Raw genomic sequence first — 57289 nt, forward strand, 5'->3', positions numbered from 1 at the left:
GCCGCGCTCGAACAGGGCCGAGCCGTGCACGCGGGGCAGCACGCCCGTGAGGGCGGTCAGCGGGCGGATGTCACGCGGGCCGCGGCCGTCGATGCGGACCTGCTCGCGCAGCACCCGCTGGCGCACCTCGGCCTTGGTGACCGAGCGGAACGCCGCGCTGATCTCCTTCTCCCGGCCCTCGAACCGCTCGTCGAGCAGCTCGTGCGCCTTCGCCTTGACCAGGTCGAGGGACTCCTCGCGCTCCTGCTTGCCGGCGATCTTCAGCGCCTCGGCGACCTCGGTGCGCACCGCGTCGGAGACCGCGGAGTACACGTCGTCCTGGTAGTCCAGGAAGACCGGGAACTCGGCGACCGGCTTGGCGGCGACCTCGGCCAGCTCGCTCTGCGCGCGGCACAGCTCACGGATGGCCGGCTTGGCGGCCTCCAGGCCGCTCGCCACGACCTCCTCGGTCGGCGCGGTGGCGCCGGCCGAGATCAGCTTGATCGCGTGCGGGGTGGCCTCGGCCTCGACCATCATGATCGCGACGTCGCCCTCGGCGGTGACGCGACCGGCCACGACCATGTCGAACGTGGCGCGCTCGAGCTCCTCCAGGGTCGGGAAGGCGACCCACTGACCCTCGACGTGCGCGACGCGGGTCGAGCCGACCGGGCCGCTGAACGGCAGGCCGGAGAGCTTGGTGGACATCGAGGCCGCGTTCATGGCGACCACGTCGTACGGGTGGGCCGGGTCGAGCGCCAGCACGGTCTCGACGACCTGGACCTCGTTGCGCAGGCCCTTGGTGAACGACGGGCGCAGCGGCCGGTCGATCAGGCGGCAGGTGAGGATGGCGTCCTCGGACGGCCGGCCCTCGCGCCGGAAGAACGAGCCGGGGATACGCCCCGCGGCGTACATCCGCTCCTCGACGTCGACGGTCAGCGGGAAGAAGTCGAAGTGGTCCTTCGGCTGCTTGCTGGCGGTCGTCGCGGAGAGGACGGTGGTGTCGCCCAGCTGGACGATCACCGAGCCGGCTGCCTGCTGAGCGAGGCGGCCGGTGGAGAACACGATCTCCCGGGTGCCGAACGAGCCGTTGTCGATGACGGCCGTGCGGGATTCGTTGCCGAGAGCGTTGTTCTGCTCTGTCATGAAGTGCGGTACTCCTTCGTCGTGGACCCGGCGGTCAACAGCGCGGTGCAGTGAGCCGGTCTTCGATCGAAGTGCCCAGGGATGACACCTGGGAACCACTACCGAGGACCGGTGCTGACGGGTTGCGACCCGCGCGGGTCCGTGGGGTGGAAATCAGGGGAGCGACCGAAGCCGCTCCCCCGGTGAAACTATCGGCGCAGGCCGAGACGCTCGATGAGCGAACGGTAGCGCTGGATGTCCTTCTTCTGAACGTAGTTCAGCAGGCGGCGGCGCTGACCGACCAGCAGGAGCAGACCACGACGGCTGTGGTGGTCGTGCTTGTGCACCTTGAGGTGCTCGGTCAGGTCGGCGATCCGCTTGGTCAGCATGGCGACCTGAACCTCGGGCGAACCGGTGTCGCCGTCCTTGGTCGCGTACTCACCCATGATCTTGTTCTTGGTCTCTTGATCGAGCGCCATGTTCTCCGAGATTCTGTGTTGCCGATTGCACGGTTACCCCGCGACCCGCGGCGTCGGGCAGGCAGGCGGGACCGGTGTCGGATATTCCAACGACCGTTCAACCCTACCAGGGGGTCAACCGAGTAACACCCGGGTCTCGGCGACATCGGCCTCGATCTGCGCCACCAGCGGCTCGATGGCGTCGTATTTACGCTGCTCACGCAGGTGAGCGACGAAGTCGAGGCTCACCCGCTCGCCGTACAGGTCGCCGGAGAAGTCGAGAACATACGCCTCCACACGGCGCTCCCGCCCGGAGAACGTGGGATTGGTGCCGATCGACACGCTGGCCGGCAGGCGGGCCCCGCTCTCCCCGCCGCGGGTGAGCCAGGCCGCGTAGATGCCGTCGGCCGGCACCGCCGCATAGCGATGCGTCATCAGGTTGGCCGTCGGGTAGCCGAGCTCGCGGCCGCGCTGGTCACCCCGGACCACCACGCCGGCGAGGCGGTGCGGACGGCCGAGCGCGGCGGCCGCGGCCCGCACGTCCCCGGCGTCGACACAACTGCGGATGTACGTCGAGGAGAACACCAGCCCGTCCTCAGCGACGAGCGGGGCATCCTCCACAGTGAAGCCGAACGTGCGCCCGAGCGACTCGAGCAGCTCCACGTCACCGGCGGCCCGGTGCCCGAAGCGGAAGTTGTCACCGACCACCACGGCCGCGGTGTGCAGCGACTCGACGAGCACGTCATGGACGAACTCGTTCGGCGTCAGCTGGGAGAAGGCGGGCGTGAACGGCACCACGCACAGCGCGTCGACCCCGAGCGCCTCGATCAGCGCGGCCTTGCGGACCGGCTCGGTGAGCACCGCCGGGTGCGAGCCGGGGCGCACCACCTCGGCCGGGTGCGGGTCGAAGGTCATCACCACCGACTGCAGGCCGGAGTCACGGGCGCGTTTCACGGCGTGCCCGATGATCGCCTGGTGGCCACGGTGCACCCCGTCGAAGACACCGATCGTCACGACCGACCGGCCCCATCCGGACGGGATCGTCTCGAACCCCCGCCATCGCTGCATCGAACGCTCCTCCGCCGACTGTGCCCGCCCTAGCGTATCGATCGTTCAGCCTCTCGGTATCAACCCTCCACCCCACCCTCTTGGGTACGATAAATGGCGAAATGAGCGTCGGGTGGAGTCGCCTCGTACTGCTCGCTGCGGAGGCCACCTTCGCGGTGCTCTTCCTCCGTGCTCTGCTCGATCATCTGCGCCGCCGTGACCCGCTGCGCCGCGACGTCGCCCTGGTCTTCGCGCCGTTCGTGCTGGTCGTGTGCATCGACATGGTCCGGCTCACGAACCACCCACTGCCCCAGTGGCAGTACGCGGCCGGCGCCGCGGCGATCCTCGCCCAGCCGTACCTCACGCTCCGCCTCGCCGGACGCCTCCGCGCCGTGCCCCGGGCGCTGACCGCCGCCGTCCTGGTGGGATACCTCACTCTGCTCGTCACGATCGCCGTCCTGCCGCTGCCGCTCCCGCCCCCGGCCCGGACACCCGCCGTGCTCTACTTCCTGACGGTCGAGCTGATCGCCGCGGCGCTGCTCTTCGGCGAGGCCCGCACCCGGACCGGCGCCAACCGGGCCCGGCTGATGACCGCCGCCGGCGCGACGGTCGCCTTCGGATGCGTGATCCTGCTCCGCGGCCGCAGCAGCGACACCCCGCTCCGGGCCGCGAGCATCGCCCTGGCCCTGATCAGCGCGATCGGCTACCTGATCGCCTTCCAGCCGCCGCGGTGGCTGCGGCGCGCCTTCGCGGCGGCGGCCGCCCAGCTGGTCACCGAACAGCTGCTGCGGGCCCCCGCCGACTCCCCGGACCAGATCTGGCAGACCTATGCGCAGATCATGCGGGACCAGACGGGGGCGGACGCGGTCGCGGTCCTTCTGCATTCACCGACCGGGGGGTACGCGCGAATCGCGTACGCCGGCCCCGCAGTGCCCGCCGGGACCGGCCCGATCGACGCGGACCTCGACCGGCTGGCCCGCGAACGCGCGCCGATCCGGCTCCGTGACGGCGGCCCGGCCGTGATCGGCCACTTCGGCGACGGGCTGGCCGACGACTTCGTCCGGGTGCTGCGGATGCGGGTGCCACCCGACGTCGAGGGGGCGGTGCTGCTGCTCAACCGGCACCGCAACCTGTTCAGCGAGGACGACCTGCGGCTCCTCGCCGACCTCGGCGGACAGGCCGGGCTGCTGGCCGAACGTCAGGCGATCACGGCCGAGCTGAGCGCCTCGGTGGCCGCGCTCACCCGGGCCAGCCAGGCCAAGAGCGACTTCCTGGCGAACATGAGCCACGAGTTGCGTACCCCCTTGAACGCCATCATCGGCTTCAGCGACCTGATGCGGCTCGAAGAGCCGGACGGCGACCGCCGCCGGGTGCCCGCCGAATGGGTGGACCATGTGCACGGCAGTGGCCGTCACCTGCTCGGGCTGATCAACGACATCCTCGACCTGACCAAGGTCGAGTCCGGCCGGATGGAGCTGCGGCTCGCCCCGGTACGGGTGGACACCACGATCGAGGACCTGCTGGCCGGCCTGGCGCCGCTGTTCACCGGCAAACGGCTCGCCGTCCGCGCCGACCTCGCCCCGGTGACCGCCCTGGCCGACCGGTTGCGGCTACGGCAGATCGTCGAGAACCTGCTCTCCAATGCGGCCAAGTTCACCCCCGACGGCGGCGCCGTCACGGTCACCGCCCGTGCCGCCGGCGAGCGGGTCCGGATCGTGGTGGCCGACACCGGCGTCGGCATCGCCACCGACGACCTGGAACGCGTCTTCGAAGAGTTCCAGCAGGCCGGCGACCCGGACCGGCGGCACTCCGGCACCGGCCTCGGGCTGGCGCTGACCCGCCGGCTGGTCGCCGCCCACCACGGTGAGATCAGCCTGGTCTCCGAGCCGGGCCGGGGCAGCGAATTCACCGTCGACCTACCGGCCGCGTCGGTCATCGCCGCCGCGCCCCGCCCCGGCGCCGGGCCGTACGTGCTGCTGATCGAGGACGATCCGCAGTCCGCCGAACTGATGAGCGCCCAGCTCGGCCACGCCGGCTACCGGGTGGAGGTGGCCGGCACCGGGGAGAGCGGCCTGGCGCTGGCCCGCGAGCACCGCCCCGACGCGGTCGTCCTCGACGTCACCCTGCCCGGCATCGACGGCTGGGAGGTGCTGCGCCGGTTCAAGACGGACCACCGGCTGGCCACCATCCCGGTCTTCTTCGCCAGCATCCTCGACGAGGCGCCGACCGGCATCGCGCTCGGCGCACACGACTGGTTCGTCAAGCCGGTCGACCAGTCCACCCTGATCAGCGCCCTGACCAACGCGGTCGCGGCCCGGCCCGTACCGCGGGTGCTGCTGGTCGACCACGACGACGAGGCCCGCCGGGCCATCGCCGAAGGCCTCCGGGCCGGCGGCGCCGACGTGGTCGCCTGCGCCGACGGGCGGGACGGGCTGGCCCGCAGCCGGACCGGCGAGTTCGACCTGATCGTCTGCGACATGCAGTCCCCCGACGAGGACGGCTTCAGCCTGCTGGCCGCGATCGAACAGGACCCGGCCGGCCGGCACACCCCGGTGCTGGGCCTGAGCGCCGCGGCCCTCGCCCCGGGCCACGCCACCCCGCTGATCGCCACCGCGATGGCCGGCGGCGCGGTCGCCGAGGCCCTCGCCGGAGCCGTCCCGTCCCGTGCCGTCACCGCCACAGCCGCGGCCCTGACCACCACCGGGCCATCCCTGACCACCACCGAGCCGTCCCTGACCACCACCGGGCCACCCGTGACCACCACCGAGTCGTCCCTGACCACCACCGAGCCACCCGTGACCACCACCGCGACGGCCGTGACCACCACCGCGACGGCCGGGCCGCCTCCGGGCGCCCCGGCGGCAGGCACGTCGGCCCCGGGAGCAGCCGAGCCGTCGTTGACCGCCACCGCGGCAGCCGGTGGAGCGGCGCCGCCACGTCTGAGCCCTCACCCGGCGGTCCGGCGCGGCACCACCCGCGTGCCGGAGATCACCGTCACGCTGCGCAGCGCAGTCCCGCCCACCGACGCCCGGAGGTCCGAACCGTGAGCGAACCGCACCGCATCCTCCTGGTCGAGGACGAGGAACTGAACCGCATGCTCGTCAAGGCGGTCCTGGCCCGGGCCGCCGTGGCCGCGGTCCGCGACGCCGAACTGGTCGACGCCGCGACCCTGGCCGCCGCCCGGGAACGCCTGGCGGACTCCGACTTCGACCTGATCCTGCTCGACATCAACCTGCCCGACGGCAACGGCCTCAACCTGGCCCGCGAACTCGCCGCCACCGGAGAGCCCCGGCCACCGGTCGTCGCGGTCACCGCCAGCGTCCTGCCGCAGGATCAGAAGGCGGCGCTGGAGGCCGGTTGCGACGACTTCCTCGACAAGCCGTACGCCGCCGCCGACCTCGTCGCCACGGTCGCCCGCCACCTCGGCGAGTAGGACGGGCCCATGGCGGCGGTCGGGCAGGGGCTTTCCCCAACCGGGAGAGGCCGCAGTCAGCCCGGACCTTCCCCGCACGGAAGAGGCCGCAGTAAGGCCGGGACCTTCCCCGCACGGAAGAGGCCGCAGTCAGCCCGGGACCTTCCCCGTCCGGAAGAGGCCGCAGTCAGCCCGGAACTTCTCCCGCCGAGAAGAGGCCGCGGTCAGGCCGGGGCCTTCCCCGCCCGGGAGAGGCCGCGGTCAGGCCGGGGCCAGGACGATCTCGGCGCGGGCGCGGCCACCACGCTCGCTCACCACCGCGAGCACCTCGCCGGCCTGGTCGAAGACCGCATACGGCCCCTCGATCCCGACCGCCGGCAGCGGACCGCCGTGCCGGAGCACCCGGGTCTCCTCCTCGGTGGCGACACGCTGCGGGAACGCCCTCCGGGCCGCCTCCGCGAGCGGCAGTCCGATCACGTCCGGCGCGCGTTCCTCGAGCGCGGCCAGGGTGGACGCGGCGTCCAGGGTCATGCCGCCCACAGCGGTACGCCGCAGCGCCGTGAGATGCCCGCCGACACCGAGCGCGACGCCGAGGTCGCGGGCGATGGCCCGGATGTACGTGCCGGACGAGCAGGTCACGTCGATGTCCACATCGACGACGGGCTTGTCCGCGGGCCGCCGGATGCCGAGAACGTCGAGCCGGTGCACGGTGATCCGGCGCGCCGGGATCTCCACGGTCTCCCCCTCGCGGACCCGCTTGTAGGCACGCTCGCCGTTGATCTTGATGGCGCTGACCGCGCTGGGCACCTGGTCGATCTCCCCGACCTGCACGGCCAGCCCGGCCCGGATCGCCTCGTCGGTCACGTCCCCCGCCGGAACGGTCGCGGTCACGTCGCCCTCGGCGTCGTCGGTGATCGTCGACTCACCGAGCCGGATCGTCGCGGCGTAGCTCTTCTCCGCGCCGATCACATACGTCAGCAGGCGGGTGGCCCGGTTGACGCCGATGATCAGGACGCCGGTGGCCATCGGGTCCAGCGTCCCCCCGTGGCCCACCCGCCGGGTCTTCGCCAGCCGCCGGATCCGGGCGACGACGTCATGCGACGTCATCCCGGCCGGCTTGTCCACCACGATCAGTCCGTCCGTGTTCACCCGCCCACCCTATTGGTTGCGCCAAGTCGACCGGTCACCGCGACAAACCCGGCAGCGCCCTGTGCCGTCCCGGGCCACAAGGAGCAGCCCCGCTGTCCCGAGCCACAAGGAGCAGCCCCGCTGTCCCGAGCCACAAGAGCAGCCCCACAACCAGCCGGCCCTGAGGGCTGTTCCGAGCCCCCAAGGAACAGGCCCCCACAACAGCCGGATCGTCAGCGGACCGCCCCGGTCACCAGCCAGCGCGGAGAACGCCACCGCCACACCAGCCCCCCGAACCGCGCCAGCGTGAACAGCCCCAGCCCGGCCCACACTCCACCCAGCCCGAGGTCGAGCGCATACGACGTCCAGATCGCCGGAAGGAAGCCGAGCAACGCCGACAGGATCGTCAGGGTGCGCAGGAACGCCACATCGCCGGCCCCGATGAACACGCCGTCCAGCGCATACACCACACCGGCGAACGGCAGCAGGGCCACGAACCAGGGCCAGATGATCGCCGTCTGGGCGTGGACGGCCGGATCCGGTGTGAACCAGCCGGGCACCACCGACGCCCCGGCCGCGGCGAGGGCCGCGAAGCCCACCGCGGCGACCCCGCCGGCCAGGGTGACCCGGCGGGCCACGTCGCGGGCCTCGTCCGCGTCGCCGGCGCCGAGGGCCGCGCCGACCAGGGACTGTGCGGCGATGGCGACCGCATCCAGGGCGAGGGCGGCGAAGAACCAGAGTTGCAGCCCGATCTGGTGGGCGCCGACGGCGGCGACCCCGAACCGGGAGGCGACAGCGGTCGCGGAGAGAAAGCAGGCCTGGAAGGCGGCGCCGCGGATCAGCAGGTCGCGGCCGAGCACCACCTGTCGCACGATGATCGACGGGACGGGCCGCAGCGCCCGGGTCTCGCGGATCAGCGCGACCAGGAAGAGGCCGCCGCCGAGGGTCTGTGCCGCGACGTTCGCGATCGCCGACCCGGTGAGGCCGAGCCCGGCGGGGTAGACCAGCACGGGGCAGAGGATCGCGGAGAGCACGTTGGCGCCGAGCACGATCCAGAGCGGGCGGCGGGTGTCCTGGACACCGCGCATCCAGCCGTTGCCGGCCGCGGCGAGAAGCAGGCCGGGCGCGCCGAGGGCGGCGATGCGGAGCCATCCGGCGGCGGCTTCGGCGGTCGCCGGGTCACCGGCGAGGAGCCTGGCGAGGGGGCCGGCCGCGACCGCCCCGAGCAGGGCGAGGAGCAGGCCGACGGCGAGCGCCAGCCAGGAGGCCTGGACGCCTTCGGCGACGGCGGCGGCCCGGTCACCGGCGCCGAAGCGGCGGGCGGCGCGGCCGGTCGTCCCGTACGCCATGAGCGTGCCGAACCACACGGCGAACGACATGACCGTCCCGCCGATCGCGACGGCGGCCAGCGGCAGGGATCCGAGGTGTCCGACGACGGCGGTGTCGACCAGGACGTAGAGCGGCTCGGCGGCCAGGACGACCAGCGCGGGCAGGGCCAGGCCGGCGATCCGGCGGGCCGTGGCGGTGCGTTGCGGCTGGGTGGGCGCATCGGCGGGCGGGCTCATGGACACCCATGATGCCCGCCCACCGGTAAGGGTCGCAAGACGACCCGTCACTTACACCTACTGGCGCGTGTCCATCGAGGTCTGCAGAGCGCGGCGCGCCTGCTCGGCGGCGTCGTCAGCGGGCTTCGGCTTCGGCTTGGCAGCCATGAGAGTCTTCCTTCCAGCACGGATGGGTCGAGCGGGGCGTCACCAGCCGGCCGCGGGATCGCCGCGGCCTCGTGCCCGGGTGACGCGACCCGGGCCGGTGGACCCGGGTGGCTCGAGGGCCCGCGGGCGGCATCGGTGGGAGCCGCGGCGAGCCAAATCACCGTTCAGGTCCCAAACTAACGTTCAGTCCCGCCCCAGCAGGCCCGGATCCCGCGATCCGGGACGAGAAAGGCGGTGACCACCCTCGCGGGTGATCACCGCCACGCTGCGAGAACAGCCGTCAGTTCAGGTATTCGTCAAGAAGCCGACGAACCGTGTCCACCACGTCGGCGGGCTCCCCGTACCCCGTGAAACCCGCCGCCAGACGGTGGCCGCCACCGCCCTGCGAGACCGCGACGCCGCTCACGTCCACCGCGCCCTTGCTGCGCAGCGACACCGACCACTCCCCCGGCGCCGTCTGCTTCACCACCACCGACACGTCCGCCTCGGCGACCGAGCGCACGGGGTCGATCAGCGTGTCCAGCACGTAGGGCGGCTGCGCGTGCCGCTCCAGGTCGGCCAGCGTCGCATAGGTCCAGACCATGCCCCGCCCGCCGGCCGCGGCCGGCTCCAGGACCGCCCGGCCGAGCACCTCGCCGGTGAGTTTCATCGCGCCGAACGGCTTGCTGTCGAAGATCCGCCGGGAGATCTCCCCCGGCCGGAGCCCGGTGGCGATCAGCCGCGCCGCCAGCTCGTGAACCGATACCGTGGTCATGTCGAACTTGAACGAGCCGGTGTCGGTCGCCAGAGCCACGTAGAAGCACTCGGCGATCTCCCGGTCCAGTGGCACCCCGAGACGGCTGAGCAGCCCGTCGGCGACCACCGAGGTGGCCGCCGCCTGCGGGTCGACCAGCTGCACCCCGCCGAAGCCGGTGTTGGACGCGTGATGATCGAGGACCACACCGGCCGGCGCCGCCGCGAGACGCCCGGCGAGCGCGCCGAGGCGCGACTCGCTCGCCACGTCGAAGACCAGGACCAGGCGCGGGTCGGCGAAGGCGTCCGCCTCCGGCACGAGAAGATCAACACCGGGGAGCCTCTGGTACGGCGTGGGCACCGCGAAGTCACCCGGAAACGTAGCCCGCACCCGGGTGAACCCCAGGCGCCGCAGCCCGAGGCCGAAACCCAGCATGCTGCCGAGCGCGTCCCCGTCCGGGTTCACATGACAGATCAGCTGGATCTCGTCGTCGAGGCCGGTCGAGCGGACCGCCGCCACCGCGGCGGCCCACTGCTCCACTGACGGGCCGACGGTCACCCGTTGTCCTCGCGGGCGCCGACCCGCTCCGGCTCGTCGTCCTCGATCTCGTCGTCGTCCTCGCTCTTGTACGGATCCGGGTCGCCCGCATACTTCGCGCCCGCCGCGAGCCGCTGCACCTCCTGGTCGCGGTGCCGCGCCTCGGCCAGCAGGTCGTCGATCTCCTTGACGTGGGTCTGCACGTTGTCCAGCACGAACGTCAGGCTCGGCGAGTGCCGCAGGCCCAGGGCGTGCCCGACCCGGCTGCGCAGCATCCCCTTCGCGCTCTCCAGGGCGGCCGCCGTCGAGGCCTGCTCGGTCGTGTCACCCAGAACGGTGTAGTAGACCGTCGCCTCGCGCAGATCGCCGGTGATCCGGGCGTCCGTGATCGTCGTCATGCCGAGACGGGGATCCTTGATCTCCCGCACCAGCGAAGCCACCAACTCCCGGACACGCTCCGCGTGCCGGCGCGTCTTGGCTGGGTCCGACATATCGCCCACCTCCGACTGTGTATCCCGCGGGTCGTACCGCCCCCGCCCAACTGCTGAAGCGTACCCAGGCGCTCAATCCTCGTCGCCGTACAGCCTTCGCTTCACGGAGAGCAGCTCGATCTCGGGACGGCCGGCCACCTGGTTCTCACAGGTGTCGACGACGGCCCGCGCCTGGGACGCCTCCGCCGCCACCACGGCCACCCCGATCAACGCACGGCCGTGCAGGTCGTGCAGGCCCACCTCGGCGACACTGACGTCGAACTTCTTCAGCATCGCGATGATCGGCCGGACATAGGAACGCTTCTGCTTCAGCGAGTGCGAGTCACCGGGCAGGAGCAGGTCGAAGATCGCGGTCTCGGTATACATCAGCGAGCACGCTACTGGGCTTCTCCAGGAGAATCAGCTGTATTTCCGGGCCACCAGCACGTCCCGCTCGATGCCCTGATCCACCCGATGCGCCAGGGGCTCGAACTCGATCGGCTTCAGCCCGTTCGCCACCAGGATGTCCTCGGCCAGCTCGCGCTTGGCGACCTTGGTGTTCCAGGAGATGCCGACCGCGCCACCCGGGCGCAGCAGCTTCAGCCACTCGGGCACGGCCCGCTCCAGCAGGTCCAGCGGGCGGCGGGTGATGCCGCCACCGTCCTCGTCGTAGCTGCCGTGGGCGACCCCGTACGGCAGGTCGGTGACGATCAGGTCGGCGACGTTGCCCTTGATCAGCCCGTCCAGGCCGGTGGTGTCGGCGTTCAACACGATGATCCTCTGTACCGCGCCGGCCTTGTGGTCGTCCTTGCTGGGCGCGAGAGTCACCTCCAGCCGCCGGGCGGCCCGGCGCCCCTGCCGGCGCACCGGGATCAGGTCGGCGGTGTGCTTGAGCCGCTTGCGCTTGAGCCAGGTCTGCAGGAACAGCTTGTACGCCTCGACGTCCTTGCCGTCGATCTCCACGCCGATGCCGTCGTAGCCGTACATCAAGGCCTGGTTGAGCGTGGTGCCGCGGCCGCACAGCGGGTCGAGGACGGTGAGGCCGCCATCGAGCATCCGCCGGGCGAAGGCGGAGCCGAGCAGGGTCAGGTTCAGCACCAGCTTGGTGAACTGCTCGTTGGTCTTGCCGGCGTACTTCGGGATGGTGATCAGGTCGCTGTCGTAACGGGCCAGCGGAGTGAGCATCAGCGGCCGCAGCATGTCGCCGACCCGCTCGAACAGGGCGTAGGCCGCCGACATGTTCGACAGGTAGGCGATGTCGGCCTCGGCGAGGTCGGCCTCGAACGTCAGATACTCCACCCCGCCGATCTCGGCGGTGGCGATCCCGGCGAGGCCGGAGGAGAGCACCGGAGCGAAAGCGGCCAGCTCCGCCTGAGAGATCCGGGCCGCCTGATCGGCGTAGACGCGGTTGGCGGAGGGAGCAAGCAGCATGGCATACCGGGACATGCGGCCATTCTGCCGAGACGGCCCCCGGCGCCGAAGCACCGGGGGCCGTCGTCGAACCGATCAGGGTTATGCGCGCGGCTTCTCGCGCATCTCCCACGTCTCGATCGTGTCGCCGACCTGGGGCGAGCCGAAGCCGCTCAGGGTCAGACCACACTCGAAGCCCTCGCGGACCTCGGTGGCGTCGTCCTTGAACCGCTTCAGCGAGCTGATCGTGACGTTGTCCGCCACGACCGTGCCGTCCCGGATGACCCGGGCCTTGGCGTTGCGCTTGAGCAGGCCCGACCGGACGATACAACCGGCGATGAGACCGATCTTGGACGAGCGGAAGACCTCGCGGATCTCCGCGGTGCCCAGCTCGACCTCCTCGAACTCCGGCTTGAGCAGACCCTTGAGCGCCGCCTCGATCTCCTCGATGGCCTGGTAGATCACGCTGTAGTAGCGGATCTCCACGCCGGCGCGGTCGGCCATCTCCTTGACCTTGTTCGAGGCCCGGACATTGAAGCCGATGATCGTCGCGGTCTGGTCCGACGAGGCCGACGCCAGGTTGACGTCGCTCTCGGTGATCGCACCGACGCCGCGGTGGATGACCTTGAGCTGGATCTCGTCCGGGATATCGATCTTGAAGAGGGCCTCTTCGAGGGCCTCGACCGAACCGGAACCGTCACCCTTGATGACCAGGGTGAGCGAAGCCTTCTCGCCCTCCTTGAGGTCACGCATGATCTCGTCGAGGTTCTTCGGACGGCTCGAGTTCGCGAAGGTCGCCGCACGACGGCGAGCCTGCCGCTGCTCGGCGATCTGCCGCACGGTGCGGTCGTCCTCAGCCGCGAGGAACGTGTCACCCGCGCTCGGCACCGAGGTGAGGCCGAGCACCAGGACCGGACGCGCCGGAGCCGCCTCGGACACCTGGTTGCCGTGCTCGTCGAGCATGGCCCGGACACGGCCGTGCGCACCACCGGCGACGATCGAGTCACCGGCCCGCAGCGTGCCCTTCTGCACCAGGACGGTGGCCACGGCGCCGCGACCCTTGTCCAGGTGGGCCTCGACCGCGACACCCTGGGCGGGGCCGTCGATCGGGGCGGTCAGCTCGAGCGCCGCGTCGGCGGTCAGCAGGACGGCCTCGAGGAGGTCGTCGATGCCGATGCCGGGCTTGGCCGCGACGTTGACGAACATCGTGTCGCCGCCGTACTCCTCGGCGAGCAGGCCGTAGTCCGTCAGCTGCTGCCGGACCTTGTCCGGGTTGGCGTCCGGCTTGTCGACCTTGTTCACCGCGACGACGATCGGCACGTCGGCCGCCTTCGCGTGGTTGAGCGCCTCGACCGTCTGCGGCATGACGCCGTCGTCGGCCGCGACCACCAGGATCACGATGTCGGTGACCTTGGCGCCACGGGCACGCATGGCGGTGAACGCCTCGTGACCCGGGGTGTCGATGAAGGTGATCGCCCGCTCCTCCCCCTGGTGGGGGACGACGACCTGGTAGGCGCCGATGTGCTGGGTGATGCCACCCGCCTCGCCGGCGACCACGTTGGTCTTGCGGATCGCGTCCAGCAGCTTCGTCTTACCGTGGTCGACGTGACCCATGACGGTCACCACCGGCGGACGGGTGACCAGACGGTCCTCCGCCACCTCGGCGTCGAGGTCGATGTCGAACTGCGCGAGCAGCTCGCGGTCCTCGTCCTCGGGGCTGACGATCACGACGTTGAAGCCCAGGTGCTCACCGAGCAGCAGCAGGGTGTCGTCGGACACCGACTGCGTGGCGGTGACCATCTCGCCCAGGTTGAACATCTCCTGGACGAGCGAGCCCGGGTTGGCGTTGATCTTGTCGGCGAAGTCGGAGAGCGACGAGCCACGCGAGAGCCGGATGTCCTGGCCGTTACCGCGAGGAGCGCCGGAGCTCATCTGCGGAGCGGACAGGTTGTCGAACTCTTGACGCCGCTGCTTCTTCGACTTGCGGCCACGCGTCGGCCGGCCGCCGGGACGCCCGAAGGCACCCGCCGCGCCGCCACCACGGCCACGGCCACCGGGACCGCCGCCACCGGGACGTCCGGGAGCGCCGGCGCCGACCGGGCCACCACCGCCGCCACCGGGACCGCCGGGACGGAAGCCACCGCCGCCGCCACCGCCACCGGGACGGAAGCCGCCACCGGCGCCGCCGCCGCCACCGGGACGGAAGCCGCCACCGGCGCCGCCGCCACCACCGCGGTAGCCGCCACCGCCGCCACCGGGACCGCCACGGCCGCCACCGGGACCGCCGGGACGACCGGCGCCACCGCCGGGGCCGCCACGACCGGCGCCGGGGCCGGCGGGACGCTGCGAGGGCATCGAGGCGGGGCTGGGCCGCGGCGGCATCGAGGCAGGGCTCGGCCGCGGCGGCATGCCCGCCTGGTTCGGACGCGGCATCGAGGCCGGCGAGGGACGCGGAGCGCCGCCGCCGGAGACACCGAACGGGTTGTTACCCGGGCCACGCGCGGGCGGACGCGGAGCGCCGCCGGCCGGACCGGGACGGGGACCACCGGGGGCGCCGGGACCACCCTGGCCACCGGAACGACCGGCGGCGGGCGAACCCGGACGGGGCGGAACACTGCCGGGGCCCGGACGCGGGCCGCGCGGAGCGCCACCCTCGGTCGTGCCCTGACGGCGCTCGGCATCCCGCGTGCGGGCGGCCTGAGCGGCCTTGACCGCGGCCTCCTGCTCGGCCTTCAGCGCCGAGGCGCGCGCCTCGGCGGCCGCCACCTCGATGTCGTGCGCGCTGGCCGGCTTGGCGACCGGGCCGGGCGTCGGGCCCGGACGGCCGGGAACGGCCGGCTTGGGACCCGGACGGAACGGACCGGGGGTGGGCGCGGGGGAAGTAGGGCTGTTGGTGGGGGCGCTCGGCGCCGGACCCGGACGACGCGGCGGCTGCGGCCGCCCCATCGGGGGACCCGGACGCGGGGCGCCGGACGGGCCGGGGCCACCGGAGGTGGGCGCACTCGGCGCCGGAGACGACGAGGACGCCGGAATGGCGCCACCCTGCTCCAGGGCGCCACGCAGCCGGCGGGCCACGGGGGCCTCGACGGTGCTGGACGCGGACTTAACGAACTCGCCCATTTCCTTCAGGGTGGCGAGAACGGTCTTGCTGTCGACCCCGAGCTCTTTGGCGAGCTCGTGTACGCGGGCCTTGCCTGGCACTGCACTCCTCACTTCGAGGTCGTACGAGCAGCGCCCGCACAGACCTCACTCGTGCACTAGAAGCCTGGTCATTTCAGGGACTTCATCGTGTGCTCATCTGGGTCGTCCTACCTTGCTGGGTCGTGACGGGGCGGCGACGCCTCGTCATCGGTGGATCCGCGCGGCACGGAGACCGTACGGATGTGCTCCGCAAGCAGTTCTGGGTTAGCAAGTCCAGTGAGACGCAACGCACGCCCGAAGGCGCGACGTCGCTCTGCCTGCGCGAAGCAGGCCGGATCGGGATGCAAATATGCTCCCCGCCCCGGCAGTCGGCGGGCCGGATCGGGCAGAAGCCGGAGGTCACCCCCCGAATCTGCCGCGACGAACCGCAACAAATGATCGGCCGGCGCGCGTTTGCGGCAGCCGACGCAGGTTCGCGTCGGGCCGACCGAGAGCAAGTCTACCTCTCGTTCGCGCCGCACGCGTATCCGGTCAGTTCCCCGCCTCGGCCGCATCACGGTCCGAGACTCCGGCCGGCTCGCTGTCCGGACGGATGTCGATGCGCCAGCCGGTGAGCCGGGCCGCCAGCCGGGCGTTCTGCCCCTCCCGGCCGATCGCCAGCGACAGCTGGAAGTCCGGCACGGTCACCCTGGCCGTCCGGCTCGCGGCGTCGACCACCTCGACACGCAGCGCCTTCGCCGGCGAAAGCGCGTTGCCGACGAACTGGGCCGGGTCGTCCGACCAGTCGATGATGTCGATCTTCTCGCCGTGCAGCTCGCTCATGACCGCCCGGACCCGCTGGCCCATCGGGCCGATACAGGCGCCCTTCGCGTTCACACCCTGCACGGTCGAGCGGACCGCGATCTTCGTACGGTGACCTGCCTCACGTGCGATGGCGGCGATCTCCACGGTCCCGTCGGCGATCTCCGGCACCTCGAGGGCGAACAGCTTCTTCACCAGAGCCGGGTGCGAGCGGGACAGGGTGATCTGCGGGCCACGGAAGCCCTTGGCCACGTGCACCACGATGCACCGGATCCGGGTGCCGTGCGGGTAGCTCTCGCCGGGCACCTGCTCGGACTGCGGCAGCACCGCCTCCAGCTTGCCCAGGTCGACGGTCACGATGTGTTTCTCGGCACGGGCCGCGTCGGCCTGCACCACACCGGTGACCAGGTCGCCGTCGCGCCCCGCATACTCACCGAAGTGCTGCTCGTCGGTCGCCTCCCGGAGCCGCTGCAGGATCACCTGCTTGGCGGTCATCGCGGCGATGCGGCCGAAGTCGTGCGGCGTGTCGTCCCACTCGCGGACCACCGAGCCGTCCGCGTCCAGCTCCTGCGCCAGCACGGAGGCCACACCGCTCTTGCGGTCGATCTCCACCCGGGCGTGGCTCTCCGCGCCCTCGGTGTGCCGGTAGGCGGTCAGCAGCGCGGTCTCGATGGCCGCCAGGATGGTCTCGAACGGGATCTCCCGCTCGCGCTCCAGGGCGCGCAGCGCCGCGAGGTCGATGTTCATTCCTCGCCCTCCCCTTCGTCGTCGTCTTCTTCGTCGTCGGACTCGTCGAACTCGGCTTCGTCCATGCGCTTGAACTCGATCTGGACCTTGCCCGCGCCGAGCTCGGCCCAGCCCAGCTCGCGGACCGTGCCGTCCACGTCCAGCGTCACGCCGGCGTCGTCGGCCGCGGTCACCCGGCCGGTCAGCCCGTTCACCGCGACCAGCCGGCCGATGTTGCGCCGCCAGTGCCGCGGCTGGGTGAGCGGCCGGTCCACGCCGGGCGAGCCGACCTCCAGCTGATACTCCCCGGCGAGCACCTCGCCGCCGGCCTCCTCGGCCGCGTCGAGCGCCTCGGAGATCTCCCGGGAGACCACCGCCACGTCGTCCAGACTGATGCCGCCGTCGGTGTCGATCAGCACCCGGACCACGTGCCGGCGGCCGGCCCGGGACAGGGTCAGGTCCTCCAGGTCGTAACCGGCCTTGGTGACGACCGGCTCGACCACCTCGCGGACCCGGGCGCGCGCGGCGGCCAGATCGACGCGGGGAAGGGTGGGATTACGGGTCTCCGGCTCCGGCCGGGTGCGGCGGGCGCCGGGGCGACCGCCGGGCCGGGCCCCGGCGCGACCACGCTGCGTCATCGGGCTCGACCTCTCGCTAGCTTTCTCGCAGGAACGACTATATGCCGCCGGGCAGTCCGTGGCCCCGCGGCTGACGCGAAGCGTAACGTGCCGGTGGGCGGGGCGACGCAGCGCCGCACCGAATGGTGTTGACTGGCACCCGTGCTGACCAACTCACGGCGGACGTTCATCGGCGCGCTGGTGGGCTCGGCCACGCTCGCGGGCTGCGGTGTCTTCGACTCCGAGCCGGAGCCGCCGCCCGCGCCGGACGCCTTCCAGCCCCTGCTCGACGAGGCGCTGGCGCTCGCCGCGTCGTACGACCGGGTGATCGTCGCGCAGCCCGCGCTGGCCGCCCGGCTCACCCCGCTGGCCGAGGACCACCGGGCGCACGCCGCCGATCTGGCCCGGCTGATCGGCGCGGCGGCCGGGTCGGCGGCGCCCTCGGTGTCGGCGCCGTCCGGCGGCGCCGACACCACCGCCACGCTGCGTAAGGCCGAGCAGGCCGCGCAGAAGACCGCGGTCGCCGCCTGCAAGGCCGCCCCGGCGGACCGGGCGATGCTCGCCGGGTCGATCGCCGCCTGCCGTGCCACGCACGCCGAAGCGCTGCGCTGAACCGATACTCTTCGCGCCGTGACGGAACAACTCGCCGCCGCCCTCGCCGCCGAGGAGGCGGCCCTCTATGCCTACGGCGTGATCGGCGTGCATCTGACGGCCGCGGACGAGGTGTCCCGCGCCCGCGCCGCCGACCTGGAGCACCGGGCCCGGCGGGACGACCTGGTGGACCGGATCGACCGGCTGCGGGCCAGCGCGGCCCCGGCGCCGGCCGCCTATCAGCTGCCGTTCGAGGTGACCGATCGGGACACGGCGCTGAAGCTGGCCGTCCATGTGGAGGACGGGGTGGCCCAGGCGTGGCGGGCCCTGCTGCCGGTGACCGAGGGCGACGAACGGGTCGATGCACTGTCGCATTTGACCGACTCCGCAGTTCGCGCAACCCGGTGGCGGCGGATCGCCGACGTCACACCGCTGACAATGGCCTATCCGGGCCGCCCAGGCTGATGATCGCGCCACCCCGCAGGGGTGGATGGCCGAGAATGGGCGAGTGATCGTCGAGCTCGACACCACCACGCCGCGCGGGTCGCTCGCGATCCGGCTGCGCGACGTCGTTCAGGAGCGCTGGCCGGCCGAGGTCCAGTCGGTCGGGCTGTGCGGGTCGATGGCGCACGGTGACGACACCGACAGCAGCGACGTCAACCTGGTGGTGGTCACCTTCCGTCCGCGGACCGGGCCGAAACCGGCCCGCCGCATGGTCGACGGCATCCCGGTCGACCTGCGGGTGACGACCGCCGAGGAGGGGCTCGGCCACGCCCGGCTGCTGACCACGCACTGGCCGATGCAGGCCGACACCTACATCACCACGTTCGCGCTGCACGACCCGCAGGAGTGGTTCAAGACCCGGCGCGAGGCCCACCTCAGCCTGCTGGCCGAGGCCCGGCCGATGGAGTTCACCGGCCTGGCCCGGCAGAACTGGGCGATCGCCAACGGCGCGCACTCCCGGGCGGTGCGGTTCGCCCAGTGGTATGACACCGACGCCGCCATGATCCTGATGGCCGAGGCCCGCCTGCACGCCGCGCTCGTCGCCGGTTTCCTGACCCGCACCTACTTCCGCAACACGGCCGACGCGGTCAAGCACACCGGCGTGGCCGCGGCCGACATGCAGGAGCTCGGGGCGATCCTCCGATACCAGGCCGAGGAGCTGACCGCCCGCGGCCGCCCGGTCGACGGCCGGCTCGGCGCCCTCTTCGACTGAGCCGGCGCCGGCCGCCCGAGCCTCAGGGCAGGGTCAGGATCTCGTAGCCGTCGTCGGTCACCACGAGGGTGTGCTCGAACTGGGCGGTCCACCGGCGATCCTTGGTGACGACCGTCCAGCCGTCGCGCCACATCTCGTACTCATGGGTGCCCAGCGTGATCATCGGCTCGACGGTGAACGTCATGCCCGGCTCCATCACCGTGGTGAGCTGCGGGTTGTCGTAGTGCGGGATGTACAGCCCGGAGTGGAAGGTCTCCCCGATCCCGTGGCCGGTGAAGTCACGGACCACCCCATACCCGAATCGGCGCGCATAGGCCTCGATGACCCGGCCGATCGCGTTGATCGGGCGGCCCGGGGCGACCGCGCGGATGCCCCGCATCATCGCCTCGTGGGTCCGCTCCACCAGCAGCCGGGCCTCGTCGCTCACGTCACCGACCAGGAAGGTGGCGTCGGTGTCGCCGTGCACGCCGTTCAGATACGCGGTGACGTCGACGTTGATGATGTCGCCGTCCTCCAGCACGGTGGAGTCCGGGATGCCGTGGCAGATCACCTCGTTGAGGGACGTGCAGCAGGACTTGGGGAAGCCCTTGTAACCCAGCGTCGACGGGTAGGCGTTGTGGTCGAGCAGGAACTCGTGCACCACCCGGTCGATCTCGTCGGTGGTCACGCCCGGCTTGCAGTGCTCGCCGGCGAGCTGGGTGGCCTGCGCCGCGATCCGGCCCGCGATCCGCATCTTCTCGATCGTCTCGGGCGTCTGCACGTGGGAGCCGCGCCACTGCTGGGGACGTTTCTTGCCGACATACTCGGGGCGGACGATCTGCGCCGGGACCGATCGCGTGCGCGACTGCTTTCCCGGCACGAGTGGGGCACGTACGGTCATGCGCACCAGCCTAACCGGCGGCGACGGCGGCCATCGGGCCCGTCCTTGCCGCTGTACGGACCGCTGTGGAATCGTGTTCGGCGTGGATCAAGAGGGGGCGGACCCGAGCTTCTCCGCGGTCGGCGAGGTGGCCGGCGATCGTGTGACCGTCACGGTGACCGGCGAGGTCGACATGGCCACCGCCGGAGCGCTGTACGAGGCGGCCACACCCGTCCGGGTGACGGCCGCGACAGTGGACCTGCGGGCGGTGACCTTCTTCGACTCGGCCGCGATCCACACCCTGGTCCGGTTGGTCGAGCACTATGCGGGCGCGATCGAGGTGCTCCCGTCCGAGCGGGTGCGCCGGGTGCTCGACATCTCCGGGCTCGGCGGCCAGCCCTGGCTCAAGGACGGCTGAGCGGCCGCCGCAGCGTCACCTCGGTGCCTTCCGTGGAGCGGTGCACCGACAGTTCGGTGAGCGCGCCGATCAGGGCCAGGCCCCGGCCGCGGAACCCGGCGTCACCGGCCGGACGCCAGGTGCCGGTGTCGCGGACCGCCACCAGCACCGCGTCCTCCTGGAGCGATGCCGTCACGGTGATCACCGGCTCGGCCGGGTCGATCGGGTGCTCGACGGCGTTGGCGGCCGCCTCGGAGACCGCCACCACCAGGTCGAAGGCGTCCTCGTCGGGCACACCGTGCGCGGCCAGGAAATCCTCCAGCCGGCGGCGCAGCAGGGTGAGCCGGCCCGCTTCGGCGGGCAGCCGCAGCACGAACTCGCGGGGTTCGGTCACCTCCAGCGCGACCAGGGCGATGTCGTCGCGGCGGATCTGCCCGGCCGCCTTGGCCAGCAGCGCGTCCAGCAGGTCGTCGACGTGCTCGGTGGGTTTGGCGACGTCGGCGGTCAGCTCGGCGAGGCCGGTGTCGATGCCCTGCCGGCGATCCTCGATCAGGCCGTCGGTGTAGAGCAGCAGGCGCGTCCCGGCGGTCAGCTCGGTCTCCCGGGTCGGGAACGTGACGTCGCCGAGCGCGCCGATCGGCGGGCCGAGCGCGGAGCTGTACAGGAAGGCGCCCTGCGCTCCGGGCGGGATCAGGACCGGGGACGGGTGCCCGGCCGAGGAGAAGCTCATCCGCCGGGTCCGCGGGTCGAACCCGACGCAGAGCACTGTGGCGAACTGCCGCCGGCCGAGCGTGTCGACCAGCCGGTTCAGCCGGGTCAGCGCGGCGCCGCAGTCGAAACCTTCGAGGAGGTACGCCCGGAGCGCGTTCCGCAGCTGACCCATGCCCGCCGCGGCCTGCACGCCCTTGCCCACGACATCGCCGATGACCAGGTACAGGACGCCATCCGGGCCGGCGATGACGTCGTACCAGTCGCCGCCGACCCGCGCCTCGCTGCTGCCCGGCACGTACCGCCCGGCGACGATGGCGCCCGGCACCCGCGGCAGCGAGTGCGGCAGCAGGCTGTGCTGCAGGGTCGAGGCGATCCGGTGCTCGGTCTCGTAGAGGCGGGCGTTGGCCAGCCGCAGACCGACCAGGCGGGCGAGCTGGGTGAGCAGGACCGGCTCGGCCGGGACACCGGCGCCGGACCACACCCGCAGCTCGCCGAGCGGCGGCCCGCCGGTGGCCGGCAACGGCAGGATCAGGTCGGGCGGGGCGGATCCGGCCGCGCCGCCGTCACGTTCGGCCCGGCCCTCCGGGGTGGTCAGCACCACCCGGCCGGCCGAGGTCATGGCCAGCACGTGCCGGGCCGCGACCTCCAGCACCTCGGCGGTGGTGGGCACGGCGTTGAGGGCGGCGCCCGCGTCGACCAGCCCGCGCAGCCGGCTCACGGTCTCCCGGCGGCGCTGCCCCAGCTCCAGGTTGGCCCGGACCCGGGCGGTCAGCTCCCGGGTGGAGAACGGCTTGACCAGGTAGTCGTCGGCGCCGGCGGACAGGCCCTCGACGGCGGCCTCCTCACCGGCGCGGGCGGAGAGGACGACGATCGGCACATCCCGGGTACGCGGATCGGCGCGCAGCCCGGCGATCAGGCCGAAGCCGTCCAGCCGGGGCATCATCACGTCGGTGAGCACCAGGTCGAACTGCTGCTCGCGGGCCAGTTCCAGGGCGTCCACGCCGTCCACCGCGGCGGTCACGTCCCAGTACGGCCCGAGCAGCCGGGACACGTGCTCGCGCAGGTCGGCGTTGTCGTCGGCGAGCAGGATCCGGCCCCCGGCCCCGCGGTGCACCGGTTGCGGGGCGGCCGGGCCGTCGCCGGCCCACCAGGTCGCCTCGTCGACCCAGAGCCGCGGCTCGACCGGGTCGCCGGGCGGCGCGGGGTCGTCGCTGAGCCGGTCCGGCGGCAGGTGCGCGGCGCCGAACGGGATCCGGACGGTGAACTCGCTGCCCTCGCCGAGCCGGCTGCGCACGCCGGCCGAGCCGCCGTGCAGGCCGGCCAGCTCGCGGACCAGGGCCAGCCCGATGCCGGTGCCCTCGTGGCTCCGCGACCAGGCGCCGGTGACCCGGTGGAACCGGTCGAAGAGCAGCGCCTGCTCGGCTTCGGGGATGCCGACGCCGGTGTCGCGCACGGACAGCACGGCATGGCCGTCCTCGGCGCTCATCCGGACCTCGACGCCACCGTCGCGGGTGAATTTCACCGCGTTGGAGAGCAGGTTGAAGACGATCTTCTCCCACAGCTCGTGGTCGACGTGGACCGGCTCGTCCAGCGGTGGCGTGTCGACGGTCAGCGTCAGCCCGGCCCGCTCGATGGCCGGGCGGAACGTGCCGGCCAGCCGCGCGGTGTGCTGCGCCAGGTCGGTGGGCCGGAAGACGGCCGCCATCCGCCCGGACTCCATCCGGGAGAAGTCGAGCACGGTGTTGACCAGCTTGAGCAGCCGCAGCGCGTTGCGGTGCACCGGGAGCAGGCGGTCCCGCAGCGGCCGGTCCGGCGCCGCCTCCTCGATCAGGTCCTCCAACGGCCCGAGGATCAGGGTCAGCGGGGTACGGAACTCGTGGCTCACATTGGAGAAGAAGTTGGTCTTCGCCTGGTCCAGGGCGGCCAGCTCGGCGGCCCGGCGGCGCTCCTGCTCGTACGCCCGGACGTTGGCCACCGCCCGGGAGATCTGTGCCGCCGCCAGGTCGAGGAAGTCGCGGTAGTCGCCGTCCAGCGCCAGGTAGCGGCTGACCCCGACGACCAGCGCGCCGACCGTGTCCGCCGCCACGCCGATCGGCAGCACCAGGGCCTCGGCCGCGGCGGACGGCGCCGGGCTGGTCAGCTCGGCCAGCGGGACCAGGCCGGGCCGGCCGCTCGTGATCACCGCGCGGATCGCCGGGTGACGGTCCGGATCGTCCAGGACCAGTGCGGCGTACGGCACGTCCTCGGCCGCGGTCAGCACGGCGGCCGCCTCGGCGGCGAGGGCGGACTGGTCCGGCGAGTCGGCCAGGCGGCGGCCCAAGGCGCTGAGCGTGCGCACCCGGCGCTCGCCGAGGACCCGGGCGGTGGTCTCGGTGACGATGCACATCACGCCGCCGGGCACGCCCTCCTCGGAGCGGATCGGGTCGTACGAGATGTCGAAGTACGTCTCCTCGACGAACCCGTTCCGCTCGATCATGAACTGGTGGTCGCGGGCGTAGAACGACTCGTCGTTCGCGATCACCCCGTGGAACAGCTCGCGCAGCACGTCCCACACCTCGGCCCACAGCTCGCTGCCGGGCCGGCCCAGGAAACCGGGGTGTTTGCTGCCCATCGTCCCGGTGTAGGCGTCGTTGTAGAACACGGTGTGCTCCGGGCCCCAGAAGACGATGATCTGGGCGCGCGACGCCAGCATGGTCACCACCGCGTCGGCCAGCTCCGGCGGCCAGGACGACGGCTCTCCCACCGCGGTCGCCGACCAGTCCAGGGTGGACATCCGGGCGCCCATCTCGCCGCCCCGCGCGAAGGCGTTGTGGAGCCGCCTCGGCAGGGCGCCCATATACATGCCTCCCCCACATCCGGTCCGGTGGCACGTTAACACCGGACCGGTGTTCCCGCTCGTCAGGCCGCGGCCGCGCGGGCCGGCGCGCCGGTCAGGCGGCCACCGCGCGGGCCCGTGCCGAGGCCTCCGCCAGCGCGGCGAAGGCGCGCAGGTCGGAGGTGCGCTCGGGGTGCCACTGCACGCCGAGGGCGAAGGACCGGCCGGGATGCTCGACGATCTCGATGACCTGGTCGTCGGGGCACCAGCCGACCGGCAGGAACTCACCCGGATCGGCGATCGCCTGATGGTGGAACGAGTTCACCGTCAGGGTGCGCCCGAACAGGCGGTGTGCCGCGCTGCCCTCCTCGACGACCACGTCGTGCCGGCCGTAGTCGGAGGCGCCCGCGGCGAGCGGGTCGGTGCCGGCCGCGGCCCGGTGGCGCTCGTGCCCGACCAGGTCGGGCAGGTGCTGGTGCAGGGAGCCGCCGGTGGCCACGGCCATCAGCTGCATGCCCCGGCAGACGCCGAGCATCGGCAGGCCGGCCTCCAGGGCGGCGCGCATCAGCATCAGCTCGGAGGTGTCCCGGACCGTGTCGACCTCGGTGGCCGGGTGCCGCGGGGCGCCCCAGTTCGCCGGGTCGATGTCGCCGCCGCCGCAGAAGACGATGCCGTCCAGCGATTCGAGCACGTCGGTGCCCGGGTCGTCCGGGGTGATCAGGACGGCCCGGCCGCCGGTGGCGTGCACCGCCTTCACGTAGTTCATCGGCAGCATCGCGGCCATCAGGTCGTTGCGGCCGTGGTGGATCTGTTCGGCGTAGGCGGTGAGTCCGATCAGCGGTCTGCGCATGCTTGCGTGAGCTCCTTCGACGCCGCCGCCACCAGGGCTCCGAAGAGCCGCCGGTCCCGGCTCACCTCCGGATGCCACTGGACACCGAGCACGAAACGTCGCTCCGGGTCCTCGACCACTTCGGGAAGGCCGTCGGTGGCCCGCCCGGTCACGGTCAGCGAGCCCGGGTCGGCGACGCCCTGGTGGTGGAAGCAGTTGATGGTCAGGTCGTCGCCCATCAGAGCGGCGATCCTGCTTTCCGGGTCGAGCAGCACCTGCTGCGACCCGTAGACGCCCGGCCCGGGACGGTGCTTCTCGTGGCCGAGCGTGTCGGGCAGATGCTGGTGCAGGGTCCCGCCGGCGACGACGGTGAGCAGCTGCATGCCGCGGCAGACACCGAGGATCGGCAGGTCCCGGTCGAGGGCGCCGCGCAGCAGGGTCAGCTCCCCGGCGTCCCGATCGGGCTGGGCGACGGTGTACGGGCCGGGCTCCTGGCCGTACAGCGAGGGGTGCAGGTCGGCGCCGCCGGCCAGCAGCAGGCCGTCGATCCGGTCGAGCACGTCCGCGTCGAGGTCGTCCGGCGGCAGCACCACCGCGCGGCCACCGGCGAGCCGGACCGCCTCGGTGTAGTCGTGCGGCACCAGCGCGGTCGGGAGATCGGTCCAGACGCCCCAGCTGGCGGGCAGCACATAGGACGTTATGCCGATGATCGGACGCATCGCACCACCGTAGTCACAGGCGCGCGGCGCCGGTGAACCGACGCCGCGTCACGGGCCCATCTGTCCCACCTACACGGGGATCTGACCCGTACGGGCGGGGATTCGACCCCTTGCACCTTTGTTGAGCTGGTGTTAGGGGTTTCCATCCCCACCGTAGCGGGTCGGTAAACCTCACAGCGGAGTTACGTACGCTCCGGTGATGCCGCCGTCGACGACGAACTGCGACGCCGTCATGAAGGAGGCGTCGTCGCTCGCCAGGAACGCGACGGCGGCGGCGATCTCGTCCGGTTCGGCGAAGCGGCCCATCGGCACGTGCACCAGCCGGCGGGCGGCCCGCTCCGGGTCCTTGGCGAACAGCTCCATCAGCAGCGGGGTGGCCACCGGGCCGGGGCAGAGCGCGTTGATCCGGATGCCCTCGCGGGCGAACTGCACGCCCAGCTCCCGGGTCATCGCGAGCACACCGCCCTTGCTGGCGGTGTAGGCGATCTGCGAGGTGGCCGCGCCGAGCAGGGCGACGAACGACGCGGTGTTGATGATCGAGCCCTTGCCCTGCCGCTGCATGTGCGGGATGGCGTACTTGCAGCAGAAGAAGACGCTCGTGGTGTTGACCTTGAGGACGCGCTCCCACGCGTCCAGGCCGGTGACCAGGATCGAGTCGTCGTCGGGCGGTGAGATGCCGGCGTTGTTGAAGGCGATGTCGACCCGCCCGTGCCGTTCCGCGACGCCGTCGAAGAGGGCCTTGACCTGCTCCTCGTCGCTGACGTCACAGGCCACGAACTCGCCGCCGACCTCCTCGGCCACGGCCTTGCCCGCGTCCTCGGAGATGTCCACGGCGACGACCTTGGCGCCCTCCGCGGCGAACCGCCGGGCGGTGGCCAGACCGATACCGCTGCCGGCGCCGGTGATCACGGCGACCCGATCCTGTAGACGTTCCACTTATTCTCCCGTAGCCAGGAACACGTTCTTCACGTCGGTGAAGGACAGCAATGCGTCCGGGCCCAGCTCGCGGCCGAGACCGGACTGTTTCATGCCACCGAACGGCGTCCAGTAGCGCACCGAGGAGTTGCTGTTGACGCTCAACGCGCCGGTCTCCACCGCCCGCGAGACCCGGAGCGCGCGGCCCACGTCCCGGGTCCAGATCGAGCCGGACAGACCGTACTCGGTGTCGTTGGCCAGCTCGATCGCCTCGGCCTCGTCCCGGAACGGCAGCACGCTGACCACCGGCCCGAAGATCTCCTCACGCCAGTGCCGGTCGCCGGCCGACGAGGCCAGCAGCACCGTCGGCGGGAACCACCAGCCACCGCGCTCGGGCGCGGAGCCGCGGAACGCCACGTCGGCGCCGTCCAGGTAGGACGCGACCGAGCTGCGCTGCCCGGACGAGATCAGCGGGCCCATCTCGGCCGACTCGTCGGACGGGTCCAGCACCCGGAAGTCCCGGACGGCCGGCTCCAGCAGCCCCAGGAACCGGTCGTAGACCGAGGCCTCGACGAGCAGCCGGGACCGCGCGCAGCAGTCCTGGCCGGCGTTGTCGAAGACGGCGCCCGGAGCGGCCGCGGCGGCGGCTTCCAGATCGGCGTCCGCGAAGATCACGTTGGCGCTCTTGCCGCCCAGCTCCAGGGTCACTCGTTTCACCTGGCCGGCGCAGCCCGCCATGATCGACTTGCCGACCTCGGTGGAGCCGGTGAAGCAGACCTTGCGGACCGCCGGGTGGGTGACGAACCGCTGCCCCACCACACTGCCCTTGCCCGGCACCACCTGGAACACGTTCTCCGGCAGCCCCGCCTCCAGCGCCAGCTCGCCGAGCCGGATCGCGGTCAGCGGCGTCAGCTCGGCCGGTTTCAGCACCACCGTGTTGCCGGCCGCCAGCGCGGGCGCGAAACCCCAGCCGGCGATCGGCATCGGGAAGTTCCACGGCACGATGATGCCGACCACGCCGAGCGGCTCGTGGAAGGTCACGTCGACACCGCCGGCCACCGGGATCTGCCGCCCGGACAGCCGCTCCGGCGCTCCGGCGTAGTAGTTCAGCACGTCCCGGACGTTGCCGGCCTCCCACCGGGCGTTGCCGATGGTGTGACCGGCGTTGCGCACCTCCAGCTGTGCAAGGTCCTCGATGTTCTCCTCGACCACCGTCGCGAAGCGCCGCAGCAGCCTGGCACGGTCCCCGGGCGACACCCTCCGCCACTCACCGAAGGCCTTCCGGGCACGGTCGATGGCGGCATCGGTCTCTTCCAACCCCAGCGACGGTACGGTCGTGAAGACCTCGCCCGTCGACGGGTTGATCACCTCTGTAGTCCCCACGCCAAGATCCTCACACTCAGAGGCGCTCGAATCCACGGCGCAACTCCCAATCGGTCACCGCCGCGTCGTAGGCCGCCAGCTCCACCCGCCCCATGTTCGCGTAATGGGCCACCACGTCCGCCCCGAACGCGGTTTCCGCCACCGAACTGGCCGCCCAGAGCTCGGTCGCCGTACGCAGGGTCCCCGGCACCCGCTCGGCGGTCTCGTCCTGGTACGCGTTGCCGGCGAACTCGGGCTCCAGCGGCAGCTCGTTCTCGATGCCGTGCAGCGCGCCGGCGACCAGGGCGGCGATCGCCAGGTACGGGTTGACGTCCCCGCCCGGCACCCGGTTCTCCACCCGCATGCCCTGCCCGTGCCCGGCGATCCGCAGCGCACAGGTCCGGTTGTCGACGCCCCAGCGCAGCGCGGTCGGCGCGAACGACCCCGGCTGGTACCGCTTGTACGAGTTGATGTTCGGCGCGAAGAGCAGGCTGAACTCCCGCATGGTGGCGAGCAGGCCGGCCAGCACCCGCTGCCCGGTCTCGCTCAGGTGCGCGGGGCCGTCGCCGAGCATCGCCGACCGCCCGTTCTCGTCGCGCAGCGAGAAGTGGATGTGGCAGGAGTTGCCCTCCCGCTCGTTGGGCTTGGCCATGAAGGTCAGCGCCATGCCCTCCTGGGCGGCGATCTCCTTCGCGCCGTTCTTGTAGATCACGTGGTTGTCGGCGCTGGTCAGCGCGTCGGCGTAGCGGAACGCGATCTCGTGCTGGCCGTAGTTGCACTCGCCCTTGGCGCTCTCCGGGATCAAACCGGCGCCGTACATCTCGTTGCGGATCCGGCGCAGCAGCGGCTCGACCCGGGCGGTGCCGAGCAGCGAGTAGTCCACGTTGTACTGGTTGGCCGGGACCAGATCGCGGTAATTCTTGGTGAACGCCTGCTCGTAGCTGTCCTTGTAGAGGACGAACTCCAGTTCGGTGCCGGCGTACGCGGTCAGCCCGTGCGCCGCCAGCCGGTCGAGCTGGCGGCGCAGGATCTGCCGGGGTGACGCGAGCACCGGCTGCCCGGCGGTGTCGAGCAGGTCGGCGAGGACCAGCGCGGTGCCGGGCTGCCACGGGACCCGGCGCAGCGTGCTGAAGTCGGGCTTCATCACGAAGTCGCCGTAACCGGTGGACCAGGAGGACATGTCGTACCCGTCGACGGTGTTCATGTCCACGTCGACGGCGAGCAGGTAGTTGCATCCCTCGCTGCCGCCGGACACCACCTCGTCCAGGAAATACCGTCCGTGCAGCCGCTTGCCCTGCAGCCGGCCCTGCATGTCGGTCAGGGCCAGGAGCACGGTGTCGATGCTGCCGTTGTCGACGGAGACGTCGAGTTCCTCGAGATCCATGTGTTCAGTCCTATCAGTCGACGGACTCGCCGTGGGCGGCCTTCTCCAGGAGGTTCTGCTTCGGGCCGGTGAACCAGTTGCGGGCGCTCGCGAACCACCAGATCGCGGCCGCGCCGAGCACCACCGCCACGGCGACGATCGTGTAGTTGAACGTCTCGGCGGTGATCGGGCTGCCGGGCGGCAGGACGAAGAGCACGCAGATGATCCCTACCCAGACGATCGCGATCCAGCCCACCGGCGCGCTCCACTTCCCGAGATTCCACGGGCCGGGCTGGAAGTCCGGGTTGAGCCGGCGCAGCAGCACCGGGCCGACATAGGCGATGTAGAGGCCGATGACCGCGATCGAGGTGGCCGCGAAGTAGGCGACCGTGTTCCAGAGCGACGGCAGGACCAGGAGGGTGGACAGGCCCACGCAGAGCCAGATGGAGTTGGTGGGCGTACCCGTGCGGGGATTGACCTTCTTCCAGATCCGCGATCCGGGGATCGCATCGTCACGGGCGAAGGCGTAGGACATCCGGGAGTTGGCGGTGACCGACGCCATGCCGCAGAACCACTGCGCCACCATGCAGATGAAGAGCAGGAACACCCCGGTGTCGTGGCCGGCCGCGTCGATGAAGATCTGCGCCGGCGGCAGGCCCAGGTCGGTGCCGAGCGCGCCCTCGTAGTCCTGGATGGACCAGGTGATGGCGACCAGCAGGACGAAACCGGCGATCACCGAGACGACCACCGACATCACGATGCCGCGGGGCGCGGCGTTGGCGGCGTCGTGGGTCTCCTCGGCGACGTGCGCGGAGGCGTCGTAGCCGGTGTACGTGTACTGCGCCATCAGCAGGCCCATCAGCACCGCGTAGACGCCCGCCCCGGCGAAGGTGAACCCGGTCGCGTTGTAGACCTCGGTGAACACCTCGGAGAACGGCTTGTGCTGGTCGGGCACGACGGCGAGCACCCCGACGATCACCGCGACGCCGGCCAGGTGCCACCAGGCGCTCACGTCGGAGAGCACCCGCACCAGGTTGACGCCGAAGGTGTTCAGCAGACCGTGCACGACGATGATGACCAGGAAGATCAGGAACGTCGAGGTCGCCGTCACCTCCAGGCCGAAGGTCAGGCTGAAGAACGCCGCCGTGGTGATCGCCGCGCCGAAGTCGATGGCCGCTGTCACCGCGACCTCGCCGAGGAAGTTGAACCAGCCGATGAACCAGGCCCAGGCGGGTTTGTTCTTCCTGGCCAGCGCGGCGGCCCACCAGTAGAGCGCGCCCGCGGTCGGGTAGGCCGAGCAGACCTCCGCCATGGCCAGCGCCACGAAGGTCACCATGATGCCGACGAAGAGCCAGCCGAGGGTGATCGCGACCGGTCCACCGGCCTTCATGGCGATGCCGTACGAGGTGATCGCCCCGGCCAGGATCGAGATGATCGAGAACGAGACGGCGAAGTTGGAGAAGCCGGAGAGCCGGCGGTGGAGTTCCTGTTTGTAGCCGAGTTGGGCGAGTCTTTCCTCGTCGGTGCTCATCGGGATGCCCCCTACACACGAAGGACTGTGACCTGAGCCACTGCTCGGGTCATGATCGCTCCGCCGTGTTACGACAGTCAATGCACAGCGTTAATTGCGTTGCCGCGGATGAGTCCTGAGGCGATCCTTGACGAGAGCGATCCCTCGGCCGGATCGACTGTGGACACCTCTCCGCCGGCGGCGGTGCGGGGCGCGGTCACCTCTCTCTTCCTCAGCGCCCGTCCCGCACCGCCGCCGCACCACTCCTTCATCAACTACTTCGTCAACGAAAGAGTTTTCGCAGCTCGGAAAGCCTTTCGTTGAAAAAATCTACAGCGGCGACACTAGAAATTTCGCCGCAGGCGGCCTACATTTGGGTTGTCGGTCACGGCCGACAAGCAACTGGCACTGTCGCTGAGTTGGAGAAGGAGGACGAGATACCGCAGCAACGCGTAATCACGACGTCCCCGGCCCGACAAGAGGTGATCGCAGCCGATGCCCATCACTCTGGTCGACTGCTAGCGGCACGCAGCCGGTCGACCACATGCGCCGGCAGAGTCCGGCACCAGAATTGAAAAGCCAGGGCCCCGGTTACCCGCCGGGGCCCTGGACTATGGCTTGATGGACACCATGGACCGTGACAGTCCGGTGTTCAGCATGGGCCGCGCCGCCGAGACGCTCGGGGTGACGGCCGCCTTCCTGCGCAGCCTCGACGAGGCTGGCCTGATCGAGCCGGAGCGCTCGGCCGGTGGCCACCGCCGCTACTCCCGTCACCAGCTCGACCTCGCCGCCCGCGTCCGGCTGCTGCTCGACCAGGGTTTCCTCCTCGCCGCCGCCTGCCGGATAGTCACGCTGGAGGACCGTCTCGAGTCCGCCCACCGGCACATCCGTGAGCTGGGCGGCACGATCACCCCCGACCAGGACGCGAGCATCCCCACACAGACCCGGCGCGACTGAGCCGCAGTTGCGGGTCCGTGGGATGGTCTGCCCATGCCATCGGTGAACCTCGACGACTGGGTGCGGCCCGGCCCGACCGCGGCACAGCGGCGCACCGACGTGTGGATCGGGCTGGCCGTCGCCGCCGTCGCCGTCGCCAACCTCTTCATCACCCGCCACGTCCGGACGGTGGACCCCGCCGACGTCGCGCCCCTGCCCGAGCAGGTCGCCTGGGTGCTGGCCCTCACGCTGCCGCTCACCCTGCGCCGGGCGTACCCCGATGTGGTCGCCGTCTTCATCGGCGCCGCCTTCATCGCCGGCCAGGTCCGCGGCCTGCAGGAGCAGCAGGTCACCATCGGCGCGCTGTTCGCGGCGATCTACGCCCTCGGGGCCTGGGGCCGCAACCGGGACCGGGCCCGCGTCCTGCGGCTCGTCATCATCGGCGCGATGTTCGTCTGGCTCGTCGTCGGCTACCTCTTCCTCTCCGACCAGATCGGCGGGCCAGCCCAGAAGGCGTCCGTGGCGTTCAACTGGTTCGTGGTCAACTCGGCGTTCTTCGCGTTCGGCTACCTGATGGGCGACGCCGCCTGGCAGCACGTGCGGCGCAGTCACGACCTGGAGGAGCAGGCCGCCGAGCTGCGGGCCACCCAGGAGCTCGCCGCCGAGCGGGCCGTCCTCGGCGAGCGGGTCCGGATCGCCCGGGAGCTGCACGACGTCGTCGCCCACCACGTGTCGGTGATGGGCATCCAGGCGTCCGCGTGCCGCCGCGCCCTCGACAAGGACCCGGCCCGCGCCCGGACCGCCCTCACCGCGATCGAGGAGGGCGCCCGCACCGCCGTCGACGAGCTGCGCCGCATGCTCGGCGCGCTCCGGGCCACCTCCGCCTCCACGGACGACGTGGTGCCGAACGCCGGCGTCGACCGGCTCGAGGAGATCACCGACCGGGCCCGGGAGGCCGGGCTGACCGTCCGGTACGCCGTCTACGGCGACCCGGTGCCGCTGCCGGAGTCGCTGTCCCAGGCCGCGTACCGGATCGTCCAGGAGGCGGTGACGAACACGCTCAAGCACGCGCACGCCCGGGTGCTCGACGTCCGGGTCCGCTACCTCAGCGGGGAGCTGGAACTCGACGTCACCGACGACGGCCGGGGCGGGTCCTCGTCGGCCGGTGGCATGGGCCTGGTCGGGATGCGGGAGCGGGTGGCGGTGCACGACGGCGCCCTGGAGCACGGTCCGCATCCGGACGGCGGCTACCGGGTGCGGGCGCGGTTCCCGTACCCGGCGGGGGTGGCCCGATGAGCCTCACCGTCCTGCTCGCCGACGACCACCAGCTGGTCCGGACCGGCTTCCGGGTCATCCTCGAGATGGAGGACGACATCACCGTCGTCGGCGAGGCCGCCGACGGCGCCGGGGCGGTCGAGATGGCCCTGCGCCTGCGGCCCGACGTGGTGCTGATGGACGTCGAGATGCCCGGCGTGGACGGTCTCGAAGCGACCCGCCGGATCGCCGCCGAGGGCGGCCCGTCGGTGCTGATCCTGACCACCTTCGACCGCGACGACTACCTGTTCGCGGCGTTGCGGGCCGGCGCCAGCGGATTCCTGCTCAAGAACGGCACCCCGGAGGCCCTGACCGAGGCGGTACGGGTGGTCGCCGCCGGTGAGGCGCTGCTCGCCCCGGCCGTCACCCGCCGGGTCATCTCCACGTTCACCACGCCGAACGCCACCGGCGTACGCCTGGACCAGCTGACCCCCCGCGAGCACGAGGTGCTGGTCCTGCTCGCCGGGGGCGCCACCAACGCGGAGATCGCGACCACCCTGCGGCTCGGCGAGACCACGGTGAAGACGCACGTCAGCCGGGTCCTCATGAAGATCGGCGCCCGCGACCGGACCCAGGCCGTCGTCCTGGCGTACGAGCTGGGGGTGGTCCGTCCCGGAGGGTGAGGGTCCTTCTGGAGGAGGACCCCCGCGCGCCGGACGACACGGCATCGACCGGCATCTAGCGTCATGGTCATGACAACCGTCCTGAACGTGGAGGCCGTGAACCGGTCCTTCGGGGATCGGCAGGTCCTGAAAGACGTGTCGTTCACGGTGGACTCCGGCCGGCTCACCGGCTTCGTCGGCGCGAACGGCGCCGGCAAGACCACCACCATGCGGATCATCCTGGGGGTGCTCGCCGCCGACACCGGCACGGTGACCTGGCGTGGCAACCCGATCAGCAAGAACGACCGGCAGCTGTTCGGCTACATGCCGGAGGAGCGCGGGCTCTACCCGAAGATGACCGTCGGCGAGCAGGTCGTCTACCTCGGACGGCTGCACGGGCTGAGCGCCGCCGACGCCAAACGCCGTACCACCGCCCTGCTGGAACGCCTGGAGCTGGCCGAGCGGGCCGGCGACCCGGTGGAGAAGCTGTCGCTCGGCAACCAGCAGCGGGCCCAGATCGCCGCGGCGCTGGTCCACGACCCCGAGCTGCTGGTCCTCGACGAGCCGTTCTCCGGCCTCGACCCGATCGCGGTGGAGACCGTGCTGGCCGTGCTCCGCGAGCGGGCTCGCACCGGCGCCGCCGTTCTCTTCTCCAGCCACCAGCTGGAGCTGGTCGAGCGTCTCTGCGACGACCTGGTGATCATCGCGGACGGCACGGTCCGCGCCGCCGGTTCCCGGGCCGGCCTGCGGGAGCAGCACGCGCTGCCCCGCTTCCGGATCGAGGTGGACGGGGACGCCGGCTGGCTGCGCGACGAGCCCGGCGTGACGCTGCTCGAACTCGACGGCGCGCAGGCCGTCTTCGACCTGACCGCCGGAGCCGACGAGCAGGCGGTGCTGCGGGCCGCGCTCGGCCGTGGCCCGGTCCGCGCGTTCGGCCCGGTCCGCCCCTCGCTCGCCGAGATCTTCCGAGAGGTGATCCAGTGACCACGCTCCAGGCCGCCCGGCTGGTCTTCGGCCGCGAGATCCGCGCCAAGCTCCGGGACAAGGCGTTCATCTTCAGCACGGTGTCGTTCCTGGTCGTGCTGATCGCGTCGATCGCGATCCCGGCCATGCTCAACAGCGGCCCGACGAAGGTGGCGGTGGTCGACAGCGCCGCCGTCGCGCCGCTGCGCGCCGCTCAGCTGGACGTCCGTGAGATCGCCGACCCGGCCGCCGCCGAACGGCTGCTCCGGGACGGCGAGGTGGACGCCGTGGTGCTGCCCGGCCCCAAGGTGGTGGCCATGGAGGACGCGCCGAGCGAGGTGCTCAACGCGCTGAGCACCGTCCCGCCGGTCGAGCTGCTCGACCCGCCCCCGTTCGACGAGTTCATCGCGATCTTCGTACCGCTGGCCCTGGCCATGCTCTGCTACATCACGTCCCTGCTCTTCGGCCTGCAGATCGCGCAGAGCGTGGTCGAGGAGAAGCAGACCCGGATCGTCGAGATCCTGGTCGCCACCATCCCGGCCCGGGCCCTGCTCGCCGGCAAGATCGCCGCGATGACCACGCTGGCCTTCGCCCAGATCGCGCTGCTCTCGGTGATCGCGTTGGTCGGGACCACGGTCGCCGACCTGGACGCCGGGGTGATCAGCGCGCTCCGGCCCGCGCTCGGCTGGTTCCTGCCGTTCTTCATCCTCGGCTTCGTCATGCTGGCCACCCTGTGGGCGGCGGTCGGCGCGCTGGCGGCCCGGCAGGAGGATCTGGGCAGCACCTCCGGCACGGTGCAGATGGCGGTGCTCATCCCGTTCTTCGCGGTGCTCTTCCTGCGCGACAACTCGACGGCGCTGACCGCTCTGTCGTACTTCCCGCTCTCCTCCCCGATGGCCATGCCGATCCGCATCTTCGAGAACAGCGCGGCCGCCTGGGAGCCGTTCCTGGCGCTGGCGGTCCTGGCCCTGAGCGCGGCGGGCATGCTCGTCATCGGCGCCCGGATCTACCACGGCTCGCTGCTGCGGACCAACGGCAAGACCTCGTTCGCCACCGCCTGGCGGACCCGCGTCACCACCGGCTGACCCCGCCGGATCAGTGCTTCGCCGGAGGATCGTGGGATATCCCGCACCTCCGGCGAAGTGTTGGACATCACGCCGATGCGCCCGGCAGGATCAGGGGCATGTCGATGCGATGGGGCATGACCGTGCCGTTCGGCGGCGTTCCGCTCTCCGAGCACGCCGCCGTCTTCTCGGCGCTGGCCGATGCGGGTTTCACCGACGCCTGGTCGGCCGAGGTCGCCGGCGCCGACGGGTTCACCCCGCTGACGCTGGCCGCCGCCTGGGAGCCGCGGCTGCGCCTGGGCACGGCGATCGCGCCGGCCTTCACCCGCGGGCCAGGCCTGCTGGCGATGACGGCGGGCGCGCTGGCCGAGGCGGCGCCCGGCCGGTTCCAGCTCGGCATCGGCGCGTCCTCCCCGGTGGTCGTCGGCGACTGGAACGCTGTCGACTTCGAGCGGCCCTTCGCCCGCAGCCGCGACGTCCTCCGGTTCGTCCGGGCCGCCCTCGCCGGCGAGCTGGTCGACGGCGACTTCGACACGTTCTCGGTGCGCCGGTTCCGGCTCGAGCGCCCGCCCGCGATCCCGCCGCAGATCATGCTGGCCGCGCTCCGCCCCGGCATGCTGCGCCTCGCCGCCGCCGAGGCCGACGGGGTGATCCTCAACTGGCTCTCCCCCGCCGACGTGGCCACCGCCCTCGCCGAGACCAAGGAGGCGGCGGCCGGCTTCGAGGTGGCCGCCCGGATCTTCATGGTCCCGACCGAGGACGCCGCGTATGCCCGTACGATCGGCCGCCGTATGATCACCGCCTACCTGACGGTGCCCGCCTACGCCGCCTTCCACCGCTGGCTGGGCCGCGAGGAGCAACTCGCCCCGATGTGGCAGGCCTGGCAGTCCGGCGACCGCAAGGGCGCGCTGGCCGCGATCCCGGACACGCTGGTCGACGAGCTGATCGTGCACGGTTCCCCGGCCGAGTGCCGCGCCCGGGTGCAGGCCTACGCCGACGCCGGAGTGACCGTCCCGATCATGGCCCTGACCCCGACTCCCGAGCTGGAACGCGGCGGCCTCCCCGCCCTCCTCGCCCTGATAGCGGCCCTGGGCCACCCCTCCTGACCCAGCCGGCAGCCGGCTCTCAGAGCTGCGGGACACCCGCCGAACAGCCCTCCACGACCGGCTGGGCCGGTTCAGGCTCGGTCCAGGGCCTCGCGGAGGCGTTCGAGCAGTTCGGCCTGGGCGAACGGCTTGGTGATCAGGATGGTGTTGGGTTCGAGGGTGCTCTCGCCGGTGATGAACGGCTGGGCATAACCGGACATGAAGACGACCGGGAGGCCCGGACGGGCGTCCCGGACATGTTCGGCGAGCTGACGGCCGTGCATGTGCGGCATGATCACGTCGGTGAGCAGCAGGTCGATGTGCTGGGCCGCATCCTGCACGATCTTGAGGGCTTCCGGGCCGCCGCCGGCGCTGACGACGTGGTATCCGTTGCGCGTGAGGATGCGTTCGGTGACGGCGCGCAGGGCCTCCTCGTCCTCGACGATCAGGATCGTCTCGCCGCCGCGTTGCAGCTGGGCGGGCCCGGCGGGCGTGCTGACCGCGGCGGGCAGCTCCTGGGTGACCGGCAGCAGAGCGGCCACCACGGTGCCGGCGCCGACAGTGGACTGCACCGTGGCGTACCCACCGGCCTGGGTGATGATGCCGTAGACGGTGGCCAGGCCCAGCCCCGTGCCCTCACCGGGCGGCTTGGTGGTGAAGAACGGCTCGAAGACACGTTCCAGCACATCGGGCGGGATGCCGGTGCCGGTGTCGGCGACCCGCAGGCGTACGTACCGGCCGGCGGGCACGGGCGGCCGCATCCGGGCCGCCTCGTCGGCGGCGAGTTCCTGGTTGCCGGTGTGGACGGTGAGGGTGCCACCGCCGGGCATCGCGTCGCGCGCGTTGACGGCGAGGTTGACCAGCACCTGTTCGATCTGGCCGGGGTCGGCGAGGACGGGCCAGAGCCGCGGCTCCAGGTCGGCGTGCAGCTGGATGTGCTCGCCGAGCGTACGCAGCAGGAGTTGCTCCACCTCGCGGATCACCACATTGAGATCGAGGACCCGGGGGCGGACCACCTCGCGGCGGCCGAAGGCGAGCAACTGGTGGGTGAGCTCGGTGGCCCGGCGGCCGGCCCGCAGCACCTGCTGCAGGTCGCGGGAGGCCTGCGGCCAGGCGCTGTCCGGGTCGGCGTCGGCGGCCTCCTGGATCTGCTCGGCGACGAAGCCGGTGTAGTTGAGCATCACCGCGAGCAGGTTGTTGAAGTCGTGGGCGACGCCGCCGGCCAGCTGTCCGAGGCTCTCCAGGCGCTGGGACTGCTGGAGCTGGGCTTCGAGGCGCTCCCGCTCGGCGGCGGCGGCGAGGCGTTCCCGCTCCGCTTCCAGGCGCTGGCGTTCGGCCTGGGCCTCGATGCGATCGCTGACGTCGCGGATGGCGGCCGAGACGATCAGCCCGTCCTCGGTCTCCAGCGCGGAGAGGCTGATCTCGGCGGGGAACTCGCTGCCGTCCCGGCGACGCGCGCGCAGGGCTGCCCCCGAGCCCATCGGCCGGGGCCTCGGGTCGGCGAAGTAGCGGTGCCGCAGGTCCGGATGCCGGGCCCGGGCGGACTCCGGGACGAGCGCCTCGATCGGCTGGCCCATGAGCTCGCTGCGCTCGTACCCGAAAAGCCTCTCGGCCTGGGCGTTGACGAGGGTGATCCGGCCGTCGGCGGCGACACCGACGATCGCGTCGGGCGCGGCCTCCAGCAGGCCCTGGAACTTCGCCTCCCGGCGGATCCGGTCGCTGACGTCGCGGACGGCGGCGACGATCATGCCGCCGGACGCGAGGGCGGAGAGGGAGATCTCGGCGGGAAATTCGCTGCCGTCGCGGCGCCGGGCAGTGAGCGGGACGCCGGCGCCCATCGGGCGAGGACGAAGATCACGGAGGTACGCCCGGCGATGTCCCGGATGACGACCCCGGAACCGCTCCGGAACCAGCAGTTCGATCGACTGCCCGATGAGGTCGGCGCGCTCGTAGCCGAACATCCGCACGGTCTGCGCGTTGACGACCTCGATGCGCCCCTCCCGGTCGACCGCGATGATCGCATCGGGCGCGGCCTCCAGGAGCCCGTTGATCACGGCGTCGGAGGGTTCGCTCAACTCCGCTACCTCGCCCCCGTCTGCCGCCGCTACGCCAGCATCATCGAGGGTAGGTCGCCACGGAACCGTCGGTGCGGGGTTTGGGCAGGTCCAGGAACCGCAGGGCACGCCCGGCCGGACGTGTCCCGCGGTGAGCCTCCACGCCGATCGGATCCGGCGTGACGGCGGCGTCACTCGCTTTCGGCGAGGATCGCGTACAGCTTGCGCTTGGTCTCGTTGAGCACCTCGAGCGCCCGCTGGCGCTGCTCCGGGGTGCCGCTGAAACCGACCTGCTTGAGAGCGCCCATGATGCCGACCGCCGCATCGCGGAAATCCTGCACCTGGGACATGGTGTCGGCGCCGATCTGGGACCACGGCGGGTTCTCCGCAGCGGCCTCGGCCTCCGGCCGGCCGTCCTCGGTGAGCCGGTAGCTCTTCCGGCCGCCCTCGGCGGTGACCTCGATGAGGCCCTCGTCCTCGAGCAGCTGCAGGGTCGGGTAGACCGAGCCGGGGCTGGGCCGCCAGATGCCGCCGGTCCGCGAGTCGAGCTCCTGGATCATCTCGTAGCCGTGCATCGGCCGCTCGACCAGGAGCGCGAGGATCGCGGGACGGACATTCTGCCGGCCGCCGCGGCCACCGCGCCGTGCGCCGGGCCGCCCGAACTCGGGCGGCGGGAAGCCGGGGCCGCCCGGGCCGCCGGGACCCCCGAAGGGAAATCCGGGCGGGAAGCCGAACCCGCGCCTGCGGAACTCGCCGTGCCACCCGTGTCCACCGTGTCCGCGCTCTCCATGCATGTGCCTCATGATCTTCTCCGTTCTGTCGTCGATAGTTAGACGATATATCGGCAACGTGTCGTCGGCAAGGGTTTCTGGGATCGCGGGGTTGCGACACGTGTCGACGGCCCGCTATCTGGCAATGTGGTACCTGTGTTGACGGTGCCCATTCGCCAGCTCGGGGAGCCCGAGCGCGCGGCCGTCGAGCGGATCCTCGACGCCGATCCCTATGCGGGTGCCCAGATCGCGGAGCGCGTGGCAGCCCACGGGCTGAACTGGTGGCGGTCCGACGGGCGGATCTACGGCTATGAGCCGCGCCGCCAGGTCGAGTCGATCATCTGGTCCGGGGCGCACCTGGTGCCGGTCGGCGCGACACCGCCGGCCACCGCCGCCTTCGCCGACCTGCTCGGCGCCGAGCCCCGCATCTGCTCGTCGATCATCGGCCGCTCGGAGGCGGTGCTCGACCTGTGGGACCGGCTCGGCGGCAACTGGGGCCCGGCCCGTGACGTGCGGCCGCATCAGCCGCTGCTGGTGACCGACCGCGACTCGGCGGTCCGCCCCGATCCGGCGGTCCGGCTGGTCCGTGCCAGCGAGGTCGATCAGCTTTTCCCGGCCGCCGTGGCGATGTACACCGAGGAGGTCGGCGTCTCCCCCATGCAGGACGACGGCGGCCGAGGCTACCGCCGCCGGATAGCCGATCTGGTGAAAGCGAAACGCGCCTACGCCCGCTTCGACGGCGACCTGGTCGTCTTCAAGGCGGAGCTGGCCATCGTCACCCGCCGGACCACCCAGGTCCAGGGAGTCTGGGTCCACCCGAGCTACCGGGGCCGAGGCTTGGCCACAGCAGCCATGGCCGCGGTGGTGGCCGACGCCCTACGCCGTGTGGCCCCCACCGTGAGCCTCTACGTGAACGACTACAACACAGCAGCCCGCCACGTATACGCAAACTGCGGCTTCACCTCAGCCGGCAGCTTCGCCACAGTCCTCTTCTAAGAACAAAAACGCAAGAACCGCAAGGCCCTAAGGACCCGCCAGGAACCGCAGAACCGCAACCACCCCTCGTAGTCCCCGGCCGCACGTACTCACTACGACCCCATCCCCCGTAGTTTCCCAGTGCGCCCGTAGCCACAGAACGGCCAGCAAAACGCCGCCGGTGACGGGGCATCCGATTTGCCGACGCCCAGCGGGGTTTGCTGGGTGGCGGGAAATCGGCTGCCCCGTCACCGGGTAAAAGGCGTTTTGCCGCGAAGCGAAGCGAAGCAATCAAACACAGCCGGCGACCATCCCGGATACCGCATCCCACCGGGCGACCGACCCGGCCACCGCACCCCACCGGGCGACCGACCCAGCCACCGCAGCCCACCAGGCAACCGACCCGGCCACCCCAAGCCACCAGGCGACCGACCCGACGTAACCGGCCCAGCCACCGCAGCCCACCAGGTCACCACAGCCCGCCGGGCAAGCAATCCAGCCACCGCAAGCCAACCGGGTAACCGACCCGACTACCGCACCCCACGCGACCAACCGCCCGACTACCGCAAGCCAGCTGGGCAACCGCCCCGACTACCGCGACCACCAACCTCAGTGCACGGTAACCGTAGGCCCGGGAAGCAGCTCCCGAAGCTCGTCAGGAAGCTCAGCCCCCATCTCATCGGCCAGCCGGAGCGCTTCCTCGACAAGCGTCTCCACGATGATCGACTCCGGAACGGTCTTGATGACCTTCCCCTTGACGAAGATCTGCCCCTTGCCGTTGCCCGAAGCCACGCCGAGGTCAGCCTCACGAGCCTCTCCGGGCCCGTTCACCACACACCCCATGACAGCCACTCGCAGCGGAACCGGGAATCCGTCAAGCGCCGCCGTAACCTGCTCGGCGAGCGTGTAGACGTCAACCTGGGCACGCCCGCACGACGGGCAGGACACGATCTCCAGCCCTCGCTCCCGGAGCCCGAGCGACTCGAGGATCTGGTTGCCGACTTTGATCTCCTCAACCGGCGGAGCGGACAGCGAGACCCGGATCGTGTCGCCGATGCCTTCAGCGAGCAGGGCGCCGAACGCGACCGAGCTCTTGATGGTCCCCTGGAACGCCGGCCCCGCCTCGGTGACCCCGAGGTGCAGCGGGTAGTCGCACTGCTCAGCAAGCTGCCGATAGGCCCGGATCATGACGACCGGGTCGTTGTGCTTGACCGAGATCTTGATGTCGCGGAAGCCGTGCTCCTCGAAGAGCGAGCACTCCCAGAGCGCCGACTCGACGAGCGCCTCGGCGGTGGCCTTGCCGTATTTCTCCAGGAGACGCTTGTCGAGGGAGCCGGCGTTGACACCGATGCGGATCGGGATGCCGGCGTCGGAGGCCGCCTTGGCGATCTCTTTCACCTTGTCGTCGAACTGCCGGATGTTGCCCGGGTTGACCCGGACCGCGGCACAGCCGGCGTCGATCGCGGCGAACACGTACTTCGGCTGGAAGTGGATGTCGGCGATGACGGGAAGCTGCGACTTCTTGGCGATGGCGGGCAGCGCCTCGACGTCGTCCTGGGAGGGGACGGCGACCCGGACGATCTGGCAGCCGGCCGCGGTGAGCTCGGCGATCTGCTGGAGGGTGGAGTTGACGTCCGAGGTGAGGGTGGTCGTCATCGACTGGACGCTGATCGGGGCGCCGCCGCCGACCAGCACTCCCCCGACGTTGATCTGGCGGCTCTGCCGGCGCGGAGCCAGGGGCGGTGGGGGTACCGCAGGCATTCCGAGACTGATCGCGGTCATTGGGGGTTGCTCCCGGCCTTCCGTGGTACGTGGATGAGGTGAGCCCGTACCGAGCTCACGGGAAGATCGTAATGGGGTTGATGATGTCAGCGGTCGCCGTCAAGAGGGTGAACGCGCCACCGATCAGGATGACCGCGTACGTCAACGGCATGAGCTTGTAGTAGTCCACCCGGCCCGGATCGGGTCGCCGGAGCACGCGGTACAGCCGGGAGCGCAGCGCCTCGAACCAGGCGATGGCGATGTGCCCGCCGTCGACCGGCAGCAGTGGCAGCAGGTTGAACAGGCCGATGAACACGTTCAGCGAGATGAAGACGCCCCAGAAGACCTCGGGCACGCCTTTCTCCAGGGCCTCGCCGCCGATCCGGCTGGCGCCGATGACGCTGATCGGGGTGTCCGGGTCGCGCTCGTCGCCGGTGATCGAATTCCACAGGGCGGGGATCTTCTCCGGGATGCGCGCCATGGCCCGCATCGAGTTCTCGACGAGGAACCAGTTGTACTCACCGGAGGCCGGGATCGCGCTGAGGGCGTTGTAGTGGACGACCGCCGGCAGGTCGGTGGTCCAGCTGATGCCGGCCACGGCGACCGTGGAGATCGGGCCGGACGGGTCGTCGATCGGGCGCCGCTCGGCCGGGATCAGGTTGACGGTGGCCTGGGCCGGCTGACCGGCACGCGTGTACTCGAAGACGGTCGGGCCGGGTGTCGCGGCCCGGATGGCGTCGGTGAGCTGCCCGTAGTTGGCGACCGGGGTGGCGCCGACCTTGGTGATCACGTCTCCGGTCTTCAGGCCCGCGGCCGAGGCCGGCCCCGCGGCGGCGCTCCCCACACCGACCTTGCAGTCGGTGGCGGTGGTGGCGGTGGGGTCGCTGAGCGAGGTCCGGAGGCAGTCGGCCACGCGAATCTGCGCGGGCGCGGCCCGCTCCTCGGCGCCGGTGCGCGGAAGATCCATGTTCGGCAGGCCGATGGCCCACGCCATCGCCCAGGCGCCGATCAGGGCGAGCATGAAGTGGGTGATCGAGCCGGCGGCCATCACGACGGTCCGCTTCCAGACCGGGAACCGCCACATGGCGCGGTGCTGGTCCTCCGGGGCGACGTCGTCGTCCTGCGGCGTCATCCCGACGATCTTGCAGAAGCCGCCGAGCGGGATGAGCTTCAAACCGTACTCGGTCTCACCGCGGTGGAACGAGAAGATGGTCGGGCCGAAGCCGACGAAGTACTTCGTGACCTTCATCCCGAAGCGCTTGCCGGTGATCATGTGACCCAGCTCGTGCAGGCTCACCGAGATCAGAATCGTCAGCGCGAAGGCTGCGCACCCCAGCCAGAACAGCATCAGGCTCCTTCAGCCATGGTCTCGATGGTCCGCTGGGCCTGGGCACGGGCCCATGCTTCCGCGGCAAGCACGTCCTCGACGGTACCCGGATCGGCGAAATCCGGGGCCACTGCCAGCACCTGTTCCAGTGTGTCGACGATGCCCAGAAAAGGTAGCCGACCGGAGACGAAAGCGGCCACACACTCCTCGTTGGCGGCGTTGTAGATCGCGGGCCGGCAGCGCCCCGCACGGCCGGCCTGTTTCGCCAGCTCCACCGCGGGAAACGCCTCGTGGTCGAGGGGGCGCAGCTCCCAGTTGTGGGCCTGGGTCCAGTCCACCGCGGCGGCGGCGCCGGGCACCCGCTCCGGCCAGGCCAGCGCGAGCGCGATGGGCAGCCGCATGTCCGGCGGGCTGGCCTGGGCGAGGGTCGACCCGTCGGTGAACTCGACCAGGGAGTGCAGGACCGACTGGGGGTGGACCATCACCTCGATGTCGTCATACGGCACCCCGAACAGCTCGTGCGCCTCGATCACCTCGAGCGCCTTGTTGACCATGGTGGCCGAGTTGATCGTGACGACCGGCCCCATGTCCCAGGTGGGGTGCTTGAGCGCCTCCTCGGGTGTGACGTTCGTCAGCTCCTCGCGCCGCCGCCCGCGGAACGCGCCGCCGCTGGCCGTGAGCACCAGCCGCCGGACCTCGGCCGCCGTGCCGCCGCGCAGGCACTGGGCGAGCGCCGAGTGCTCCGAGTCGACCGGGACGATCTGCCCCTCCTTGGCGATCCGCCGGACCAGCGGCCCACCGGCGACCAGGGACTCCTTGTTGGCCAGCGCGAGGATCCGGCCGGACTCCAGGGCGGCCAGGGTGGGCGCCAGGCCGAGGCTGCCGACCACGCCGTTGAGGACCACGTCACAGGGCCAGCGGGCGAGCTCGGCCATCGCGTCCGGCCCGGCCACGATCTTGGGGAGTTTGAAGTCGCCGGTCGCCCAGCCGCGTTTCTGGGCCTCGGCGTAGAAGGCGAGCTGCAGGTCCTGGGTGACCGACGAGCGGGCCACGCCGACCACCTCGACGCCCAGTTCGAGGGCTTGGGCGGCGAGCAGCGCGACGTTGCCGCCGCCCGCGCCGAGGGCCACCACCCGGAACCGGTCCGGGTTGCGCCGGACGATGTCGATGGCCTGGGTGCCGATGGACCCGGTGGAGCCGAGCAGTACGAGGTCACGCATACCGCCCATTGTCGCGGACGACCGGAGCGGGCGGCTCTCAGGACCGGACGTGCGCCCGCACGTAGCCGGTGACCTCGGAGGCCGTCTCCGGCGGCAGCCCACCGGTCGGGATCGCGGAGAAGCCGCTCTGCCCGGTCCGGGCGATGAGCAGGCCGGGCGCCTCGTCGAGGCGGTCGACGGCGATCCAGCGGACGAAGAACTCGGTCAGGTCGTTCGTCATCCGGACGCCCTGGTCGTCGATGCGGTACTCGGTCGGGCGGCTGAGCATCCCCTGGATCCTCGCGACCACGACGCGGACCGTGATCTCCGGCACCAGCAGGATGCAGACCAGGCCGAAGAGCACCGTGAAGATCCGCAGGAGGAGCTCGTCGTCGAGCGAGAAGACCAGCCCGAACACGATCAGCACCGCGCCGCCCAGCCGGAGGAGCCGGAGCTGCCCGCGCAGGAACCACCGGATCGAGACGACGAGCTGCTGCCGGGTCGGGTGCGCGGAGAACGAGAAGACCGTTTCGGTGTCCACGAATGCGAGATCATAGTGATCCGCGGTATCGATCGGGGTACCTGATCGGCGTGCGAAGGGTGATCACGGCGCTGATGCGGCCGCTCCGCGGTAAGGACGTCGCGCTGCACGCCGCCGCGATCACCTTCTACAGCGGCATCGCGGTGGTTCCGGTGGCTCTGCTGGCGATCTGGCTGACCGGGCTGGTGGTGGGCGCGGAGCGCGTACGCCAATTGACCGGAAGGACCCTCGCGGCGCTGCCGGCGGAGATCGGCGCGCCCGGCGCGCTGGCCGCCCTGATCGATGCCGGGCTGGCTCTGACGCCGACGTTCGCGCTGGCCAGCCTGCTTCCGGCGACGTTGTACGGCGAGGGCCTGCGCCGCGCGTTCGCCTCGATCGCGAGGCCCGGCGAGAGGCTGGTCGGCTGGCGGGGCCGGCTGCTCTGGCTGCCGCTGCTGGCGGCCGCCCCGGCTCTGCTGTTGTCGCTGCTGCTGGCGCTGCCGACGACGAGCGGCCTGTGGGTTCGCGGCGGCTGGTGGTCGGTGCTGGGCGTGGTGCTGTCGTTCCTGGCGATCTGGCTGCTGCTGACCCCGGTGGTGGTCTGGGTGTTCCGCTACGTGGCGCCGGGCCGCCCGCCGTGGCTCGCGACGATCCTGATCGGCTCGTTCACGGCCGCCAACCTGTCCGGGTTCCTGCACGGGGCGGTGCTGTTCAGTTCGCTGCCGCTGGATCTGGGGGTGCCGTTCGGCGGGCTGACCGAGGTGGGCGCGGCGGTGGCGATCGGCCTGTGGCTCTACCTGTTCCACGTGGTGCTGCTCACCGGTTTCGCGGCGACCCGCGCCGTCGAGCCGCGATTCTCGGATGTTTCGACGAGGTCACCGAGCGCGATCAGGAGATAACCTCGCGAACCATGACCCCCATTCCGGACCGTGCCGACGTGGTGATCATCGGAGCCGGTCACAACGCCCTCGTCTCCGCGATCCTGCTCTCCCGCGCCGGGCTCGACGTCGTCGTGCTCGAGGCCGCGGGCGTGATCGGCGGCGCCACCCGCACCGAACACCCCTTCCCCAAGGTGCCCGGCCTCGGCCAGTCGACCGGCTCCTACCTGCTCGGGCTGATGCCGCCGGAGCTGCTGCGGACCCTCGACGTGGACATTCCGGTGCTGCGGCGCGATCCGCACTACTTCCTGCCCGGTGTCGGGGCCGGTTCGCCGTACCTGCTCTTCGGCAGTGACGGCGCGGCCAACCGCGCGCAGCTCAGCGACCGTGACGCCAAGGCCGACGAGGCGCTCGCGGTGGAGATCGGCGCGCTGCGCGCCGATCTCGCGCCGGCCTGGCTGGAGGAGCCGGCGCCGGTGGAGGAGATCGCCGACCGGCACATCCGGCCGCAGCTGCAGAGCACGTTCCTCGATCTGGTCCGCGGTTCGGTCGCCGGCTACCTGGGCCGTTTCGGGTTCGCGAGTGAGCTGCTCGTCGCGATGTACGCGGTGACCGACGGCCTGTCCGGGCTCAACGCCGGGCCGGACGATCCGGGGACCGGGCACAACTTCCTGGTGCACAACATGTGCCGGCTGCCCGGTTCGGACGGGACCTGGCTGATCGCCGAGGGCGGCATGGGCACCGTGTCGCGGACCTTCGCCGACGCGGCGCAGGCGTCCGGGGCGCGGATCTTCACGGATGCGCGGGTGACGTCGGTCACCGTCGACGGCGGGGCGGCCAGCGGGGTCGTGCTGGCGGATGGACGGTCGGTCGGTGCCCGGGTCGTTCTCGGCGGCTGTGACCCGTACCAATTGATGGGTCTTGTCCCTGATGGGGTTTTGCCCGCGGAGCTGACCGGGCGGATGGCGGCGGTGAAGCGGACCGGCAGCACGCTCAAGGTCAACCTGGCGCTGCGGGACCTGCCGCGCTTCGACTGCCTGCCGCCCGGCGCGCCGTCGCCGTTCGGCTCGACCATCCACCTGCTGCCCGGCGAGGGTTCGCCGATGGCCAACCTGCGCGGCATGTGGGCGGACGTGCAGGCCGGTGTCCTGCCGGCCGAGCCGACCATCGAGTGGTACCTGCACACCACCGTCGACCCGTCGCTGCGCGACGAGGCCGGACATCATTCCTCGGCGTTGTTCGTGCAGTCTGTCCCCTTCGAGCCGTCTGGCACATCGTGGGACAAAGAGCTTCCGGGGTACGTCGACAGGCTGCTCGCCATCTGTGACAGATATGCGCCCGGCACCTCGGATCTGGTCGCCGACGTGTTCCCGCTCACGCCGCCGGGGATCGAGCAGCACTTCGGGATCACCGGTGGGCACATCCACCACGTCGACAACACTGTCGCGTTCGACAAGCGCATGCCGTATTTCACCGGGCTGGACGGGCTCTACCACGGCTCGGCCGGGGCGCACCCGGCCGGCAGTGTGATCGGCGCGGCGGGCCACAACGCGGCCCGCCGCATCCTCAAGGATCTCTCCGTCTAGTTGTTCTTCGTCGCCCTGATCTTGTGGCCGACGCCGGTGAGGCAGCGGCCACTGGGCAGGTCGAATTTCCAGCCGTGCAACTGGCAGGTCAGCACGTTGCCCTCGACGATGCCGAACCGGGACAGGTCGGCCTTCAGGTGGGGGCAACGTCGCTGCACGGTCCAGTCGCCGAACTCGATGTCCTCGGCGTCGACGGCCTTCTCGTGCTCGTCGTACCAACCCTCGGCGTACTGCAGACGCTCCTCGGACAGGCACTTGAAGAACGCGTAGACGAACTCGTTGTACTGCCCGATCCGGGCCGCGGAGAAGCGGCAGGAGAGGAACAGCGAGTTCACCCAGTCGCCCTCGTCGATGAAGATGAGGTGCTCGATCAGCTCCCGCTGGGTCCGGAAGCGGTAGCGGACCTTCTCGTCGGCATACGCCCGGACCTGCTTGCCCGGGAAGTCGACGACGATCGACTCGACCTCGTCGCCGTCGTAGGAGACCAGGTCGAAGCGGACCGGGCCGCCGACGCCCTTGGCCATGTAGATCGACTCCTCGAGGAGAGGCTCGATCCGCTTCTTCAGCTCCTTGAGGACGTCGATCTCCGGGTGCCGCCAGGACGCCTTCTCCGCCTCGATGATCGGGCGTTTGCGCTCCCGCATCTCCTCCAGGTGCGCCCGCTTGTTCGCGAAGAACTCGTCGACCGGCGTCGGATGGGTGGTGTGCTGCCTCGTGCCGCCGTCGGTCAGCTCGGTGACGCTGCCGGGCAGCTGGACGACCGCGTTGGTGCCGCCGACCTTCGCATACTCGCTCAGGAAGACCGACTGGTCGGGGAAGATGTTGCCCTCGTCGCCGTGGATGTCGTTGAACTGCCACAGCTCGTCGTCGAGGAAGCACGGCGGGCCGGCGATCGGGAAGACGAAGTCCGCCTTCAGATCGTCGATGTAGCGCCAGGTGCGGTCGAACTGCCGCTCCCGCTTCTGCTTGCCGAACGCGGTCTTTGCATTCTCCGGCAGCTCGTAGACCATCGGGTACCAGATGGCGCCGGAGAACTGCAGCATGTGCGCGTGCACGTGGCCCAGCTCGTTGAACCGGGTCAGGTCGGCGGGACGGGCGTCGTTCTGGTTCAGAACGCGGATCCCGTCATACTCCACCCACAGCGACGAGTCACCGATCGGGCCGTCGGTCGGGCTGATCAGCGCCTGGATCATCACCTTGAGGCCGCCGTCGAGCTCGTGCACCTCGTCCGACTTCGTCCGCAGGAAGCTGGTGAAGCCCAGCGCCCGCAGCTCGTCCTCCAGCTGCGACGTCGGATACTCCGGCAGCAGGACGGTCGCCTTCTTGCTGATGAACCTCTTCAGGTGCTCCGCGTCGAAGTGGTCCCGGTGCAGGTGGGAGACATACAGGTAGTCGACGTCACCGAGCGTCTCCCAATCGAGCTGTGAATTGTCCGGGAACGGGAACCACGAGGCGAAATACGCCGGATTAACCCACGGATCGCACAGAATGCTGCCGGCAGCGGTGTCGATCCGCATGCTCGCATGGCCGGTGCCCGTGATCCGCACTTGATCGCTCCTCTGCTGACTGCCTTCTAACCGCCACTGCGGTTTTTTGACCGCCTCGAAAGTACAGCCGGGTTGCTGCGCTCCGCCCGTCGACCCCGTGACAGACTGTTTGGCGGTTCAACATCGACTAGGAGGTCGCCACCGTGGCTGCGGAAGAACACCACGAGGAGGTCTACGCGCCCGACCAGCTGAAGCCCGGCAACCGCAAGCGGGCTCAGAAGGGCGCGATCATCTCGGCCGTGATCCTGCTCCTCTTCTTCTGGGGCAACCAGCAGGGCAACACCGAGAAGGTGTGGCTCGTCGTGCTCGCGATCGGCCTCGTCGCCATCATCATCGGCGACGCGATCCTGCGCCGCAGCGGTCTGCGCCCCAACGACCAGTAAGGGTCCCGGACAGCAGAAGAGGGGGCCACGGCCCCCTCTTTCAGCATGTCCTCGTCACCGGCGGCGCAGCAGGATGTCCTTCACCTCGCGCAGCGCGGCGTCGACCTCGGCCTCGAAGTAGCCGTTCGGCACCAGACCGAACTGGAGCATGTCGAGATCGTTCTCGTTCACCGGCATCGGCCCACGGCCGGTCATCGCCTGCAGGATGCCCTCGAACAGCCGGTCCACCTGCATCGGGTCGTAACCGCTGCCGAACCGGCGCGGCTGGAACGTCCGGCGCAGCTGGTCCACCCGGTACAGCTCGCCACCGGGCTCGCCCATCGGCGGGCCGGGCTGCTGTTGCTGAGGCTGCTGCGGGGGCTGGCCGTAACCGCCGCCACCGCCATACGGCGGGCCGCTCATCGGCGCACCCGGCATCGGCGAACCCGGCATGGCCATCGGGGAACCCGGCATCGGCGCGCCCGGCATCTGCTGCCCGTAGCCGCCACGCGGATCGCGGTCCGGCATCCGGATCTCGGCGGTCATGTCGGTCTTGCCGTGCCGGCCGGCCTCGAAGCCGTCGTAGCCACCCTGGTCATACCCACTGGGGTCGTAGCCGGGCGGAGGGCCGGGACGCTGCGGCAGCGGGGAGGGCGGCGGCATCTGCTGGCCGTAGCCGGTCGGCTCGTCATACCGACCATACGGGTCGGGGCCCGACGGGAGCTGCTGTTGCTGCTGGCGCTGCGGCATCTGCGGCGGCATCATCCGGTCGTCGCGCATCGGCGCGGGGAGCCGCTCGGTCGGCGGCGACGCCATCTGGGCCGCCGGGTTCATCCCCGGGGCGCCGGGGCCACCCGGGCCGCCGAAGCCACCGGGACCGCCGGGGCCGCCCCGGCCCGGCATCCCCTGCGGCTGCATGCCGGGGCCGCCGGGCGGGAAGCCACCCTGCTGTCCCTGCGGGAAACCCTGCACCTGGGGGCCGGGACCGGCGGGGCCACGGTCGAAGCCGCCACGGTCGAAGCCCTGGCTCTGGCTCATCGCCGGCGGGCCGGAAACCGAGCCGGCCGTGAGGCCGCTGCGCATCGAGTCGCGCATCGGGTCGACCGGACGGCCACCGCGCTCCTCGAACTCGGCGAGCTGCCGCTCCACCCGGTCGAGGTGCAGGTCGACCTGCCACTCGTCATAGCCGCCGAACCGCACCCGGAAGACGACGTCGTGCACCTCCTGTGCACCGACCGGCGGGCCGACCTGCTCCCCGGCCAGAGTCGCCTCGACCCGGTCCAGGAAGGCGTCGACCTCGTCGACCTTGTAGCCACGCCGCAGCGCACGCCTTCGGAAACGCTGCCCCTGACTCGTCACAACGTCTCCCACTCCGCTCGCTGGGACCTGCGCCCAGTCACTGTGCCACCTCCGCGTCGGCTGCGGCGCCCCCTGCGCTCGCGTCCGTCAGCTCACCCGCGGCCAGCTGGCCGCATGCGCCGTCGATCTCCCGCCCCCGGGTGTCGCGAACCGTCGTCGAGACACCGGCCTCCTGCAACCGGCGGACGAACTCGCGCTCGACCGGTTTCGGGCTCGCATCCCACTTGCTGCCCGGTGTCGGGTTCAGCGGGATGAGATTCACATGGGCCAGCTTGCCTCTCAGAAGACGGCCGAGCAGGTCGGCACGCCAGGGCTGATCGTTTACGTCCCTGATCAGGGCGTATTCGATGGAAACCCGGCGACCGGTCTGTGCCGCGTAGTCAAACGCGGCGTCGAGCACCTCGGCCACCTTCCAACGCTGGTTGACAGGCACAAGCTCATCGCGCAGATCATCATCGGGGGCGTGAAGTGACAGCGCAAGAGTCACGGAGAGCTGTTCAGCGATCAACCGCCGCATAGCGGGCACCAAACCCACCGTGGACACCGTGATGTGCCGTTGTGACAGCCCCAGGCCCTCCGGAGCGGGGGCGGTCAGCCGCCGCACCGTCTCGATCACCCGCGGATAGTTCGCCAGCGGCTCGCCCATCCCCATGAAGACCACGCGGGACAGCCGCGGCGGGGAACCGGTCACCGCGCCGGAGGCGGCCACCCCCGCCAGATAGACGACCTGGTCCACGATCTCCGCCACCGACAGGTTGCGGGTCAGGCCCTGCTGGCCGGTCGCGCAGAACGGGCACGCCATGCCGCACCCGGCCTGGCTGGAGACACAGGCCGTCACCCGGTCGGGGTAACCCATCAGGACGCTCTCCACGAGCGCGCCGTCGTGCAGCCGCCACAGTGTCTTGCGGGTCGCGCCGTCGTCACACGCCTGCTCCCGGACCGGGGTGAGCAGGGTGGGCAGCAGATCCGCGGTCAGCCTGTCACGCGAGCCGGCCGGCAGGTCGGTCATCTCGGCGGCATCCCGCACCAGGCGGCCGAAGTAGTGGGTGGAGAGCTGCTTGGCCCGGAACGCGGGCTCACCCAGGCTCGTGACCGCGCTCTTGCGGGCCGCGAGATCCATGTCGGCGAGATGGCGCGGAGGCATGCTGGGGCGGCGGCGTGTTTTCGTCAGGCCGGACGGCAGGATGTCGGGCTGATCGGGACTGATCGGGATGACCGGAAGAATCGTCATGGCGTATCCAGTCTCCCACGTCCGCCGAGTAGGTCGCCCACAGCTAGCTCGGCGTGATGATCGAGAAGAGCAGGTATGCGGTCGGGACGGCGAACAGGATCGAGTCCAGACGATCCATCAGGCCGCCGTGCCCGGGCAGCAGGTTGCTCATGTCCTTGACCTTCAGATCCCGCTTCAGCATCGACTCGGCCAGGTCGCCGAGGACCGCCACCACCGAGATGACCGCGCCGAACAGCAGGCCCCAGTGGACTCCGATGTCCAGCAGGAAGAAGAGCAGCGCGCTGCTGCCGATCGCGGCGGCCGTCACCGAGCCGGCGAAGCCCTCCCACGACTTCTTCGGGCTGATCTTCGGCGCCATCGGGTGCTTGCCCAGGAAGACACCGGCCGCGTAGCCACCGGTGTCCGAGAGCACCACGGCGACCAGGGTGCAGATCACCATGAGTGGCCCGTCACTCTCGTCCATCCGCACCAGCATCGCCGCGAAGCTCAGCAGGAACGGCCCGTAGACGGCGATCAGCACACTCGGCGTGAAGTCACGGCGCACCGCCGCCACACCGTCGGCCAGGCGCCACAGCACGGCCGCGCCGACCGTCACCAACAGCCCCAGGACCAGTGCGTCGGCCCCCTCATACCAGGCCAGGCCGGTCATCAGGACGCTGCCGGCGAGCAGGGGGATCAACGGCGGGTTGGCGCCCGTGGTGGACAGCGCGCGGGCCATCTCCCAGGCGCCGATGCCGGACGCCGCCACCAGCACGGCCAGCAGGGCCATCGGCTGGATCAGCAGCGAGGCGAGCACGACCAGGCCCAGGCTCAGGCCGACCGCGATGGCCGCCGGCAGATTGCGGCCCGCGCGGCCCCCGCCCTGCGGCTTACGGCCGCGGCCCGCCCGACGGCGGCCTCGGCCGCCCTCCCCACGTGGGGCGGCCTCGCTCACCGGCTCCGTCCCGGCATACGCATTCGGATCCTCTGACTCATGGAAGTACGACGCCGGCACGCTCGTGTCGTCGCCGGGAATCTGCCGGGCACGGGGATCGACGTAGGACATCAGACCTCGGGCGGGGTGGTAGGCGGGATCGCCGCCGAACGGACTGACAAAGCCGGACCCCTACCTGCTACTCACACTCACACTCTCACTGGAACCGTGCAGAGCGTACTGCAAAGGTGACGCCGGAACAGCTCTCGAGATGGCGGGCAATTTGACCGCGGGTGAACCGCCCCTGGCCGAACAGGGGAGAAGCCCGGCCCCTCCGGGGAGGTCGGCCGGGCTTCATCCGATGCTCAGACTTCGAGGAGCTCGGCTTCCTTGTGCTTGAGCAGCTCGTCGATGACGGCGACGTAGCGGTGCGTCACGTCGTCGAGCTCCTTCTCCGCACGACGGCCGTCGTCCTCGCCGGTCTCGCCGTCCTTGACCAGCTTATCGATCTGGTCCTTGGCCTTACGGCGCACGTTACGGATCGCGACACGCCCGTCCTCGGCCTTGCCACGGGCCACCTTGATCATTTCGCGGCGGCGCTCCTCCGTCATCTGCGGGAGGTGGATGCGCAGTTGCGTACCCTCGTTGTTGGGGTTGACCCCCAGGTCGGAGTCACGGATGGCCCGCTCGATCGGGCCCAGCTGGGACGCGTCGTACGGCTTGACGATGACCATGCGCGGCTCCGGAACGCCGACGGACGCCATCTGCGTCACCGGCGTGGGCGCGCCGTAGTAGTCGACCAGGATCTTGGAGAACATCGCGGGAGTGGCCCGGCCGGTCCGAATGGCGGCGAACTCCTCCTTGGCGTGCTCGACCGCGCTCTCCATCTTCTCCTCGGCCTCGAAGAGGGTTTCCTCGATCACCGGCTCTTCTCGCCTCCTTGCTGTCTTCGGTGGTGCGGGATGTGGGGACGTGAACGCGACCTCAGTCGGCGGTGATCAGGGTGCCGATCCGCTCGCCGGCGCACGCACGCACGATGGTGTCGTCGCCCTCCGCGCCGAAGATCAGCATCGGCAGTTTGTTCTCCTGGCAGAGGCTGAAGGCGGCCTGGTCGGCCACTCGGAGCCCGCGCAGCAGAACCTCCTGGAAGGTGATGGACTCCAGCTTCTGAGCGCTGGGATCGACCCGCGGGTCGGCGGTGTAGACGCCGTCGACGCCGTTCTTGCTCATCAGCACCATGTCGGCCCGGATCTCCAGCGCGCGCTGGGCGGTGACCGTGTCGGTGGAGAAATACGGCATGCCGGCGCCGGCGCCGAAGATCACGACGCGGCCCTTCTCCAGGTGCCGGATGGCGCGCAGCGGGAGGTAGGGCTCGGCGACCTGGGCCATCGTGATGGCGGTCTGCACGCGCGTCTCGATGCCCTCCTTCTCCAGGAAGTCCTGGAGGGCCAGGCAGTTCATCACCGTCCCGAGCATGCCCATGTAGTCGGCCCGGTTGCGGTCCATACCGCGTTTCTGCAGCTCCGCGCCGCGGAAGAAGTTACCGCCACCGACCACGACCGCGACCTGGATGCCGCGCCGGATGACGGTGGCGATCTGCTTGGCCAGCGACTGCACCACGTCGGGCTCGACACCGACGTCGCCGCCGCCGAACACCTCGCCGGAAAGTTTGAGAACGACCCGCCGAGGGCGCATGGTCGGCAGGCTCTGATCGTCGGCCGTGGCGGACTGCTCGGTCACCATCGTCATGAGACCCGCCTTCCCTTCTCCATCTGTCAAGAGACCTTATGCGACCGGGAGGCCGGGCGCTCAATCGCGTACCCGACCTCCCGACGCATTGCTTTCGGTGCTGCCTTACTCCTGGCCGACCTCGAACCGGACGAACCGGGTGATCTCGATGCCCGCCTCGGTGGCGATCTGCTTGACCGTCTTCTTGTTGTCGACGACCGAAGCCTGCTCCAGCAGGACGAAGTCCTTGAAGAAGGAGTTCACCCGGCCCTCGATGATCTTGGGCAGAGCCTGCTCGGGCTTGCCCTCCTCACGAGCGGTCTGCTCGGCGACGCGGCGCTCGGTCTCGACGACCTCGGCCGGCACCTCCTCGCGGCTCAGGAACTTCGGCCGCATCGCGGTGATCTGCATGCCGATGCCGCGGGCGTCCGAGTCGGCCGCCTCGTCGTTCTTGCCGGTGTACTGCACCAGGACACCGACCTGCGGCGGCAGGTCCTGCGCCTTGCGGTGCAGGTAGACCGCGACGGTGCCGTCGACGATCGTGAAGCGGTTGACCACGATCTTCTCGCCGATCTTCGCGGCGTACTCCTCGACGGTCTCGGCGACGGTCTTGCCGTCCTCCAGCGTCGAGGCGAGCAGCGCGGCGGCGTCGGCGACCTTGTTCTGCTCACCGAACTCGACCAGGCGCTGGCCCAGGGCGACGAAGTCCGGGGTCTTGGCGACGAAGTCGGTCTCGCAGTTCAGCTCGAGCAGCGCGCTGCCCGAGTGGCTGACGATGCCGTTGGCGGCGGTACGGCCGGCCCGCTTGCCGACGTCCTTCGCGCCCTTGATGCGCAGGAACTCGACGGCCTTGTCGAAGTCGCCCTCGGACTCCTCGAGCGCCTTCTTGCAGTCCATCATGCCGGCACCGGTGAGGTCGCGGAGCTTCTTCACGTCCGCGGCGGTGTAGTTAGCCATGACTCTTCTCTCGATGTCAGTCGGTTGACTTACTCAGCAGCGACGGCAGCGGGGGCGGGAGCCTCGGCAGCGGCGGCCGGCTCCTCGGCCTTCTTCTCGGCGCCCTCGTAGAGGTCCCGCTCCCACTCGGGCAGCGGCTCGCCGGCGGCGACGGTGCCCGCCTCGGGCTTCTCGTCGGCGTTGCCACCACGGCCACGGCCGGACCGGGCGATCAGGCCGTCGGCAACGGCGGCCGCGATGACCTTGGTCAGCAGCTCGGCGGAGCGGATCGCGTCGTCGTTGCCCGGGATCGGGAAGTCGACCTCGTCCGGGTCACAGTTGGTGTCCAGCACCGCGATGACCGGGATGTTCAGCTTCCGGGCCTCGTCGACGGCGATGTGCTCCTTCTTGGTGTCCACGACCCAGATCGCCGACGGCGTCTTGGTCATGTCACGCAGACCGCCGAGGGTCTTGGTGAGCTTGGTCTTCTCGCGGAAGAGCTGCAGGGTCTCCTTCTTGGTGTAACCCGCGGCGGTGCCGGTCAGGTCACCCAGAGCCTCGAGCTCCTTCATGCGCTGGAGCCGCTTGTACACGGTCTGGAAGTTGGTCAGCATGCCGCCGAGCCAACGGTGGTTCACGTACGGCTGGCCGACCCGCGTCGCCTGCTCGGCGATGGCCTCCTGGGCCTGCTTCTTGGTGCCGACGAAGAGGATGTGGCCACCCTCGGCGACGGTGTCACGCACGAAGCTGTACGCCTTCTCGATGTAGTCGAGGGTCTGGCGCAGGTCGATGATGTAGATGCCGTTGCGCTCGGTGAAGATGAAGCGCTTCATCTTCGGGTTCCAGCGCCGGGTCTGGTGCCCGAAGTGGACACCGCTCTCCAGCAGCTGACGCATGGTCACTACGGCCATGGTTGTTACTCCCTGATCTTCCCTGGTTGTCACGCTCACCGGCGGTGGGCGTCCTGGCGCCCGGTCGGTGGCCGCAGTCGGGCCCGACGAGATCGGGACCAGGGAGGGCCGCCGCCTCCGGCCGTCGCTGAAGATCAGCGCTCGGAACCGTAGGAGGGCGCGCGAGGTCGACCGCCTGGGCGGTCGCCGTGGACAAGCATACGCCAAGCCGGTTCCCCCGCCGGTCCCGCCTCGTGGCTAGCACACTCCCGCGCCCGGCGGCCGGTCGTCCACATCACCGGCCGATCCACAGGCCGTCGCGCAGGGTGATCGGAAGTCTGTGAACGTGCCGGGCCATGACGACTCAGCGACGGGCGATCGGCGCCTACGGCGAGCGGCTGGCCGCACAGCACCTCCAGGAGACCGGTCTCACACTGCTGCATCGCAACTGGCGCTGCGCGGACGGCGAGATAGATCTCATCCTGCGCGACGGCGCCGACCTGGTGTTCTGCGAGGTCAAGACCCGGCGTTCGGCGGCCTTCGGCCCGCCGTCGGCAGCGGTCGATCACCGCAAGGTGCGCCGGTTACGGCTTCTGGCCATCCGCTTCCTGACCGATTCGGGGGTACGAGCGGAGCGCATCCGTTTCGACGTGGTGGAGGTCCTGCCGCAACGCCGCGGCGCCACCCGCCTGGTCCACATCCGGGACGC

The 57289-nt window shown here is 71.0% G+C and carries 52 protein-coding genes and 1 pseudogene (2 of these 53 only partly in view); 17 read left to right on the forward strand and 36 right to left on the reverse strand.

Annotation, left to right across the window (positions count from 1 at the left end):
* From BM290_RS33260 to BM290_RS33270, 3 genes are all read right to left on the reverse strand, one after another.
* A protein-coding gene (locus BM290_RS33260; protein ID WP_093619883.1) for a polyribonucleotide nucleotidyltransferase crosses the window boundary here: on the reverse strand, positions 1-1122 show its start. It extends 1203 nt beyond the left edge of the window; only the first 1122 of its 2325 coding nucleotides appear in the window; its start codon is at positions 1120-1122; its stop codon lies beyond the left edge, outside the window.
* Positions 1123-1310: 188 nt separating this feature from the next.
* A complete protein-coding gene (rpsO, locus tag BM290_RS33265; protein WP_093619884.1) occupies positions 1311-1580 on the reverse strand; it encodes a 30S ribosomal protein S15 in 270 nt (89 codons plus the stop codon).
* Between the two features lie 114 nt (positions 1581-1694).
* Complete coding sequence (locus BM290_RS33270) at positions 1695-2627, reverse strand: bifunctional riboflavin kinase/FAD synthetase (RefSeq protein ID WP_093619885.1); 933 nt, start codon at positions 2625-2627, stop codon at positions 1695-1697.
* Positions 2628-2728: 101 nt separating this feature from the next.
* Here BM290_RS33270 and BM290_RS33275 point away from each other — a divergent pair, with 101 nt between their 5' ends.
* Positions 2729-5653, forward strand: a complete 2925-nt coding sequence (locus tag BM290_RS33275) for an ATP-binding response regulator (RefSeq protein ID WP_177320000.1) — start codon at positions 2729-2731, stop codon at positions 5651-5653.
* The gene (locus BM290_RS33280; RefSeq protein ID WP_239143826.1) at positions 5650-6039 is read left to right on the forward strand and encodes a response regulator; all 390 of its coding nucleotides are present in this window, start codon (positions 5650-5652) and stop codon (positions 6037-6039) included. Before BM290_RS33275 ends, BM290_RS33280 begins: the two co-directional genes overlap by 4 nt.
* Positions 6040-6279: 240 nt before the next feature.
* Here BM290_RS33280 and truB read toward each other — a convergent pair whose 3' ends face one another.
* The 11 genes and pseudogenes from truB to rimP all read right to left on the reverse strand — a co-directional run bounded on the left by truB (position 6280) and on the right by rimP (position 17314).
* Positions 6280-7167 carry a tRNA pseudouridine(55) synthase TruB gene (truB, locus tag BM290_RS33285; protein ID WP_093619886.1) on the reverse strand — a complete coding sequence of 296 codons (888 nt, stop codon included), beginning with the start codon at positions 7165-7167 and terminating at the stop codon, positions 6280-6282.
* A 212-nt stretch (positions 7168-7379) separates the two neighbouring features.
* Complete coding sequence (locus BM290_RS33290; protein WP_093619887.1) at positions 7380-8711, reverse strand: MATE family efflux transporter; 1332 nt, start codon at positions 8709-8711, stop codon at positions 7380-7382.
* Between the two features lie 427 nt (positions 8712-9138).
* Positions 9139-10149: a DHH family phosphoesterase gene (locus BM290_RS33295; RefSeq protein WP_093619888.1), complete on the reverse strand. Its 1011-nt coding sequence runs from the start codon at positions 10147-10149 to the stop codon at positions 9139-9141.
* Positions 10146-10619: a 30S ribosome-binding factor RbfA gene (gene rbfA / locus BM290_RS33300; RefSeq protein WP_093619889.1), complete on the reverse strand. Its 474-nt coding sequence runs from the start codon at positions 10617-10619 to the stop codon at positions 10146-10148. Before rbfA ends, BM290_RS33295 begins: the two co-directional genes overlap by 4 nt.
* A gap of 72 nt (positions 10620-10691) precedes the next feature.
* Entirely contained in the window at positions 10692-10985 is a 294-nt protein-coding gene (locus BM290_RS33305) for a DUF503 domain-containing protein (RefSeq protein WP_093619890.1), read from the reverse strand.
* 33 nt (positions 10986-11018) lie between these two features.
* Positions 11019-12044, reverse strand: a complete 1026-nt coding sequence (locus BM290_RS33310; protein ID WP_093619891.1) for a TRM11 family SAM-dependent methyltransferase — start codon at positions 12042-12044, stop codon at positions 11019-11021.
* A 66-nt stretch (positions 12045-12110) separates the two neighbouring features.
* On the reverse strand, positions 12111-14954 hold the full coding sequence (gene infB / locus BM290_RS33315; protein WP_373871098.1) for a translation initiation factor IF-2: 2844 nt from the start codon (positions 14952-14954) through the stop codon (positions 12111-12113).
* Between the two features lie 104 nt (positions 14955-15058).
* A pseudogene (locus BM290_RS51130) lies at positions 15059-15209 on the reverse strand (translation initiation factor IF-2 N-terminal domain-containing protein); the annotation flags it as partial.
* A 107-nt stretch (positions 15210-15316) separates the two neighbouring features.
* Entirely contained in the window at positions 15317-15703 is a 387-nt protein-coding gene (locus tag BM290_RS33320; protein WP_093619988.1) for a YlxR family protein, read from the reverse strand.
* The gene (nusA, locus tag BM290_RS33325) at positions 15681-16697 is read right to left on the reverse strand and encodes a transcription termination factor NusA (RefSeq protein WP_093619893.1); all 1017 of its coding nucleotides are present in this window, start codon (positions 16695-16697) and stop codon (positions 15681-15683) included. The genes BM290_RS33320 and nusA overlap by 23 nt, the downstream gene beginning before the upstream one ends.
* The gene (gene rimP / locus BM290_RS33330) at positions 16694-17314 is read right to left on the reverse strand and encodes a ribosome maturation factor RimP (protein ID WP_093619894.1); all 621 of its coding nucleotides are present in this window, start codon (positions 17312-17314) and stop codon (positions 16694-16696) included. Before rimP ends, nusA begins: the two co-directional genes overlap by 4 nt.
* 141 nt (positions 17315-17455) lie before the next feature.
* Between rimP and BM290_RS33335 the strand changes: the two genes are divergently transcribed.
* Genes BM290_RS33335 through BM290_RS33345 form a run of 3 tightly spaced genes read left to right on the forward strand, consistent with a single transcriptional unit; the run spans position 17456 to position 19100 of the window.
* Positions 17456-17905: a hypothetical protein gene (locus BM290_RS33335; RefSeq protein ID WP_177320001.1), complete on the forward strand. Its 450-nt coding sequence runs from the start codon at positions 17456-17458 to the stop codon at positions 17903-17905.
* A gap of 18 nt (positions 17906-17923) precedes the next feature.
* Positions 17924-18349 carry a ferritin-like domain-containing protein gene (locus BM290_RS33340; RefSeq protein WP_093619895.1) on the forward strand — a complete coding sequence of 142 codons (426 nt, stop codon included), beginning with the start codon at positions 17924-17926 and terminating at the stop codon, positions 18347-18349.
* 43 nt (positions 18350-18392) lie between these two features.
* Positions 18393-19100 (forward strand): nucleotidyltransferase domain-containing protein, encoded by a 708-nt coding sequence (locus BM290_RS33345; RefSeq protein WP_093619896.1) that lies wholly within the window; start codon positions 18393-18395, stop codon positions 19098-19100.
* A 22-nt stretch (positions 19101-19122) separates the two neighbouring features.
* Here BM290_RS33345 and map read toward each other — a convergent pair whose 3' ends face one another.
* Positions 19123-19980 (reverse strand): type I methionyl aminopeptidase, encoded by an 858-nt coding sequence (gene map, locus BM290_RS33350; RefSeq protein WP_093619897.1) that lies wholly within the window; start codon positions 19978-19980, stop codon positions 19123-19125.
* An 82-nt stretch (positions 19981-20062) separates the two neighbouring features.
* Here map and BM290_RS33355 point away from each other — a divergent pair, with 82 nt between their 5' ends.
* Positions 20063-20377, forward strand: a complete 315-nt coding sequence (locus BM290_RS33355) for an STAS domain-containing protein (RefSeq protein WP_239143825.1) — start codon at positions 20063-20065, stop codon at positions 20375-20377.
* Here the strand turns inward: BM290_RS33355 and BM290_RS33360 are convergent.
* The 7 genes from BM290_RS33360 to BM290_RS33390 all read right to left on the reverse strand — a co-directional run bounded on the left by BM290_RS33360 (position 20364) and on the right by BM290_RS33390 (position 30601).
* Entirely contained in the window at positions 20364-23903 is a 3540-nt protein-coding gene (locus tag BM290_RS33360) for a SpoIIE family protein phosphatase (RefSeq protein WP_093619899.1), read from the reverse strand. The two genes, BM290_RS33355 and BM290_RS33360, sit on opposite strands and share 14 nt — an antisense overlap.
* Before the next feature lie 94 nt (positions 23904-23997).
* Positions 23998-24732, reverse strand: coding sequence for a gamma-glutamyl-gamma-aminobutyrate hydrolase family protein (locus BM290_RS33365; RefSeq protein ID WP_093619900.1), 735 nt, complete (start codon positions 24730-24732; stop codon positions 23998-24000).
* On the reverse strand, positions 24717-25430 hold the full coding sequence (locus BM290_RS33370) for a gamma-glutamyl-gamma-aminobutyrate hydrolase family protein (RefSeq protein WP_093619901.1): 714 nt from the start codon (positions 25428-25430) through the stop codon (positions 24717-24719). The genes BM290_RS33365 and BM290_RS33370 overlap by 16 nt, the downstream gene beginning before the upstream one ends.
* A gap of 171 nt (positions 25431-25601) precedes the next feature.
* Positions 25602-26366: a 3-oxoacyl-ACP reductase gene (locus BM290_RS33375; protein WP_093619902.1), complete on the reverse strand. Its 765-nt coding sequence runs from the start codon at positions 26364-26366 to the stop codon at positions 25602-25604.
* On the reverse strand, positions 26367-27728 hold the full coding sequence (locus BM290_RS33380) for an aldehyde dehydrogenase family protein (protein WP_177320003.1): 1362 nt from the start codon (positions 27726-27728) through the stop codon (positions 26367-26369).
* Between the two features lie 16 nt (positions 27729-27744).
* A complete protein-coding gene (locus tag BM290_RS33385) occupies positions 27745-29091 on the reverse strand; it encodes a glutamine synthetase family protein (protein ID WP_093619904.1) in 1347 nt (448 codons plus the stop codon).
* Positions 29092-29104: 13 nt separating this feature from the next.
* Positions 29105-30601, reverse strand: coding sequence for an amino acid permease (locus tag BM290_RS33390; RefSeq protein ID WP_093619905.1), 1497 nt, complete (start codon positions 30599-30601; stop codon positions 29105-29107).
* A gap of 600 nt (positions 30602-31201) precedes the next feature.
* On the opposite strand from BM290_RS33390, the gene BM290_RS33395 reads away from it, so the two are divergent.
* From BM290_RS33395 to BM290_RS33420, 6 genes are all read left to right on the forward strand, one after another.
* Positions 31202-31537 carry a MerR family transcriptional regulator gene (locus BM290_RS33395; RefSeq protein WP_093619906.1) on the forward strand — a complete coding sequence of 112 codons (336 nt, stop codon included), beginning with the start codon at positions 31202-31204 and terminating at the stop codon, positions 31535-31537.
* Positions 31538-31570: 33 nt separating this feature from the next.
* Complete coding sequence (locus tag BM290_RS33400; RefSeq protein WP_093619907.1) at positions 31571-32812, forward strand: sensor histidine kinase; 1242 nt, start codon at positions 31571-31573, stop codon at positions 32810-32812.
* Positions 32809-33453: a response regulator gene (locus BM290_RS33405; RefSeq protein ID WP_093619908.1), complete on the forward strand. Its 645-nt coding sequence runs from the start codon at positions 32809-32811 to the stop codon at positions 33451-33453. Before BM290_RS33400 ends, BM290_RS33405 begins: the two co-directional genes overlap by 4 nt.
* Positions 33454-33522: 69 nt before the next feature.
* The gene (locus tag BM290_RS33410) at positions 33523-34416 is read left to right on the forward strand and encodes an ABC transporter ATP-binding protein (RefSeq protein ID WP_093619990.1); all 894 of its coding nucleotides are present in this window, start codon (positions 33523-33525) and stop codon (positions 34414-34416) included.
* Positions 34413-35480 carry an ABC transporter permease gene (locus BM290_RS33415; RefSeq protein ID WP_093619909.1) on the forward strand — a complete coding sequence of 356 codons (1068 nt, stop codon included), beginning with the start codon at positions 34413-34415 and terminating at the stop codon, positions 35478-35480. The genes BM290_RS33410 and BM290_RS33415 overlap by 4 nt, the downstream gene beginning before the upstream one ends.
* Before the next feature lie 116 nt (positions 35481-35596).
* On the forward strand, positions 35597-36565 hold the full coding sequence (locus tag BM290_RS33420) for an LLM class F420-dependent oxidoreductase (protein ID WP_093619910.1): 969 nt from the start codon (positions 35597-35599) through the stop codon (positions 36563-36565).
* A 71-nt stretch (positions 36566-36636) separates the two neighbouring features.
* Here BM290_RS33420 and BM290_RS33425 read toward each other — a convergent pair whose 3' ends face one another.
* Positions 36637-38619 (reverse strand): hybrid sensor histidine kinase/response regulator, encoded by a 1983-nt coding sequence (locus BM290_RS33425; protein ID WP_093619911.1) that lies wholly within the window; start codon positions 38617-38619, stop codon positions 36637-36639.
* 170 nt (positions 38620-38789) lie between these two features.
* Positions 38790-39401, reverse strand: a complete 612-nt coding sequence (locus BM290_RS33430) for a PadR family transcriptional regulator (RefSeq protein WP_093619912.1) — start codon at positions 39399-39401, stop codon at positions 38790-38792.
* Positions 39402-39524: 123 nt separating this feature from the next.
* Here BM290_RS33430 and BM290_RS33435 point away from each other — a divergent pair, with 123 nt between their 5' ends.
* The gene (locus BM290_RS33435; protein WP_093619913.1) at positions 39525-40364 is read left to right on the forward strand and encodes a GNAT family N-acetyltransferase; all 840 of its coding nucleotides are present in this window, start codon (positions 39525-39527) and stop codon (positions 40362-40364) included.
* A 588-nt stretch (positions 40365-40952) separates the two neighbouring features.
* Here BM290_RS33435 and ispG read toward each other — a convergent pair.
* Genes ispG through BM290_RS33455 form a run of 4 tightly spaced genes read right to left on the reverse strand, consistent with a single transcriptional unit; the run spans position 40953 to position 45171 of the window.
* Positions 40953-42125 (reverse strand): flavodoxin-dependent (E)-4-hydroxy-3-methylbut-2-enyl-diphosphate synthase, encoded by a 1173-nt coding sequence (gene ispG, locus BM290_RS33440; protein WP_093619914.1) that lies wholly within the window; start codon positions 42123-42125, stop codon positions 40953-40955.
* Positions 42126-42180: 55 nt separating this feature from the next.
* Positions 42181-43452, reverse strand: a complete 1272-nt coding sequence (locus tag BM290_RS33445) for a M50 family metallopeptidase (RefSeq protein ID WP_093619915.1) — start codon at positions 43450-43452, stop codon at positions 42181-42183.
* Positions 43452-44660, reverse strand: coding sequence for a 1-deoxy-D-xylulose-5-phosphate reductoisomerase (dxr, locus tag BM290_RS33450; RefSeq protein WP_093619916.1), 1209 nt, complete (start codon positions 44658-44660; stop codon positions 43452-43454). The genes BM290_RS33445 and dxr overlap by 1 nt, the downstream gene beginning before the upstream one ends.
* A 28-nt stretch (positions 44661-44688) precedes the next feature.
* Complete coding sequence (locus tag BM290_RS33455) at positions 44689-45171, reverse strand: hypothetical protein (protein WP_093619917.1); 483 nt, start codon at positions 45169-45171, stop codon at positions 44689-44691.
* Between the two features lie 74 nt (positions 45172-45245).
* Between BM290_RS33455 and BM290_RS33460 the strand changes: the two genes are divergently transcribed.
* Positions 45246-46049 (forward strand): YhjD/YihY/BrkB family envelope integrity protein, encoded by an 804-nt coding sequence (locus BM290_RS33460; RefSeq protein ID WP_093619991.1) that lies wholly within the window; start codon positions 45246-45248, stop codon positions 46047-46049.
* Between the two features lie 11 nt (positions 46050-46060).
* Entirely contained in the window at positions 46061-47614 is a 1554-nt protein-coding gene (locus BM290_RS33465) for a phytoene desaturase family protein (protein ID WP_093619918.1), read from the forward strand.
* On the opposite strand, the gene BM290_RS33470 is transcribed toward BM290_RS33465, so the two are convergent.
* Positions 47611-49161 carry a Rieske 2Fe-2S domain-containing protein gene (locus BM290_RS33470; RefSeq protein WP_093619919.1) on the reverse strand — a complete coding sequence of 517 codons (1551 nt, stop codon included), beginning with the start codon at positions 49159-49161 and terminating at the stop codon, positions 47611-47613. The two genes, BM290_RS33465 and BM290_RS33470, sit on opposite strands and share 4 nt — an antisense overlap.
* Positions 49162-49304: 143 nt before the next feature.
* Between BM290_RS33470 and BM290_RS33475 the strand changes: the two genes are divergently transcribed.
* On the forward strand, positions 49305-49544 hold the full coding sequence (locus tag BM290_RS33475; protein WP_093619920.1) for a DUF2631 domain-containing protein: 240 nt from the start codon (positions 49305-49307) through the stop codon (positions 49542-49544).
* Between the two features lie 54 nt (positions 49545-49598).
* On the opposite strand, the gene BM290_RS33480 is transcribed toward BM290_RS33475, so the two are convergent.
* The 7 genes from BM290_RS33480 to rpsB form a co-directional block, all read right to left on the reverse strand.
* Positions 49599-50882, reverse strand: coding sequence for a DivIVA domain-containing protein (locus tag BM290_RS33480; RefSeq protein ID WP_093619921.1), 1284 nt, complete (start codon positions 50880-50882; stop codon positions 49599-49601).
* Between the two features lie 37 nt (positions 50883-50919).
* The gene (gene rlmN, locus BM290_RS33485; protein WP_093619922.1) at positions 50920-52113 is read right to left on the reverse strand and encodes a dual-specificity RNA methyltransferase RlmN; all 1194 of its coding nucleotides are present in this window, start codon (positions 52111-52113) and stop codon (positions 50920-50922) included.
* 43 nt (positions 52114-52156) lie between these two features.
* Positions 52157-53158, reverse strand: coding sequence for a phosphatidate cytidylyltransferase (locus tag BM290_RS33490; RefSeq protein ID WP_093619923.1), 1002 nt, complete (start codon positions 53156-53158; stop codon positions 52157-52159).
* Between the two features lie 233 nt (positions 53159-53391).
* Complete coding sequence (gene frr, locus BM290_RS33495) at positions 53392-53949, reverse strand: ribosome recycling factor (protein WP_093619924.1); 558 nt, start codon at positions 53947-53949, stop codon at positions 53392-53394.
* Positions 53950-54010: 61 nt separating this feature from the next.
* On the reverse strand, positions 54011-54721 hold the full coding sequence (gene pyrH / locus BM290_RS33500) for a UMP kinase (protein ID WP_218163307.1): 711 nt from the start codon (positions 54719-54721) through the stop codon (positions 54011-54013).
* Positions 54722-54880: 159 nt separating this feature from the next.
* Positions 54881-55711: a translation elongation factor Ts gene (gene tsf / locus BM290_RS33505; RefSeq protein ID WP_093619926.1), complete on the reverse strand. Its 831-nt coding sequence runs from the start codon at positions 55709-55711 to the stop codon at positions 54881-54883.
* A 29-nt stretch (positions 55712-55740) separates the two neighbouring features.
* Positions 55741-56601 (reverse strand): 30S ribosomal protein S2, encoded by an 861-nt coding sequence (rpsB, locus tag BM290_RS33510; protein ID WP_093619927.1) that lies wholly within the window; start codon positions 56599-56601, stop codon positions 55741-55743.
* A gap of 335 nt (positions 56602-56936) precedes the next feature.
* On the opposite strand from rpsB, the gene BM290_RS33515 reads away from it, so the two are divergent.
* Positions 56937-57289, forward strand: the 5' portion of a protein-coding gene (locus BM290_RS33515) for a YraN family protein (protein WP_093619928.1). 7 nt of this gene lie beyond the right edge of the window; the window shows 353 of its 360 coding nt (coding positions 1-353); its start codon is at positions 56937-56939; its stop codon lies beyond the right edge, outside the window.

The organism is Actinoplanes philippinensis (assembly GCF_900113015.1).
GTDB lineage: Bacteria > Actinomycetota > Actinomycetes > Mycobacteriales > Micromonosporaceae > Actinoplanes > Actinoplanes philippinensis.

Bases quoted from the DNA above. Each gene is read 5' to 3' on its own strand.
- rpsO (WP_093619884.1), bottom strand. From the start codon at position 1,580: ATGGCGCTCGATCAAGAGACCAAGAACAAGATCATGGGTGAGTACGCG.
- BM290_RS33270 (WP_093619885.1), bottom strand. From the start codon at position 2,627: ATGCAGCGATGGCGGGGGTTCGAGACGATCCCGTCCGGATGGGGCCGG.
- BM290_RS33275 (WP_177320000.1), top strand. From the start codon at position 2,729: ATGAGCGTCGGGTGGAGTCGCCTCGTACTGCTCGCTGCGGAGGCCACC.
- BM290_RS33290 (WP_093619887.1), bottom strand. From the start codon at position 8,711: ATGAGCCCGCCCGCCGATGCGCCCACCCAGCCGCAACGCACCGCCACG.
- rbfA (WP_093619889.1), bottom strand. From the start codon at position 10,619: ATGTCGGACCCAGCCAAGACGCGCCGGCACGCGGAGCGTGTCCGGGAG.
- BM290_RS33305 (WP_093619890.1), bottom strand. From the start codon at position 10,985: ATGTATACCGAGACCGCGATCTTCGACCTGCTCCTGCCCGGTGACTCG.
- BM290_RS33310 (WP_093619891.1), bottom strand. From the start codon at position 12,044: ATGTCCCGGTATGCCATGCTGCTTGCTCCCTCCGCCAACCGCGTCTAC.
- infB (WP_373871098.1), bottom strand. From the start codon at position 14,954: ATGGGGCGGCCGCAGCCGCCGCGTCGTCCGGGTCCGGCGCCGAGCGCC.
- BM290_RS33320 (WP_093619988.1), bottom strand. From the start codon at position 15,703: ATGCGGCCGAGGCGGGGAACTGACCGGATACGCGTGCGGCGCGAACGA.
- nusA (WP_093619893.1), bottom strand. From the start codon at position 16,697: ATGAACATCGACCTCGCGGCGCTGCGCGCCCTGGAGCGCGAGCGGGAG.
- rimP (WP_093619894.1), bottom strand. From the start codon at position 17,314: ATGACGCAGCGTGGTCGCGCCGGGGCCCGGCCCGGCGGTCGCCCCGGC.
- map (WP_093619897.1), bottom strand. From the start codon at position 19,980: ATGACCGTACGTGCCCCACTCGTGCCGGGAAAGCAGTCGCGCACGCGA.
- BM290_RS33360 (WP_093619899.1), bottom strand. From the start codon at position 23,903: ATGGGCGCCCTGCCGAGGCGGCTCCACAACGCCTTCGCGCGGGGCGGC.
- BM290_RS33365 (WP_093619900.1), bottom strand. From the start codon at position 24,732: ATGCGCAGACCGCTGATCGGACTCACCGCCTACGCCGAACAGATCCAC.
- BM290_RS33370 (WP_093619901.1), bottom strand. From the start codon at position 25,430: ATGCGTCCGATCATCGGCATAACGTCCTATGTGCTGCCCGCCAGCTGG.
- BM290_RS33385 (WP_093619904.1), bottom strand. From the start codon at position 29,091: ATGGATCTCGAGGAACTCGACGTCTCCGTCGACAACGGCAGCATCGAC.
- BM290_RS33390 (WP_093619905.1), bottom strand. From the start codon at position 30,601: ATGAGCACCGACGAGGAAAGACTCGCCCAACTCGGCTACAAACAGGAA.
- BM290_RS33395 (WP_093619906.1), top strand. From the start codon at position 31,202: ATGGACACCATGGACCGTGACAGTCCGGTGTTCAGCATGGGCCGCGCC.
- BM290_RS33400 (WP_093619907.1), top strand. From the start codon at position 31,571: ATGCCATCGGTGAACCTCGACGACTGGGTGCGGCCCGGCCCGACCGCG.
- BM290_RS33405 (WP_093619908.1), top strand. From the start codon at position 32,809: ATGAGCCTCACCGTCCTGCTCGCCGACGACCACCAGCTGGTCCGGACC.
- BM290_RS33410 (WP_093619990.1), top strand. From the start codon at position 33,523: ATGACAACCGTCCTGAACGTGGAGGCCGTGAACCGGTCCTTCGGGGAT.
- BM290_RS33420 (WP_093619910.1), top strand. From the start codon at position 35,597: ATGACCGTGCCGTTCGGCGGCGTTCCGCTCTCCGAGCACGCCGCCGTC.
- BM290_RS33430 (WP_093619912.1), bottom strand. From the start codon at position 39,401: ATGAGGCACATGCATGGAGAGCGCGGACACGGTGGACACGGGTGGCAC.
- ispG (WP_093619914.1), bottom strand. From the start codon at position 42,125: ATGACCGCGATCAGTCTCGGAATGCCTGCGGTACCCCCACCGCCCCTG.
- BM290_RS33445 (WP_093619915.1), bottom strand. From the start codon at position 43,452: ATGCTGTTCTGGCTGGGGTGCGCAGCCTTCGCGCTGACGATTCTGATC.
- dxr (WP_093619916.1), bottom strand. From the start codon at position 44,660: ATGGGCGGTATGCGTGACCTCGTACTGCTCGGCTCCACCGGGTCCATC.
- BM290_RS33460 (WP_093619991.1), top strand. From the start codon at position 45,246: ATGCGGCCGCTCCGCGGTAAGGACGTCGCGCTGCACGCCGCCGCGATC.
- BM290_RS33465 (WP_093619918.1), top strand. From the start codon at position 46,061: ATGACCCCCATTCCGGACCGTGCCGACGTGGTGATCATCGGAGCCGGT.
- rlmN (WP_093619922.1), bottom strand. From the start codon at position 52,113: ATGACGATTCTTCCGGTCATCCCGATCAGTCCCGATCAGCCCGACATC.
- BM290_RS33490 (WP_093619923.1), bottom strand. From the start codon at position 53,158: ATGTCCTACGTCGATCCCCGTGCCCGGCAGATTCCCGGCGACGACACG.
- pyrH (WP_218163307.1), bottom strand. From the start codon at position 54,721: ATGCGCCCTCGGCGGGTCGTTCTCAAACTTTCCGGCGAGGTGTTCGGC.
- tsf (WP_093619926.1), bottom strand. From the start codon at position 55,711: ATGGCTAACTACACCGCCGCGGACGTGAAGAAGCTCCGCGACCTCACC.
- rpsB (WP_093619927.1), bottom strand. From the start codon at position 56,601: ATGGCCGTAGTGACCATGCGTCAGCTGCTGGAGAGCGGTGTCCACTTC.